Annotated in this window: 50 protein-coding genes and 2 pseudogenes (1 of these 52 cut by a window edge); 29 read left to right on the forward strand and 23 right to left on the reverse strand. The window is 67.2% G+C overall.

The window, feature by feature from the left end; all coding sequences use genetic code 11:
* Nucleotides 1–249 precede the first annotated feature (249 nt).
* Both PSPA7_RS15280 and PSPA7_RS15285 read left to right on the forward strand, forming a co-directional pair.
* Nucleotides 250–459, forward strand: coding sequence for a hypothetical protein (locus PSPA7_RS15280; protein ID WP_012075972.1), 210 nt, complete (start codon nt 250–252; stop codon nt 457–459).
* 145 nt (nt 460–604) lie between these two features.
* Nucleotides 605–2275, forward strand: a complete 1671-nt coding sequence (locus PSPA7_RS15285; protein WP_012075973.1) for a hypothetical protein — start codon at nt 605–607, stop codon at nt 2273–2275.
* A gap of 558 nt (nt 2276–2833) precedes the next feature.
* Here PSPA7_RS15285 and PSPA7_RS15290 read toward each other — a convergent pair.
* Nucleotides 2834–3646, reverse strand: coding sequence for a nitrilase family protein (locus PSPA7_RS15290; protein WP_012075975.1), 813 nt, complete (start codon nt 3644–3646; stop codon nt 2834–2836).
* A complete protein-coding gene (locus tag PSPA7_RS15295) occupies nt 3646–5076 on the reverse strand; it encodes a purine-cytosine permease family protein (RefSeq protein ID WP_012075976.1) in 1431 nt (476 codons plus the stop codon). Before PSPA7_RS15295 ends, PSPA7_RS15290 begins: the two co-directional genes overlap by 1 nt.
* A gap of 260 nt (nt 5077–5336) precedes the next feature.
* Between PSPA7_RS15295 and PSPA7_RS15300 the strand changes: the two genes are divergently transcribed.
* Both PSPA7_RS15300 and PSPA7_RS15305 read left to right on the forward strand, forming a co-directional pair.
* Complete coding sequence (locus tag PSPA7_RS15300; protein ID WP_012075978.1) at nt 5337–5507, forward strand: con-10 family general stress protein; 171 nt, start codon at nt 5337–5339, stop codon at nt 5505–5507.
* 26 nt (nt 5508–5533) lie between these two features.
* Complete coding sequence (locus PSPA7_RS15305; RefSeq protein ID WP_012075979.1) at nt 5534–6163, forward strand: DUF2238 domain-containing protein; 630 nt, start codon at nt 5534–5536, stop codon at nt 6161–6163.
* Here PSPA7_RS15305 and PSPA7_RS15310 read toward each other — a convergent pair.
* The 4 genes from PSPA7_RS15310 to PSPA7_RS15325 all read right to left on the reverse strand — a co-directional run bounded on the left by PSPA7_RS15310 (nt 6128) and on the right by PSPA7_RS15325 (nt 12054).
* Complete coding sequence (locus tag PSPA7_RS15310) at nt 6128–8704, reverse strand: bifunctional diguanylate cyclase/phosphodiesterase (RefSeq protein ID WP_012075980.1); 2577 nt, start codon at nt 8702–8704, stop codon at nt 6128–6130. The genes PSPA7_RS15305 and PSPA7_RS15310 overlap by 36 nt on opposite strands.
* A gap of 153 nt (nt 8705–8857) precedes the next feature.
* Nucleotides 8858–10966, reverse strand: coding sequence for an elongation factor G (fusA, locus tag PSPA7_RS15315; protein ID WP_034000086.1), 2109 nt, complete (start codon nt 10964–10966; stop codon nt 8858–8860).
* Between the two features lie 119 nt (nt 10967–11085).
* Nucleotides 11086–11307 carry a tautomerase family protein gene (locus PSPA7_RS15320; protein WP_255321467.1) on the reverse strand — a complete coding sequence of 74 codons (222 nt, stop codon included), beginning with the start codon at nt 11305–11307 and terminating at the stop codon, nt 11086–11088.
* Between the two features lie 18 nt (nt 11308–11325).
* Complete coding sequence (locus PSPA7_RS15325) at nt 11326–12054, reverse strand: SDR family NAD(P)-dependent oxidoreductase (RefSeq protein WP_012075983.1); 729 nt, start codon at nt 12052–12054, stop codon at nt 11326–11328.
* A gap of 125 nt (nt 12055–12179) precedes the next feature.
* Between PSPA7_RS15325 and PSPA7_RS15330 the strand changes: the two genes are divergently transcribed.
* From PSPA7_RS15330 to PSPA7_RS15360, 7 genes are all read left to right on the forward strand, one after another.
* The gene (locus tag PSPA7_RS15330; protein ID WP_012075984.1) at nt 12180–13109 is read left to right on the forward strand and encodes a LysR family transcriptional regulator; all 930 of its coding nucleotides are present in this window, start codon (nt 12180–12182) and stop codon (nt 13107–13109) included.
* Between the two features lie 387 nt (nt 13110–13496).
* Nucleotides 13497–15221, forward strand: a complete 1725-nt coding sequence (locus PSPA7_RS15335) for a carbamoyltransferase family protein (RefSeq protein ID WP_012075985.1) — start codon at nt 13497–13499, stop codon at nt 15219–15221.
* Between the two features lie 43 nt (nt 15222–15264).
* Nucleotides 15265–16425 (forward strand): MFS transporter, encoded by a 1161-nt coding sequence (locus PSPA7_RS15340; RefSeq protein ID WP_012075986.1) that lies wholly within the window; start codon nt 15265–15267, stop codon nt 16423–16425.
* A 1-nt stretch (nt 16426) separates the two neighbouring features.
* The gene (locus PSPA7_RS15345; protein WP_034000089.1) at nt 16427–17098 is read left to right on the forward strand and encodes an HAD family hydrolase; all 672 of its coding nucleotides are present in this window, start codon (nt 16427–16429) and stop codon (nt 17096–17098) included.
* On the forward strand, nt 17095–17733 hold the full coding sequence (locus tag PSPA7_RS15350) for a YdcF family protein (protein ID WP_012075988.1): 639 nt from the start codon (nt 17095–17097) through the stop codon (nt 17731–17733). The genes PSPA7_RS15345 and PSPA7_RS15350 overlap by 4 nt, the downstream gene beginning before the upstream one ends.
* Nucleotides 17734–17878: 145 nt before the next feature.
* A complete protein-coding gene (locus PSPA7_RS15355; protein ID WP_012075989.1) occupies nt 17879–19702 on the forward strand; it encodes a copper resistance system multicopper oxidase in 1824 nt (607 codons plus the stop codon).
* Entirely contained in the window at nt 19699–20892 is a 1194-nt protein-coding gene (locus PSPA7_RS15360) for a copper resistance protein B (protein ID WP_012075990.1), read from the forward strand. Before PSPA7_RS15355 ends, PSPA7_RS15360 begins: the two co-directional genes overlap by 4 nt.
* Before the next feature lie 19 nt (nt 20893–20911).
* Here PSPA7_RS15360 and PSPA7_RS15365 read toward each other — a convergent pair whose 3' ends face one another.
* A complete protein-coding gene (locus tag PSPA7_RS15365; protein WP_012075991.1) occupies nt 20912–22135 on the reverse strand; it encodes a T6SS phospholipase effector Tle1-like catalytic domain-containing protein in 1224 nt (407 codons plus the stop codon).
* 407 nt (nt 22136–22542) lie between these two features.
* Nucleotides 22543–23430 (reverse strand): transcriptional regulator CynR, encoded by an 888-nt coding sequence (gene cynR / locus PSPA7_RS15370; protein WP_012075992.1) that lies wholly within the window; start codon nt 23428–23430, stop codon nt 22543–22545.
* Nucleotides 23431–23539: 109 nt separating this feature from the next.
* Here cynR and cynT point away from each other — a divergent pair, with 109 nt between their 5' ends.
* Both cynT and cynS read left to right on the forward strand, forming a co-directional pair.
* Entirely contained in the window at nt 23540–24202 is a 663-nt protein-coding gene (cynT, locus tag PSPA7_RS15375) for a carbonic anhydrase CynT (protein WP_012075993.1), read from the forward strand.
* 38 nt (nt 24203–24240) lie between these two features.
* Complete coding sequence (gene cynS / locus PSPA7_RS15380) at nt 24241–24711, forward strand: cyanase (protein ID WP_012075994.1); 471 nt, start codon at nt 24241–24243, stop codon at nt 24709–24711.
* 35 nt (nt 24712–24746) lie between these two features.
* Here the strand turns inward: cynS and PSPA7_RS32835 are convergent.
* Nucleotides 24747–24896 (reverse strand): annotated as a pseudogene (locus PSPA7_RS32835) (HAD family hydrolase); the annotation flags it as partial.
* A 236-nt stretch (nt 24897–25132) separates the two neighbouring features.
* Here PSPA7_RS32835 and PSPA7_RS15390 point away from each other — a divergent pair.
* The gene (locus PSPA7_RS15390; protein ID WP_012075996.1) at nt 25133–27112 is read left to right on the forward strand and encodes a metallophosphoesterase family protein; all 1980 of its coding nucleotides are present in this window, start codon (nt 25133–25135) and stop codon (nt 27110–27112) included.
* 10 nt (nt 27113–27122) lie between these two features.
* Here PSPA7_RS15390 and PSPA7_RS15395 read toward each other — a convergent pair whose 3' ends face one another.
* Nucleotides 27123–27419: a putative quinol monooxygenase gene (locus PSPA7_RS15395; protein WP_003156581.1), complete on the reverse strand. Its 297-nt coding sequence runs from the start codon at nt 27417–27419 to the stop codon at nt 27123–27125.
* A gap of 535 nt (nt 27420–27954) precedes the next feature.
* Here PSPA7_RS15395 and cmrA point away from each other — a divergent pair.
* The 4 genes from cmrA to PSPA7_RS15415 all read left to right on the forward strand — a co-directional run bounded on the left by cmrA (nt 27955) and on the right by PSPA7_RS15415 (nt 32699).
* Entirely contained in the window at nt 27955–28887 is a 933-nt protein-coding gene (cmrA, locus tag PSPA7_RS15400) for an AraC family transcriptional regulator CmrA (RefSeq protein ID WP_012075997.1), read from the forward strand.
* A gap of 87 nt (nt 28888–28974) precedes the next feature.
* Nucleotides 28975–30330, forward strand: a complete 1356-nt coding sequence (locus PSPA7_RS15405; protein WP_012075998.1) for a hypothetical protein — start codon at nt 28975–28977, stop codon at nt 30328–30330.
* Between the two features lie 59 nt (nt 30331–30389).
* The gene (yidD, locus tag PSPA7_RS15410) at nt 30390–30650 is read left to right on the forward strand and encodes a membrane protein insertion efficiency factor YidD (RefSeq protein ID WP_034000136.1); all 261 of its coding nucleotides are present in this window, start codon (nt 30390–30392) and stop codon (nt 30648–30650) included.
* A 174-nt stretch (nt 30651–30824) separates the two neighbouring features.
* On the forward strand, nt 30825–32699 hold the full coding sequence (locus tag PSPA7_RS15415; RefSeq protein WP_012075999.1) for a DUF3857 domain-containing transglutaminase family protein: 1875 nt from the start codon (nt 30825–30827) through the stop codon (nt 32697–32699).
* A 36-nt stretch (nt 32700–32735) separates the two neighbouring features.
* Here PSPA7_RS15415 and PSPA7_RS15420 read toward each other — a convergent pair whose 3' ends face one another.
* The 4 genes from PSPA7_RS15420 to PSPA7_RS15435 all read right to left on the reverse strand — a co-directional run bounded on the left by PSPA7_RS15420 (nt 32736) and on the right by PSPA7_RS15435 (nt 38372).
* Nucleotides 32736–33638 (reverse strand): RluA family pseudouridine synthase, encoded by a 903-nt coding sequence (locus tag PSPA7_RS15420; RefSeq protein WP_003156578.1) that lies wholly within the window; start codon nt 33636–33638, stop codon nt 32736–32738.
* Between the two features lie 120 nt (nt 33639–33758).
* The gene (gene sstT / locus PSPA7_RS15425) at nt 33759–34988 is read right to left on the reverse strand and encodes a serine/threonine transporter SstT (RefSeq protein ID WP_003156577.1); all 1230 of its coding nucleotides are present in this window, start codon (nt 34986–34988) and stop codon (nt 33759–33761) included.
* A gap of 480 nt (nt 34989–35468) precedes the next feature.
* Nucleotides 35469–36839 (reverse strand): APC family permease, encoded by a 1371-nt coding sequence (locus PSPA7_RS15430; protein ID WP_003156576.1) that lies wholly within the window; start codon nt 36837–36839, stop codon nt 35469–35471.
* Nucleotides 36840–36995: 156 nt separating this feature from the next.
* Nucleotides 36996–38372 (reverse strand): glutamine synthetase family protein, encoded by a 1377-nt coding sequence (locus PSPA7_RS15435; protein WP_012076001.1) that lies wholly within the window; start codon nt 38370–38372, stop codon nt 36996–36998.
* A 555-nt stretch (nt 38373–38927) separates the two neighbouring features.
* Here PSPA7_RS15435 and PSPA7_RS15440 point away from each other — a divergent pair.
* The 3 genes from PSPA7_RS15440 (at nt 38928) to PSPA7_RS15450 (ending at nt 41711) form a co-directional block, all read left to right on the forward strand.
* A complete protein-coding gene (locus PSPA7_RS15440) occupies nt 38928–39638 on the forward strand; it encodes an AzlC family ABC transporter permease (protein ID WP_034000109.1) in 711 nt (236 codons plus the stop codon).
* Complete coding sequence (locus tag PSPA7_RS15445) at nt 39623–39934, forward strand: branched-chain amino acid transport AzlD family protein (RefSeq protein WP_012076003.1); 312 nt, start codon at nt 39623–39625, stop codon at nt 39932–39934. Before PSPA7_RS15440 ends, PSPA7_RS15445 begins: the two co-directional genes overlap by 16 nt.
* 118 nt (nt 39935–40052) lie before the next feature.
* Complete coding sequence (locus PSPA7_RS15450) at nt 40053–41711, forward strand: thiamine pyrophosphate-binding protein (RefSeq protein WP_012076004.1); 1659 nt, start codon at nt 40053–40055, stop codon at nt 41709–41711.
* Nucleotides 41712–41718: 7 nt separating this feature from the next.
* On the opposite strand, the gene PSPA7_RS15455 is transcribed toward PSPA7_RS15450, so the two are convergent.
* The 3 genes from PSPA7_RS15455 to PSPA7_RS15465 form a co-directional block, all read right to left on the reverse strand.
* The gene (locus PSPA7_RS15455) at nt 41719–42393 is read right to left on the reverse strand and encodes a class I SAM-dependent methyltransferase (RefSeq protein ID WP_003154725.1); all 675 of its coding nucleotides are present in this window, start codon (nt 42391–42393) and stop codon (nt 41719–41721) included.
* A complete protein-coding gene (locus PSPA7_RS15460; protein ID WP_003154726.1) occupies nt 42393–43301 on the reverse strand; it encodes a siderophore-interacting protein in 909 nt (302 codons plus the stop codon). The genes PSPA7_RS15455 and PSPA7_RS15460 overlap by 1 nt, the downstream gene beginning before the upstream one ends.
* Before the next feature lie 134 nt (nt 43302–43435).
* On the reverse strand, nt 43436–44860 hold the full coding sequence (locus PSPA7_RS15465) for an aminotransferase-like domain-containing protein (RefSeq protein WP_012076005.1): 1425 nt from the start codon (nt 44858–44860) through the stop codon (nt 43436–43438).
* Nucleotides 44861–45039: 179 nt separating this feature from the next.
* Here PSPA7_RS15465 and PSPA7_RS15470 point away from each other — a divergent pair, with 179 nt between their 5' ends.
* The 4 genes from PSPA7_RS15470 to PSPA7_RS15485 all read left to right on the forward strand — a co-directional run bounded on the left by PSPA7_RS15470 (nt 45040) and on the right by PSPA7_RS15485 (nt 47724).
* The gene (locus tag PSPA7_RS15470; protein WP_012076006.1) at nt 45040–45294 is read left to right on the forward strand and encodes a YjiS-like domain-containing protein; all 255 of its coding nucleotides are present in this window, start codon (nt 45040–45042) and stop codon (nt 45292–45294) included.
* Nucleotides 45291–45533 carry a hypothetical protein gene (locus PSPA7_RS15475; protein WP_041025359.1) on the forward strand — a complete coding sequence of 81 codons (243 nt, stop codon included), beginning with the start codon at nt 45291–45293 and terminating at the stop codon, nt 45531–45533. Before PSPA7_RS15470 ends, PSPA7_RS15475 begins: the two co-directional genes overlap by 4 nt.
* A gap of 260 nt (nt 45534–45793) precedes the next feature.
* Complete coding sequence (locus PSPA7_RS15480) at nt 45794–46906, forward strand: hypothetical protein (protein WP_012076008.1); 1113 nt, start codon at nt 45794–45796, stop codon at nt 46904–46906.
* Nucleotides 46907–46914: 8 nt separating this feature from the next.
* Complete coding sequence (locus tag PSPA7_RS15485; protein ID WP_012076009.1) at nt 46915–47724, forward strand: hypothetical protein; 810 nt, start codon at nt 46915–46917, stop codon at nt 47722–47724.
* A gap of 52 nt (nt 47725–47776) precedes the next feature.
* On the opposite strand, the gene PSPA7_RS15490 is transcribed toward PSPA7_RS15485, so the two are convergent.
* Together PSPA7_RS15490 and PSPA7_RS15495 are read right to left on the reverse strand one after the other, a co-directional pair.
* Nucleotides 47777–48082 carry a winged helix-turn-helix domain-containing protein gene (locus PSPA7_RS15490; protein WP_003154738.1) on the reverse strand — a complete coding sequence of 102 codons (306 nt, stop codon included), beginning with the start codon at nt 48080–48082 and terminating at the stop codon, nt 47777–47779.
* A gap of 23 nt (nt 48083–48105) precedes the next feature.
* Nucleotides 48106–48579, reverse strand: coding sequence for an Lrp/AsnC family transcriptional regulator (locus tag PSPA7_RS15495; protein ID WP_012076010.1), 474 nt, complete (start codon nt 48577–48579; stop codon nt 48106–48108).
* A 132-nt stretch (nt 48580–48711) separates the two neighbouring features.
* On the opposite strand from PSPA7_RS15495, the gene PSPA7_RS15500 reads away from it, so the two are divergent.
* Nucleotides 48712–49104 carry an ACT-like domain-containing protein gene (locus PSPA7_RS15500; RefSeq protein WP_012076012.1) on the forward strand — a complete coding sequence of 131 codons (393 nt, stop codon included), beginning with the start codon at nt 48712–48714 and terminating at the stop codon, nt 49102–49104.
* Nucleotides 49105–49255: 151 nt separating this feature from the next.
* Entirely contained in the window at nt 49256–50257 is a 1002-nt protein-coding gene (locus PSPA7_RS15505; RefSeq protein ID WP_003154745.1) for a bile acid:sodium symporter family protein, read from the forward strand.
* 64 nt (nt 50258–50321) lie between these two features.
* Here the strand turns inward: PSPA7_RS15505 and gorA are convergent, their stop codons facing one another.
* Nucleotides 50322–51677, reverse strand: coding sequence for a glutathione-disulfide reductase (gene gorA / locus PSPA7_RS15510; RefSeq protein WP_012076013.1), 1356 nt, complete (start codon nt 51675–51677; stop codon nt 50322–50324).
* 144 nt (nt 51678–51821) lie between these two features.
* Between gorA and PSPA7_RS15515 the strand changes: the two genes are divergently transcribed.
* Complete coding sequence (locus tag PSPA7_RS15515) at nt 51822–52244, forward strand: VOC family protein (RefSeq protein ID WP_012076014.1); 423 nt, start codon at nt 51822–51824, stop codon at nt 52242–52244.
* Nucleotides 52245–52387: 143 nt separating this feature from the next.
* On the opposite strand, the gene galU is transcribed toward PSPA7_RS15515, so the two are convergent.
* Complete coding sequence (galU, locus tag PSPA7_RS15520; protein WP_003088639.1) at nt 52388–53227, reverse strand: UTP--glucose-1-phosphate uridylyltransferase GalU; 840 nt, start codon at nt 53225–53227, stop codon at nt 52388–52390.
* A gap of 47 nt (nt 53228–53274) precedes the next feature.
* Nucleotides 53275–54636: a UDP-glucose 6-dehydrogenase gene (locus tag PSPA7_RS15525; protein WP_012076015.1), complete on the reverse strand. Its 1362-nt coding sequence runs from the start codon at nt 54634–54636 to the stop codon at nt 53275–53277.
* A gap of 152 nt (nt 54637–54788) precedes the next feature.
* Here PSPA7_RS15525 and PSPA7_RS15530 point away from each other — a divergent pair, with 152 nt between their 5' ends.
* Complete coding sequence (locus tag PSPA7_RS15530; RefSeq protein ID WP_003154814.1) at nt 54789–55013, forward strand: DUF3203 family protein; 225 nt, start codon at nt 54789–54791, stop codon at nt 55011–55013.
* 6 nt (nt 55014–55019) lie between these two features.
* On the opposite strand, the pseudogene mexZ reads toward PSPA7_RS15530, so the two are convergent.
* Nucleotides 55020–55625, reverse strand: a pseudogene (gene mexZ / locus PSPA7_RS15535) (efflux pump transcriptional repressor MexZ); it runs 17 nt beyond the window's last position.

Here is a 55625-nt window from a genome sequence, read left to right on the forward strand (position 1 = left end):
TATACCCAGGCACCCGGGAGAACGGACCATCGGCCGGTGCAGGGCCGCGCGCCATCCCCTCCGTTCGGATAGGTCCCCTTGCCAGCCGCCGGCAGAGCTGGCAGCGCGGGCGGAGCAGGTCGCAACCATGCGCCTGGCGGCCTGCTCGCGCTCGCCCCGGCGAAGCGCTCGCGGTTTTTCGTGAACCGCCGCATATCGGGTCCGCTCCGCCGGGTCTACGCTGAGATTTTCAGGATCAGGAGTAGCGCCATGCTCGATCACGACCTGACTGTCGCCCTGCTCTGCCGTCTCAACCAGAACCAGAGTGCCCTGGGCATGGCCCTGGAGGAACTGGCGATCTGGGCGCGGCGACATGAGGGTGGCGAGACCTACGATGTGGTCATGGGTCACCTGCAGACCCTGGAGCGCAACGCCGATTTCGTCGCCGAAGCCATCGTGGTGCTGATGGCGGATCGCTGAACCGGAAAGCTGCCGCCGCGCGGCTGCGCCAATACCTTTAAGACTTTTCCTACCTTCCAATAGGAGTCGTCCAAGTTACCTGACCCGGTGCGCCCGGTACCCTCGCTGGCTAACTCTACCAGCACCAACGGGATCTCCAGGGCTTATGCTTCTTCGAACCATCAGTGTGGAAACGGCCGACCAGACGGAACTGAATGCTGCCTTGCTGTGCGGCTTCGCCATCCCCGACAGCGAGCGCAATTTCATCGCCTACAGCCTGAACGAGCAGCTCGACGAGGTAAACTCGCGCGTCTACATCGCCTCGCTGTACAAGACCGAGGGCGGTTTCCGTCCCGGCCGGATCGACGACGGCCCGGCCTGCGAAGCAGCCATCCAGGTGTTCCGCCAGATCGTTCGCGAGGCCGCCACCGGCAACCGCCGGGCCAATGACCTGGCCTACCACCTGCTCGACCTGCAGGAAGCGGAGATCGCCCCGGCGCGGCGGGACGACCACCGCTCCCTTGCCCTCAACCACGACTGGGTCATGCAACTGGTCACCTTCCAGCCGCCCGCGGGCTACGGCCCGGCCCTCGATGGCGAGGAGCCCTGCGAGGAAGTACCGCCGCTGGTTTGCGAAGAAGCGCACACCGAGGATCCCGCTGCCGCGGTCATCGAAACCGGCGACGGCTCCGAGCCCGAGCCCGCCGATGTGGACAGCCCTGTCGCGGGCGAGCGCCCCGACGAACCTGAGGCAACCGAAGAGCGGAGCGTCGCCGGAACCGGGCACGACCACCTGGAGAGCGAAACCGATACGGCCGAGGCGCCTGCCGAGGCATGTCCCGATACCGAGCACGAGCACGCCGGGCTGCCGCAAGCCGATGCGATCGGCACCTTCGTCGACAACGCCAGCCACCTCCGCGAAGAACTGGCCGGCCTGGCGCAGATGCTCAGCCCGGAACCGCTGCCGGACGCCGAACCGCCCCACGCCACCCCCGACACTCCCGAGGAACCCTCCATGACCCCGAGCCCCTCCCCCCTCGCAAGTCCCGAACGGTCCCCGGAGCCGACTTCGGCCAGGGTGCCGAACCTGTCGCTGCGCCTGCAGGTTCCTTCCGCACGCCCGCTCGGCGTCGGCAGCGAGGCCATCGCCGACTCGCCCCAGCCCCCCGTTTCCAGCCGCCAACCCGAGGATGAACCACACGTGGACACGGATACCACGCTCAATATCGGCACCGATACCGATCATCTGCTGCAGGACGTTCAGGGCACCCTCGCCGATCTCGCCGGCATGGCCCAGCAGCTGAGCCAACAGAAACAGGAAGCGCTCAAGCAGCAGGAGTCCCTGGAGTCGCGCAAGGCCCAGTTGCACGAGCGGGAACGCCTGTTGCAGGAGAAGGAAAAGCAGCTGAAGCAATGGCACAAGCGCCTGCAGGACGACCGCCAGGCGCTGGAGCAGGAAACCGAGCAGAGCAGTCGCCTCCTGGCCGAACGCAGCGCCGCCCTGCAGCAGCTGGCGGAAAGCGTCGAGGCACGCGAGCGCAGCAGCGCCCGTCGCGCCGAGGTGCTGCAGGTCGAGCAGGAACGCATCGAAGAACAGCGCAACCAGCAGAACCTGCGCCAGGCCGAGCTGGAAAAGCGCGAGGCCGGCGTGCAGCAACGCAGCCTGGAACTCGCCGAACGCTACAAGAAGCTGGAAAGCGCCCGCGAGAAGCTGGCGCAGATCGTCAAGGGCTTCAACGAGACCGTGCAGTTCAACACCACCCTGCACGCCATCAGCAATACCGCGTTGAACACCCCGCAGGCGCGCCAGGAAGAAAGCACCGCCGAACTGGAGTGAAACTCGCTCGCCCAAGGGGCGCTGCGCCGTCTGGCGCCGCGCCCCTTTTTCATAGCGCCATCCCGCCCCGCCATCGGGCGACTCCAATACCGCGCCAGATCACGCCGGCAGGGCGAATAAAGGCTCGACGCAGTTAATCGGCCGCGCGGCGCCCCGCATTTCGCTGCCGAACAGTTCCACGCCGGAGCGGCACATGACATGGTCCGCTAGCATGCCACGGCGCTACCCTGAAATTCTCCGGAGCGTTCTGCGCAGCCGCGCATCGACCGGGATGACCTGGACACGCCTGGACCGCCAATGCCCTCGGGCCGCGCCAAGCCTCGCGCAACACGTGCACCCGCCGGTGACGCCGGGCGCGGCGGGCATGGAGAAGCGCTTCGTCTACGGAAGACGGAATGGTCGTGGCGCTCCGCCAGGTAGCCGACACAAGCCGGAAAACACACACGGCAATGCCTGGACCGAGGTCGTCGCCAACCTTGAGGCGCATGTACGATGCGCCAACTTCTGTCGGCGGCCCGTTCCTGGCGCACCTGACGCGCATGGCTGCCGCCATGGGTCTCAATACAGCTGCGGGCGGCGATCGCGGTGCACGTGGTTGTGCCGGCTGATGCGCTTCTCGTCTGCCTCGGCGAGATCGAGACTGGCCAGCAGCATGCCCTCCTCGCCCACCAGTGGCCCGGCCAGCGGGTAGCCGTCGGCGTCGACGATCACCGAGCCGCCGACCCAGTCCACCCCGCGCTCCTGCCCGCAACGGTCGCAGGCGGCGATGAACATCCGGTTGACCGAGGCGTTGGCTTGGACCCTGACCACCTCCGCTGGCCGCTCGCCCAGCGGGCGCGGCGCCGCCGGCCAGTTCACCGGTGCGCAGAGCAGTTGCGCGCCGGACAGCGCCGGCAGGCGTACCCACTCGGGAAACTCCAGGTCGTAGCAGACCATTACCGCGATCCGTCCGAAGCGGGTGGCGACGATCGGCGGCGACTGGTCGCCGGCCTCGAAGATAGCGCCCTCCTCGTTCCACAGGTGGGCCTTGCGGTAGAGCGCGCGCACGCCGTCGGCGTCGACCAGGGCGGCGCTGTTGGCTACCCGGCCTTCGTCCAGGCGCTCGCAGAAACCGCCGACCACCACCAGGTCGAGTTCGCCGGCCAGCGCGCTCCACAGCGCCAGACTCGGCCCTTCGCGGGTTTCCGCCAGGGCCAGGGCCTCCCTGCGGTCGGCGAAGACATAACCACTGGTGGCCAGTTCGGGCAGCACCACGACATTCGCGCCGCGTCGCGCGGCCTCGCGGATCGCCTGTTCGACCAGGCGCAGGTTGAATTCGTGCTCGCCGATGCGCGGCGCGATCTGGCAGCAGGCGACGGTGACCCTGGACATCAGACGCGCCCCTCTTCCAGCGCCCGGTCGCTGAGCGCGGCGACCCGTCGCTCGGCTTCCAGGTCCAGCGCCCGGCACATGAAGGCATAGACCGCGCCGGCCACCAGCAGGCCGACCACGAAGGCCACGTCGGCGCCGCCCAGCGCGGTGGCGAAGGGTCCGCTGTAGAAGCTCAGGGACATGAACGGGATCATCGCCAGCAGCCCGGCCAGGTAGGCGGTCAGCCCCGGGCGGCCCCAATGGCCATAGATTCCCTGGGGATTGAATATCTCGCTGATCGCGTAATGACCGTTGCGCACGAAGTAGAAGTCGACCAGGTTGACTGCGGTCCAGGGCACCAGGAAGTACAGCATCAGCAGGACGAAGGTGTTGAAGCTGCCCAGGTAGCTTTCCGGGATCGACAAGGCTACGCCGAACACCACCAGGGCGATCACGCCGATGCCGGTGACACGCAGGTTGAGGGTCGGGGTGACCTTGCGGAAGGCGTCGATGGCGCTGAGGCTGGTGAGCATCGCGCCGTAGCAGTTGACCGCCATGATCCCCACCAGGGCCGGGACGGCGATCAGCACGGTGAAGGTGCCGAAGCCGGGGAACAGCCGGTTGCCCACCTCGCGCACGCTGCCGATGGCATCCGGCGCCGGCAGCGCCGAGGCGAGGAACGCGCCGAGGGACATCAGCCAGAGCGCCGAGCCGGCGGCGCCCAGGTAGGTCCAGAAGATCACCTTGCGGGTCGGCGTCTCGTGCGGCAGGTAGCGCGAATAGTCGGAAACGTACACCGCGTAGCTGATCTGGTAGCCGGCGGCGGCCGACAGCTGCACCAGGAACGCGCTCCAGGAGAAGGCCGGGGTGCCGCCCAGCGCCGCGTCCGCCTCCAGGCTGCGCAGGGCGCTGACGGTGAGCACGCCGAACACCGCGATCATCACGTAGGTCAGCCAGCGCTGCACGGTATGCAGCAGGTCGTGGCCGACGATCGCCAGCAGCACCGCCACGCCGATCAGCAGCACGTACCAAGGCGCGCGGTGGCCGGGCAGCACGGTGTTGATCGCGTCGGTGGCGAGGATCACGTTGAATACGTTGAAGCCGATGTAGACGAACACCACCGCGGCGAACGGCACGATGGCGCCGCGCAGGCCGAACTGGGCGCGCGACTGGATCATCTGCGGCAGGCCCATGCGCGGGCCCTGGTTGGCATGGAAGGCCATGAAGAAGGTGCCGAAGCAGACCCCGAGGACGATCGCCAGGATCGAATACAGCGCCCCCAGGCCGAGGGCCGGGCCGGTGAAGCCGGTGACCATGGTGGTGAGCACGAAATTGCCGGTGAACCAGAACGGTGCCTGGTGCCAGACCTTGCCGTGGCGCTCGTGGCGGGGAACGTAATCGATCGAGCGGACCTCGATCTTCGGGCGTGACGCCTCGTTGTTATTGCTCATGCGGCTTCCTCGTCATTCTTGTTATCGCTCGCCGGACGCAGGCATTCCGGTCGGCGCCCCTGGCCCGAAGCCATGGGAACGGCCGAGTGTCGGCAAGCGGAGGCAGGAAGTGAATCGGTCAGGTCAAAAAATCACTTCAGCTTTTTCTGAACTAACCGCAGGCGTCCCCTGAACCAACCGCCCCGTCCGTTCGGCAGCGGAAATGAACGCGCGCTCGCCGTGGACCTCCCAATCCATGCATACCACGAGGAGGACCGCACATGAGCAGCCATCGTAACGACAAGCACCATTTCGCCGACGATCCGCAAAAGGTCTCGGAGGCCGGCCGCAAAGGTTCCCGACATGCCGGCGGCAATGTCGAGGCCGATACCAACCGTGCCGAACGAGCGCGCAAGGGCGGCCAGCACAGCCACGGCGGCAACCGTCCCTGAACCGCAGCAACTGAGCCGGACCCGGTATGCGCGGCGCCGCCGACTCCGCCGAACGCCGCATGCTGCTGGCGGGGTTCCTGCTGGTCTTCGCCCTGCTCGGGCTGGCCCCCCACGAACGCGGCGACTGGCTGCTGGAGAATCTGCTGGTCGCCGCGCTCGGCCTCGGCCTGTACTGCGTCCGCGGCTGGTTCCGCCCGTCGCTGGCGGCATGCCGGCGATTGTTCCTGTTCCTGCTGGTCCACGAGATCGGCGCCCACTACACCTATTCCCGGGTGCCCTACGACCAGGCCTGGGAATGGCTGACCGGCGCCTCGCTGGACGCCGCCCTCGGCTGGCGGCGCAACCAGTTCGACCGCCTGGCCCATGCGCTCTATGGGTTGCTCCTGGTGCTGCCGTTCCGCGAACTGATCGAACGCCTCGGCGTGCGGCGGCCGCTCGCCGGCGCCCTGGCGGTGGACCTGGTGCTGTCGACCTCGGCGCTCTACGAACTGATCGAGTGGCTGGGTGGCGAGTACCTCGGCGGGGCCCGTTCCGCGGCGTTCGTCGGCGCCCAGGAGGACCCCTGGGACGCGCAGAAGGACATGGCCCTGGCATTCGCCGGCGCCCTGCTGGCCAGCCTGCTAGCCATGGCCGGTGCGCGCTGGCGGCGGCGCTAGCGCCGTTTCGCTTCGCAGCAGCGCCTGCAGGCGCTGCCCGTCCACCGGTCGGCTGAGGAGGAAGCCTTGCAGCTCGTGGCATTTCTCGTCGCGCAGGATGCGCATCTGCCCTTCGGTCTCCACGCCTTCGGCGGTCACCCGCAGGTTCAACGCGTTGCCCAGGTTGATGATGGCCTGGACGATCGAACGGTCGCGGCCGGTCTTCTCCATGTTGGCGATGAAGCGCTTGTCGATCTTGATGCTGTCGAAGGGATAGGTGCGCAGGTAGCCGAGCGACGAATAGCCGGTACCGAAGTCATCCATGTTCAGGCGCACGCCCAGTTCCTTGAGGGCGGTCATGGTCCGCAGGGCGCCATCGACATCGTTGAGCATGACATTCTCCGTCACTTCCAGTTCCAGCCGGCGCGCGTCCAGGTGCGCCAGGCGCAACGCCTCGCGCACCTGCCAGACGATGTCGCCGCTGATGAACTGCGCCGGCGACACGTTCACCGAGACCATCACCTCGCCCGGCCAGCTGGCCGCGCTGGAGCAGGCCTGGCGCAGGACCCAGTTGCCGATCTGCACGATCAGGTCGCTTTCCTCGGCCAGGCCGATGAATTCATCGGGGCCGATCATGCCGCGTCGTGGGTGGTGCCAGCGGATCAGCGCCTCGGCCGAGGCGATGCTGCCCTCCTCCGTCCGATAGCGCGGCTGGTAGTAGAGTTCGAACTCGCCGCGCTGCAGCGCGGCACGCAGCTCAGCTTCGCGCTGCTTCTTCTCGGCAAGGTGGAAATCCATCGCCTCCGAGTAGAAGCGCCAGGTATTGCGCCCCGCCGCCTTGGCCTCATACATCGCCACGTCGGCGCAGCGCAGCAGCGCCCGCGGGTCGTCGCCGTGCTCGCTGGCCAGGGCCACGCCAATGCTGGCGCCGACATGGAAGACCTGCTCGTCGTGAAGGATTTCGCGATTGATCACCTCGATCAGCCGTATGCAGAACTTCTCGACCTCCAGTCTCGACGTCACGTGCACGCTGACCACCACGAACTCGTCGCCGCCGAGCCGGGCGACCATGTCCAGGTCGCGGGTCGAGGCGCGCAACCGCTCGGCGATCGCATGCAGCACCGCATCGCCGGCGGGGTGGCCGTACTGGTCGTTGATCGGCTTGAAGCGGTCGAGATCGAGCATCAGCACCGCCAGCGGCGACTTGCCGGCCTTCTCCGCCAACTGGCGTTCGAGGAAGCCGAACAGCTTGTTGCGGTTGGGCAGCCCGGTCAGCGCATCGTGCTGTGACAGGTGCTGGATCTTCGCGTGGGCCTCGACCTCGTCGGTGATGTCGGCGACCGTGCCGCGATAGCCGTCGCCCGCGCCGTTGCGGATTGCGGTAGCGGTCAGCTTGCCGATGCGCGCCTGGCCCAGTTCGTCGCGGAAGCTGCAGACCAGGCTGGATGGCGTGCCGACATCGGGCAGCCCTTCCAGCCACTTGACGATGTTCACCGTGTCGCTGCCCAGCAATTCGTCCAGGCGCCGGCCGATCCATGCCGCCGGCTGGTAGCCGGTGACCTCGCGGAAACGCGTGGAGAGATAGGTGAAGACGAAACGCGCGTCGACCTCCCAGATCCAGTCCGAGGCCGCTTCGGCTATCGACTTGAAACGCTCCTCGCTGGCCTGCAGGGCCTGGTTGCTGCGCTTCAGCACCTTTTGCTGGCGGTCCACCGCATGAGCGTTGAGCAGGGCGCTACGGCTCAACCAGAACAGCAGGCCGGCGGCGACCACGAAGATTCCCAGCAGCGGCAACGCGGTTTCCCGCAGCATCGCGCTGCCCGGGCGCGACGACACCCAGGCCAGGCGATGGGGAGTGCCTTCCAGGGCGAGGCTTTCCTTGTCGCCCGCCGCGCCGCCGGCCAGCAGGTGCAGGTTGGCGATGCCGTAGTCGCCACCGAGCTTGGCCAGCTTTTCCGGGGTCAGTCGGTCGAGGAAGACCAGCACCGAGGCCTTGGCCAGGTCGATGGGCGCATGATCGCTGGTGGGCTTGATCGCCGAGGCGACCAGGATCGCCGGTGCGCCGCCGAAGTCGACGTAGCGGCTGATCGCCGCTTCGTCCAGCGCGGCTTGGCGGGCGGCGCGGAGGATGTCCCCGGTGTCGGCGTTCAGCGCGTCGGCCAGCGAGCGCCCGGACAGCTCGCCCTCGAGCATGGCGTAGCCAGTGCCACGGTCGTCGATGACGAAGACTCCGTCGTAGCCGTTGGTGGTGTAGAGCACCGAGCCGAGGTTGTTCTTGGAGAAGGCCCAGTCCACGTCGACCTGGCTGCCCAGATAGACGTAGGCGTCGGTCCAGAAGGAATAGGTGGTGGAGAACTGTTCGGAATTTTCCCGGCGGTTCTGCAGCGCCTTTTCCACGTAGAAATGGCTCTGCTCGATGGCGATGCCGTCCTGCTGCCTGGCGATGTGCAGGATCGCCCAGCCGCATGCACCGAGGGCGAGGAAAAGGGCGGCCAGGAACAGAAGGAGATGCTTGGAGACCTGGGAAACTGCGGTGCCGCTGGCAATCGCTGAAGCAAGCATCGATTCGCCATCCTTGTGGGTGCGGGCCTGGATGACTGTCTTATAGTTAAGCATCCGGGGGGCGTCAAAGACACCGGTTGGCAAGCGCATCGGCGGCTTGAGCGGCGATCCCCAGGCGAAGCGCGCCCCGCCGCGAGGGGCGCGCTTCGGACCTCAGCGGCCCTGCCTGGCGACGATCGCCTCGGCGACGCTGGCCGGCACCTCGGCGTAGCGGACGAACTCCATCGAGTAGCTGGCCCGGCCCTGGGACATCGAGCGCACGTCGGTGGCGTAGCCGAACATCTCGCCCAGCGGCACCTCGGCGCGGATCACCTTGCCCGCCGGGGTGTCCTCCATGCCCTGGATCAGGCCACGGCGGCGGTTGAGGTCGCCCATCACGTCGCCCATGTAGTCCTCGGGCGTCACCACCTCGACTTTCATCACCGGCTCCAGCAGCACCGCGCCGCCCTTCTGCGAGAGCTGCTTGGTGGCCATCGAGGCGGCGATCTTGAAGGCCATCTCGCTGGAGTCGACGTCATGGTAGGAGCCGTCGTACACCGTCGCTTTCAGGCCGAGCAGCGGGTAGCCGGCCAGCACGCCGTTCTGCATCTGGTCCTCGATGCCCTTCTGGATCGCCGGGATGAATTCGCGCGGGATCACCCCGCCGACCACCTCGTTGTGGAACTCCAGGCCCTCCTGGCCTTCGTCGGCCGGGGCGAAGCGGATCCAGCAATGGCCGAACTGGCCGCGGCCGCCGGACTGGCGGACGAACTTGCCCTCGATCTCGCAGGTGTTGCGGATCGTCTCGCGATAGGCCACCTGCGGCTTGCCGATGTTGGCCTCGACGCCGAACTCGCGACGCATGCGGTCGACGATGATATCCAGGTGCAGTTCGCCCATCCCGGAAATGATCGTCTGCGCGGTCTCCTCGTCGGTCTTCACGCGGAACGACGGATCTTCCTGGGCCAGCTTGCTCAGGGCGATGCCCATCTTTTCCTGGTCGGCCTTGGTCTTCGGCTCCACCGCCACCGAGATCACCGGGTCGGGGAAGTCCATCCGCTCGAGGATGATCGGCTTGTCGATGGCGCACAGGGTGTCGCCGGTGGTCACGTCCTTCATGCCGATCAGCGCGGCGATGTCGCCGGCGCGCACCTCCTTGATCTCTTCGCGCTGGTTGGCGTGCATCTGCACCATCCGGCCAACACGCTCCTTCTTGCGCTTCACCGAGTTGAGCACCGCGTCGCCGGACGTCAGCACCCCGGAATACACGCGGGCGAAGGTCAGGGTGCCGACGAAGGGGTCAGTGGCGATCTTGAACGCCAGCGCCGAGAACGGCTCGCTGTCGTCCGCATGGCGCTCGTCGTGCTTCTCTTCATCGTCAGGGTCGGTGCCCTTGATCGCCGGGATTTCCGAAGGCGCCGGCAGGTAGTCGATCACCGCGTCGAGCACCAGCGGCACGCCCTTGTTCTTGAACGAGGAACCGAGCACCGCAGGCACGATCTGGTTGGCGAGGGTCCGCTGGCGCAGCCCGGCCTTGATTTCCTCGACGCTCAGTTCCTCGCCTTCGAGGTACTTGTTCATCAGCTCGTCGTTGGCCTCGGCGGCGGCCTCGACCATGTGCGCCCGCCACTCCTCGGCCAGCGCGCGCAGCTCCGCCGGGATCTCTTCCTCGCGGTAGCTGGTGCCCTGGTCGTCGTCGTTCCAGTAGATGGCCTTCATCTTCACCAGGTCGACCTGGCCGCTGAAGTTCTCCTCCGCGCCGATCGCCAGCTGGATCGGCACCGGGGTATGCCCCAGGCGCTGCTTGATCTGCGCCACCACACGGAGAAAGTCGGCACCCTGGCGATCCATCTTGTTCACGTAGGCCAGGCGCGGCACGTGGTATTTGTTGGCCTGCCGCCAGACCGTCTCGGACTGCGGCTCGACGCCGTCGGCGCCGCTGAACACCACCACCGCCCCGTCGAGCACGCGCAGCGAGCGTTCCACCTCGATGGTGAAGTCGACGTGGCCGGGGGTATCGATGATGTTGAAGCGATAGCGCTGCGGAAACTGCTTGGTCGAGCCCTGCCAGAAGGCGGTGGTCGCCGCCGAGGTGATGGTGATGCCGCGTTCCTGCTCCTGCACCATCCAGTCCATGGTCGCCGCGCCGTCGTGGACCTCGCCCATCTTGTGGTTGACGCCGGTGTAGAAGAGGATCCGCTCGGTCGTCGTGGTCTTGCCGGCGTCGACGTGGGCGACGATGCCGATGTTGCGGTAGAGCTCGATGGGAGTGCTGCGAGCCATGATCTGCCCCTTGGGTGCTGCCCTGGATGATGGGAACGACTGTTGAAAATGTAGCTGAAGAAAAAACGCCGCAACGCCTGTCACGGCGCCTGTTTTCGACCTCGCTCGCCAGTGGCGGTTCAGGAAGTCCGGGGTGTCTGGCGGCGCCGCAAGGCGCTTACGCTTTCGCCGGCCACGCCCCAGTTGTCGGGGTCGACCTCGTCGATCACCACGAAGGTGCTCTCCGGCGGTTTGCCCAGCACCTTCAGCAGCAGGTCGGTGGCACCTTCGATCAGTTGGCGCTTCTGGTCGGCGCTGACACCCTCGCGGGTCACGCGGATGTTTACGTATGGCATGTGCATTGTCCTTTCAAGGGATGCTTACCAGACACCACTGGCCGAACCGCCGTCGACGGCCAGCACGGTGCCGGTGGTGAAGCGCGAATCCGCCAGGTAGAGCACCGCGTCGACCACGTCCTGCGGCCGGCCCACCCGCCGGCTCGGCGCCAGCCCCCTGAGCGCCTCGCGGCTACCCTCGCCGTGCAGCGGGGTGTCGATGATTCCCGGCGCCACCGCGTTGACCCGCACGTTGTCCGCCGCCAGCTCCAGGGCCAGGGCGCGGGTCGCCTGGTTCAGCCCACCCTTGACTAGCACCGGCAAAAGTGCCGGCACCTTGAGGTTGGGCTGCAGGGCGATCGAGGCGGTGATGTTGACGATCTGCCCGCCGCCATTGCCGGGCATGTGCCGCGCCGCCTCCTGGGCGGGATAGAAGAAACCCTTGAGGTTGGTGCCGACCAGCGCCTCGAGGTCTTCCTCGGTGTATTCGGCGACTGGCTTGGGGATGAAGATACCGGCGTTATTCACCAGGATGTCGACCTTGCCGAAGGCCTCGATGGCGATGGCGAACAGCCGCCGCGCGGTATCCGCCCGGGCGATGTCGCCGGCCACCGGGAGGAACCGCCCTCCGCCGGTGAAACGCGCCGCAGCCTGCTCCAGGCGCTGCATGCTGCGGGCGTTGCCGACCACGTTATAGCCCCGCCCGAGGCAGGCCTCGGCGATGGCGAAGCCGAGTCCGCTGGAGGCGCCGGTCACTATCACGGTCTTGCTCATGTCGTCTGTCTCCGTTGCTGGCGGGCCCCTGCCCGATCCATGGGCGCTATGTTGCTTTTCAAGCGCAACTTGAAAAATCAGGCATATGTCATTTTAATCGATACATCATGTAATGGATCAGCACCATGACCCGCCATTTCGACGACCTCCAGCTCGGCAGCCTCGAACTGTTCTGCCTCGCCGCGGAAAGCGGCAGCTTCACCGCCGCCGCCAACCAGGCCGGAGTGACCCCGGCCGCCGTCAGTCGCTCGGTGGCGCGCCTGGAGGAGCGCCTGGGCGTACGCCTGTTCGTCCGCAGCACCCGACAGATGCGCCTGAGCGATGCCGGCCGTGACTACCATCAGCAATGCCGCCAGGCACTCGCGCAATTGCTGGAAGCCGGTCATCGCGCCAGCGGCAGCCAACTCAGCGCCAGCGGCCTGCTGCGCATCAGCGTACCCACACCCTACGCCCATCACCGCCTGCTCCCGGCGCTACCGCGCTTTCGTGAACGCTATCCGTCGGTGGAAGTGGACGTGCATGTCAGCACCCGCAACATCGATTTCACCGAGGAGGGCTACGACCTGGCCATCCGCGGCAGCGAACCGGCGGACTCGACCCTGGTCGCGCGCCGGCTGGAGGAGGCCGAGCTGGTCCTGGTCGCCGCCCCGGACTACCTGCGGCGCAGGGGGCGCCCACGCCACCTGGACGACCTGGCGGAGCACGAGTGCATCCAGTTCGAGCGCCCGAGCAGTGGCCGCCGGGTGCCCTGGAACCTGCTGGTCGACGGCCGTCCGCTGGCCATCGCTACCCGCGGCGGCTACAGCTGCCAGGAGGACTACCTGGCCGGCACCACTTTGGCGCTGGCTGGCGCCGGTATCTTCCAGGCCTACCGCTTCAGCGTGCAGCGGGCGCTGGACAACGGCGAACTGGAAGAGGTGCTGCCTAGCCACGGCGGCGCCCATCGCCCGTTCTTTCTTCTCTACCCGCACGCACGCTACCTGCCGCAGCGGGTCCGGGCCTTCGTCGAGTTCGCCGTGGAACAGCTCTCCAGGCCTCGTCGACTCTCGCCCTGACAAGCGCAGCGGCTTCGCATGAGTCCAGCGGCGCAACGCCTGAGCCGTACCTGGAAAAATCCCTCGGCTCGGCGGGTACCCCGGAAAGGATGCTACCGCCATGCGCCAGCCACCCCATCCCTGAGCACCGACCTGCGCCTGGCTCGTACAGCTCATGCCAGGCGAAGAGCCCGACCTCGCCACGCCGTCGCCACGGACGCATCCGGCCCGGCCGCCCGGGTTACCGCGGCGAGCCCCGGCCTAGCCCGCCGACGCCTGTCCAGCTGCCAGATCCGATAGCCCTGGCAGATTTCACAGGCGACCAGATCTGGCAGGTTGTTGGGCCCGCGGCGCCATGCAACCTATTACGCCTCTCGCCACCCACCCGTTCGCGCAAGAGGACACCGCATGATCATTCTCGGCATCACCAACAACGACCTCGCCGGCGCCTGCCTGGTCCGCGACGGCCGGATCGTCGCCGCCGCCAGCGAGGAACGCTTCACCCGCCAGAAGGACCACAAGACCTGGCCGGGCCGCTCCATCGACTACGTGCTCGGCGAGGCCGGCGTCGAGCTGGCCGCCGTCGACCGCGTCGCTTATGGCTGGAATGCCGGGTTCGACGCCGACCGCCACCTGGACCTCTATCTCGACCGGGTCCTCGAGGAAGCCCGCGAACGCCCCGAAGGCCTGGCACACCTGCGCAAGCGCATCGCCGACGAACGGGCCAACGACAAGGCCAAGCGCGGCGAATTCGATGCCTTCATCCGCGCCAACGGCCTGCGCGGCAAGGTCGAGTACATCGACCATCATGAATGCCACGCCCTCGGCGCGTTCGTCTGCTCGCCGTTCGACCAGGCGCTGACCCTCACCTGCGACGGCCGCGGCGACTTCCAGTCGCTGACCGTCACCCACTACCGCGCCGACGGCGGCGAGGCGGTCCTGCAGCGCGAGACCAGCGTCGACAGCCTGGGCTATTTCTACGGACGCATCACCCGCCTGCTCGGCTTCAAGCCGAACCGCCACGAAGGCAAGATCACCGGCCTGGCCGCCTTCGGCGACGCGGAAAAGCTGCTGCCGCTGATGAACGACATGATCCGCCTGGAGAACGGCCGCCTGCGCGCCCGCTGCGGCGAACTGTACCTGCCCTCCTACGACGGCTACAGCGACCCGCTGCTGCAACGCTGCGCGGCGGAGCGCCCGGCCGACGTCGCCGCCGCCGCGCAGCGGCATTCCGAAGACCTGCTGGTGGCGATCGCCCGCGAACACGTGGCGCGCACCGGCTGCGCCAACCTGTGCCTGGCCGGCGGGGTGTTCGGCAATGTCAAGCTGAACCAGCGCCTGCGCGAGATCCCCGGGGTCCGCGATGTCTACGTGCTGCCCTGCATGGGCGACGGCGGCCTGGCCCTGGCCGCCGCGGTGGCGGTTGCCTACCGCGAGCAGGGCACGCGCTTCCCGGCGCCGAGCATGGCCCTCGGCCCGGACGCGCGCAGCGCCGCGCAGAATGCCGAGCTGATCGCCAGCCAGTACCCGCGCCTGGCCTACAGCCGGCCGGCCAACCTGATCGAGACGCTGGTCGAGGCACTGCGGGAAAACCAGGTGCTGGGCATGTTCAAGGGCCGCATGGAGTTCGGTCCGCGCGCGCTCTGCAACCGCAGCATCGTCTATCACGCCGGCGACACCACGGCCAACGACTGGCTCAACGAACGCATGGAACGCACCGAGTTCATGCCGTTCGCCCCGGTCACCGCGGTGGAGCACGCCGAGGCTTGCTACGTCGGTTGGCGCGAAGACCAGGTGGCGGCCGACTACATGACCATGACCTACGACTGCCATGCGGATTTCCGCGAGCGCTGCCCGGCGGTGGTCCATGTCGACGGCACCGCGCGGCCACAGATCATCCGTCCGCAGGCCGATCCGTTCATGCATGCCTTGCTGCATGCCTGGCATGCCCGCAGCGGCCAGCCGGCGCTGATCAATACGTCCTTCAACCGCCACGAGGAACCGATCGTCTGCGCCCCGCAGGATGCCCTCGGCGCGCTGGAGGACGGCATGGTCGACCTGGTGGTGCTCGGCGAATCCCTGCTGGTCTGGCGCAAGGGCGAGAACGCCTTCGCCAGGGCGCGCTTCGAGTGAGCCGCAAGCAGGAGCGCAACGGCACGGCGGCGCGGGGACCGGCATGTACCTGATCTTCTCCGGCTACTTCGCCGCCGAGGGGCTGATCTACCCGTTCTGGCCGACCTGGCTGGCCAGCCTCGGCTTCGGCGCCAGCCAGATCGGCCTGCTGATCGCCGCGGCCTACTGGCCGCAGGTGATCGCCGGGGTGGCACTGACCTACGTCGCCGACTGGCGCATCGACCAATTGCGCCTGGCGACCCTGCTGGCGGCCCTGGCGGGAGCCTGCGCCCTGCTGTTCCAGCTGGCCGAGGGCCTGCCGCTGTTCATCGCCCTGAGCGTGCTCTACGGCGCGTTCTGGACCAGTGTGCTGCCGCTCACCGAGTCCTACCTGCTCAAGCGCGACAAGGCGGCCCTGCACAACTACGGACGGGTACGCGCGGTCGGTTCGCTGGCCTTCATTCTCACCGCTACCCTCGGTGGCCTGCTGCTCGGTCGTTTCGGCCAGCAGCTGGTGCCGCTCCTGGTCGGCCTGACGATGCTGCTCACCGCGCTGGCCTGCCTCCTCCTCCGCCGCGGCGTACGCCGCCCGGACGCGACGGCGCCAAGCGCCAGGCGCCATCCCGACCTGCGCGCGATCTTCCGGCAGCGCCCGCTGCTACTGGCCATCGGCGCGGCCGGAATGATCCAGCTGAGCCACTCGCTGTACTTCACCACCGCCTCGCTGGGCTGGCTCGAACGGGGCTATTCGTCGTTCTCGGTCGGCGCCTTCTGGGGCCTGGCGGTGATCGCCGAGATCAGCTTCTTCGCCATCTCCAACCGGATCCTGGACCGCCATCCGGCGCTCCGCGTGATGCTCTTCTCCAGCCTCTGCGCGGCGCTGCGCTGGAGCCTGCTGGCCGGCAGCGAGCACCTCGCGGCGATCCTTCTCGGCCAGTGCCTGCACGCTCTCAGCTTCGCCGCCTACCACGCCGCGGTGATGCGCTACATCCGCGACCACGCGCCGGAAAGCGCGCGGGTACTGACCCAGGGAATCTACTACTCTCTGGCGGTGGCCCTGCCCATGGGGCTCGCCAGCCCGGCCGCCGGCTGGCTGTACGAACGCCTGCCGCAGTGGTCCTACCTGATCATGGCGGCGTTCGCCCTGGGCGGCGGCGTCCTCGTCTGGCTTGCCCTACAGAGTGCCCGAGATGCATCGACTGGAATTTTCAGCCGTCCTGTTTGACATGGACGGCGTCCTGATCCGCTCCCGAGAGGCCATCGCCAGCGCCTGGGGCAGCGTCGCCCGCGAACAGGGTGTGGCGCTGGATGCGGACTGCCTGCGCGACCACGTGCACGGCCGCCCGGGCGGCTACACCCTGGACTACCTGTTCGGCCACCTGCCGCCGGAGCGCCGCCGGGCCCTCAAGCAGCAGGTCGATACCCTGGAGGAACGCGCCGATTGCCCGCTGCTGCCCGGGGTCGCCGATTTCCTCCGCCAGTTGCGCAGGCTGGACGTGCCGCTGGCGCTGGTCACCAGCAGCTGGCCGGCGCGCATCGAGCACGTGCTGCGCCAGCACGACCTGCAGACGGCGTTCCGCACCCTGGTCAGCCGCGACGACGTCGCTCATGGCAAGCCGGCGCCGGATGGCTATCGCCTGGCTGCCGCAAGGCTAGGGCTGCCGGCGGCGCGCTGCCTGGTGTTCGAAGACTCCCTCAGCGGCGTGCAGGCCGCCTGTGCCGCCGGCGCGGCCTGCGTGGCGATCGGCGACGAAGCCGGGCTGCTCGACGCCGGCGCGCGTTGGTCGGCCCGGGACTTCCGCGAGCTGCGGATCGCCCGCGAGGAGCAGGCGCTGTATTGCCTGCGCCGGCAACCCGCCGCACCGGCCGGCAGCCAGAGGAGCGTTGGCGTCCCATGAGTCCGACCCTGCAAGACGCGCTCCTGCTCTGGGACTTCCTTGGCCAGGGGCGCTGCCACGTGCCCTGCGAACTGCTGGTGGTCTGCGGCTCCTACGACCTGCGGGTCTGCGACCACGCCTGCGACCTGCTGGAGCGTGGCCTCGCCGAACGCCTGCTGTTCACCGGCAATACCGGGCACTGGACGCGCCATCTCTGGGTCGAGCCGGAAGCCGAACTGTTCGCCCGCCACGCCAGGGCGCGCGGGGTAAGCGACAGCCTTGTGGTGATCGAGCCGCGGGCGACCAACTTCGCCGAGAACATCGCCTTCGCCCGCGAGCTGTTTCCCGACCTGCGCCGCGCGACCTTCGTCACCAAGCCCAACTCGATCCGCCGCGTGGCGCTGACCCTGCCGGTCCGCTGGCCGGGGCTGGAAGGTCACGTCGACGCGCCCGACTACCGCTTCCCCGAGGGCATCTCGAACCTGGTCGGGGTGCTCGGGGTGATCGACGAGATGGTCGGCGACCTCGACCGGATCCTGCGCTATCCGGCGCTCGGTTTCCAGGTCGCCTGCCCGGTCCCGGCGCAGGTCATGGAGGCCTGGGAGCGCCTGGTGGCGCGCGGTTTCGACCGCCACCTGGTACCCCTCCCGCGCTAGCTGACAGGACTGTAATCTTCCCCACAGCTTGTCGACAGCCGCGCATCGCTAGGGTGTCCGCATCGCCGCACCGCCCAGGCGGGCCGCGACATTCCGGCCGCGCAGGTTCGCGCGGCCATCCTGCCACCTGCGTGGAAACCAGCGGATGCACACGACTTCGCGACGCACCTTCGTCAAAGGCCTCGCCGCCACCGGCCTGCTCGGCGGCCTCGGGCTCTGGCGCGCCCCGGCCTGGGCCCTGGCCGGTCGCGGCCAGCAGAACCTGCTCGCCGGGGACAACTTCGACCTGTTCATCGGCGAAACCCCGGTGAACCTCAGCGGTTCGCCAGCCACCGCCATGACCATCAACGGCTCGTTGCCCGGCCCCACCCTGCGCTGGCGCGAGGGCGATACCGTGACCCTGCGGGTACGCAACCGTCTCGCCGAAGACACCTCGATCCACTGGCACGGCATCATCCTGCCGGCCAACATGGACGGCGTGCCAGGCCTCAGCTTCGAAGGCATCGCCCCCGGCGGCCTCTACGAGTACCGATTCAAGGTCCAGCAGAACGGCACCTACTGGTACCACAGCCATTCCGGGTTGCAGGAACAGGCCGGCGTCTACGGTGCCCTGGTGATCGACGCCCGCGAACCCGAACCGTTCAACTACGACCGCGACTATGTGGTGCTGCTCAGCGACTGGTCGGACGAGAAACCGCAGCGCATCCTCGCCAAGCTGAAGAAACAGTCCGACTACTACAACTTCCACAAGCGTACCGTCGGCGACTTCATCGACGACGTCAGCGCCAACGGCTGGGCCGCGACCCTGGCCGACCGCAAGATGTGGGCCGAGATGAAGATGAGCCCCACCGATCTCGCCGACGTCAGCGGCTATACCTATACCTACCTGCTCAACGGCCAGGCTCCGGACGGCAACTGGACCGGCCTGTTCCGCCGTGGCGAGAAGCTGCGCCTGCGCTTCGTCAACGCTTCGGCGATGAGCTACTTCGACGTGCGCATCCCCGGCCTGAAGATGACCGTGGTCGCCGCCGACGGGCAGTACATCGAACCGGTCAGCGTCGACGAGTTCCGCATCGCCGTGGCCGAGACCTACGACGTGATCGTCGAGCCGGGCGACGCTCAGGCCTACACCCTCTTCGCCCAGTCCATGGATCGCAGCGGCTACGCCCGCGGCACCCTGGCCGTGGCCGAGGGGCTCAGCGCGCCGGTGCCGAGCCCCGATCCGCGGCCGCTTATCGGCATGGACGACATGGGCATGGGCGGCATGGACCATGGCGCCATGGGACATGGCGCGGCGGCGAAGCCCTCCACCGGGATGGACCATTCGAAAAAGCCCGGCATGCACATGAACGGCATGGACCACTCGAAGATGGCCGGCATGCACATGAATGGCATGGATCATTCGAAGATGGCCGGCATGGATGACATGCCGATGCAGTCCCACCCGGCCTCGGAGGATGGCAATCCGCTGGTGGACATGCAGACCATGACGCCGGCGCCGAAGCTCGCCGACCCCGGCCTCGGCCTCCGTGACAATGGCCGCCGGGTGCTGACCTACGCCGACCTGCGCAGCCGCTTCGCCGATCCCGACGGCCGCGAGCCGGGGCGTACCATCGAACTGCACCTGACCGGGCACATGGAGAAATTCGCCTGGTCCTTCGACGGCATCAAGTTTTCCGACGCCGAGCCGTTGCGCCTGACCTACGGCGAACGCCTGCGGATCACCCTGGTCAACGACACCATGATGACCCACCCCATCCACCTGCACGGCATGTGGAGCGACCTGGAGGATGAACAGGGCAACTTCCTGGTGCGCAAGCACACCATCGACATGCCGCCGGGCACCCGCCGCAGCTATCGCGTCACTGCCGACGCCCTGGGCCGCTGGGCCTATCACTGCCACCTGCTGTTCCACATGGAGATGGGCATGTTCCGCGAAGTCCGGGTGGACGAAGGAGACAACGCATGAGCCGCCAGACGAAACCCGCCCGCCTGGCCGGCGGCGCCCTTGCCCTGGGCCTGCTGCTGGGCCTGCCGACTCTCGTCGAGGCCGCGCAGGACGGCGGCATGGATCATTCCGGGATGAACCACGGGGCGATGCCCGGCATGGACCATGGCAGCCCACCATCCGCTGCGCCGTCCACGACGAAGCCCGCGGGCCACCAGGGCATGGACCACTCCGGCATGAACCACGGGGCGATGCCCGGCATGGACCATGGCAGCCCACCATCCGCTGCGCCGTCCACGACGAAGCCCGCGGGCCACCAGGGCATGGACCACTCCGGCATGAACCATGACGCGATGCCCGGCATGGACCATGGCAGCCCACCATCCGCTGCGCCGTCCACGACGAAGCCCGCGGGCCATCAGGGCATGGACCACTCCGGCATGAACCATGACGCGATGCCCGGCATGCGGCGGACGCCGGCGCAGGCCGCGACGCGCGAGAGTCGCACGCCGATCCCGGTCCTGACCGACGCCGACCGCCGCGCCGCCTTCCCTCCGCTGGAGGGCCACAAGGTACACGACAGCGCGCTGAACAGCTTCTTCCTGCTCGACCAGCTGGAGTACCAGGACGCCGACGACGGCAGCGCCCTGGCCTGGGACGCCAGCGGCTGGATCGGCGGCGACATCAATCGCCTGTGGCTGCGCAGCGAAGGCGAGCGGCTCAACGGCAAGACCGAGGATGCCGAACTCCAGGCTCTGTTCGGGCATGCCATCGGTCCCTGGTGGGACCTGGTCGCCGGCGTGCGCCAGGACTTCAAGCCCGGCTCGCCGCAGACCTGGGCGGCATTCGGCGTGCAGGGCCTGGCGCTCTACGACTTCGAGGCGGAAGTCACCGCGTTCCTCGGCGAGAACGGCCAGAGCGCACTGCGTCTGGAGGGCGAGTACGACATCCTGCTGACCAACCGGCTGATCCTCCAGCCCAGCGCCGAGATCAACCTGTACGGCAGGAACGATCCAACCCGTGGCATCGGCTCGGGCCTGGCCGACAGCGAGGTCGGCCTGCGCCTGCGCTACGAGATCCGCCGGGAATTCGCGCCCTACATCGGGGTGACCTGGAACCGCTCCTACGGCAACACCGCCGACCTGGCCCGCGCCGAGGGCGAGGACGACGACGAGGCGCGCTTCGTCGCCGGCATCCGCATGTGGTTCTGAACGCGCCGCTGGCCAGGCGCTAGCGGTAGCCGTCGAGCGACGGCGAGTCGTCGACCAGGTCGCAGCGTTCCAGCGGCGGCAGGTTGCATGGCCGGTAGTCGGGGCACAGTTCCATCCGCCGCTGCACCGAACGGTGCAGCTTGACCCGGGTCTCCCGGCCGACCGGCTCCAGCGGCCGCGAGCGTGGTCGGCCACGCGACCAGCGCCAGGCGCGGTCGCCGCTGCGGCGGTCCCAGACCAGCAGCGGCAGCCATTCGGCCAGGCGCCAGGGGCGGGTCATCACCGGCAGGATCGGCGCGCTCGGGTCCGGCCCCTGCTTCGAACGCGCGCGCAACTGGTCGCGGCTGCGCGCCGGGTCGACGTGCAGGCCAGCCTCCAGCGCCTCGCCGAGCATCCAGGTGAAGGCCACCAGGGCCAGCCGAGAATCCTTCGGCGCGTAGCCGCCGCCGACGTCCGAGTGCATGCCGGGGAACCACACCTGCAGCACGTCGGACTTTCGGTCCTTCTCGCCGAACCAGAGGTTCTGCCGGAAAAAGCAGCGGCATTCGTCGATGGCCAGGGCCTGGCGGACCACGTCGACCATCTCGTTGTTCGAGGAGTACGGCACGGTCAGCGGGTCGTAGACCCAGCCCACCGAGGTGACGGTGTCGAACAGGCCGAGGAAGTGCACCTTCACCTGCCGGCCGAAGACCTTGCGGAAACGTCCCAGCAGTCCGAAGTCCGGACCGCGCCGGCGCTTGCCGGCCTGCTTGTCTTCTTCGCGCGGCGGCATCCGCGTGGTCAGCAGGGTCCAGGCATAGTCGAAGAGATGCGGCTGGTGCGCGTCGATCAGCCCCACCGCGCGCAGCATCGCGGCCAGCACCCGCACCGCGTAGGCGCCGCGGGAAAAACCGAAGAGGAAGATCTGGTCGCCCGGCCGGTAGTGCTCGGCGAGGAAGCGGTAGGCGCCCTCGACATTGCGCTTGAGCCCCCAGCCGAAGGCCAGGCCGGCGATCCGCGAGGGAAACTTCTGCCACTCGAACAAGGTTTCCTTCAGGCCGAAGGTACCGACACCCTGGTCGTAGTAGGCCAGCACCTTGCGCGGATCGCGTGACAGCGAGCGGTACAGGCGCACCACGTTGGTCGGCTGGTCGCCGAAGCGGTTCGAGGTGCCGTCGATGCAGACCACCAGCTGGCGCGGCGCGTCGTCGTCCGGAGCGCCACCCGGGGGCGGCAGGGCGGAATCGGGAGAGAGATCGTCCATTGGTTTCACGCAGGCGAAGCCTGACTTCCGTCGGCGGTGGATGGGGATGGCGACGCATGATACCCAACCTGTGCGGTCAGCCAAGGGGGCGGAAAGGATGGACAGGTAAGGCAGTGGGACGAACGATCGCCTCGCGGTTATCCGCCGGCCCTGGTTGGCCCGCTCCATCAACCTGCGCCGGTTGCGCCGACGTGCTGGAGACCGCCAGGCTGGCTTCGAGGACCCGGAGGGTGAAGTCCGGGTGGTCGAAGGCCAGGCATGCGCGATGGGCGCCTTGGCGCACGGCCCGACGTACAACGCGCCGATCCCCTTGGGACCGACGCGGGCGATGCTGGTCGCTGGTGTCGCTCGTTGCGCTCGATCTCGGCCTGCTGTGGCGCGGGCCAGAGCCCGGCCGCGGCTGAGCCTCAGGCGTCGCCCAGTTCGGCGCCGCGTTCCACGGCCAGGGCCTGGAACGCCAGGCGCGCAGCCCCGGCATGACTGCCCTGGCGCCAGAGCAGCGCCACCTGGCGGGTCGGCAACGGCGGGCGCAGCGCCACGCAACGCAATCCCGACTGCTGGCGCGCCACGGCTTCGGGCAGGATGCTCGCCAGGCGGCCACGGCGGACCACATCGACGATGGCGCTGATCGAGTTCGCCTCCAGCGCCACCCGCGCCTTCACACCCTGCTCGCGCAGATAGCCGTCGATATGCCGGCGGGTGGCGAAGTCGCCCCGCAACAGCGCCAGCGGCCGCTCGGCCAGCTCCTCGGCGGCCAGCGGCACCTGCTCCGCCGGCTGCCCATCGCCGAGCACCAGGCCAAGGCGCTCCAGGTACAGCGGCTGGGTGTCGATCTCCACCGAACCCGGCTCGCTGAAGGCGATGCCCAGGTCCAGGCGATCGTCGATCAGCGCCGCCTCCAGGGCATCCTGGGGCAACTCCTCCAGGCTCAGTTCGATACCCGGGTAGCGCTGGTTGAACGGATCCACCAGGGCGCCGACCAGATAGCAGGTGAAGGTCGGCGTCATGCCCAGGCGCAGGCGTCCGCGACTCAGATCGCCGACCTCGTGCAGCGCCCGCCGCGCCGCTTCCAGCTCGCGCAGGGCGCGGCGCGCGTGCGTCAGGTACAGCTCACCGGCATCGGTGGGACGCACGCTCCTGCCGGAGCGGTCGAGCAGTTGCGCCCCCAGTTGTTCCTCCAGCTGTCGGACCTGCTGCGACAGGGTCGGTTGCGATACGTGCAGCGCCTCGGCGGCGCGGGTGAAGTTGCGGTGTTCAGCGACGGCGAGCAGGTAGCGCAGGTGACGGAGCAGCATGGGGAAGACCATAGGTAGAACCAATAGTTGGAATGATAAACCAGTCTTGGACCCTATGATCGGTTCCGCGCATCCTGGCGCCACGATCCACGGCCAGGAGCCCAGCGCCATGCGCGACATCATCGACGGCTTTCTCAGGTTCCAGCGCGATGCCTACCCGGCGCGCTCGCAACTGTTCAAGTCCCTCGCCACCCGCCAGGCGCCCAAGGCGCTGTTCATCGCCTGCTCGGACAGCCGGGTGGTCCCCGAACTGCTTACCCAGCGCGAGCCCGGCGAACTCTTCGTGATCCGCAACGCCGGCAACATCGTTCCCGGCTACGGCCCGCAACCGGGCGGGGTCAGCGCCTCGGTGGAGTACGCGGTGGCGGTGCTCGGGGTCGCCGATATCGTGGTCTGCGGCCACTCCGACTGCGGCGCGATGGGTGCCATCGCCTCCTGCGCCTGCCTCGACCACCTGCCGGCGGTGGCCGGCTGGCTACGTCACGCCGAGGCGGCGCGGGCGATGAACAGCGCCCATGAGCATTCCAGCGACGCGGCGCGGCTGGACGCCCTGGTGCGGCACAACGTGATCGCCCAACTGGCCAACCTGCGCACCCACCCCAGCGTCGCCCGCGCCCTGGAACAGGGCCGGCTGAACCTGCACGGCTGGGTCTATGACATCGAGAGCGGCCGCATCGACGCCCTCGATGGCGCCAGCCGGCGCTTCGTCTCCCTCGCCGAGCATCCCGGGGTGCGCGCCGTCGGCGGCGAACCCGGGCAAGCGGTCGCCTGAATCCCTTCCTTCACAGCAACCCGCAAGGAGCGTCACCCATGCAACACAGCCAACTGTCCCCCAATGCCCGCCAGCAACTGGCCGAGACCGTGATCCTGAACAAGGCACGCCTGGGCCTGTCCTGGCAGGACCTGGCCGACGGCACCGGCCTCGCCCTGACCTTCGTCACCGCCGCCCTGCTCGGCCAGCACGCGCTGCCCGAGGCCGCCGCGCGCAAGGTCGCCGGCCAGCTCGGCCTGGACGACGACGCAGTGCTCCTGCTGCAGACCATCCCGCTACGCGGCAGCATCCCCGGCGGCATCCCCACCGACCCGACGATCTACCGCTTCTACGAGATGCTGCAGGTATACGGCAGCACCCTGAAGGCTCTGGTCCACGAACAGTTCGGCGACGGCATCATCAGCGCGATCAACTTCAAGCTGGATATCCAGAAGGTCGAGGATCCCGAAGGCGGTTCGCGGGCGGTGATCACCCTCGACGGCAAATACCTGCCGACCAAGCCGTTCTGAACCGCCGCGCCGCCCGGCTGGCAGTCGGGCGGCGCTCAGGCCAGGCACGCGCGGATCCGCTCCAGGCAGGCGGCGCTGCCGTCGTAGTGTTCGGCGACGATGCCCAGCGTCCGCGCCGACTCCACGTTGGGCAGGTGGTCGTCGATGAACAGGGTCGTCGCTGCCTCCACCCCGGCCTGCTCCAGCGCGCTGCTGCGCCTCGAACCGCGGCCGTCGGGGCGGCATGCGAAACCCCGAACGGAATAGGCCGCGGAAATCTCGCCACAAACCAGGATATCAAATGGATCCAACCTGATTTCCTGTTCTCCGCTATACCTCCAGGGCTCGGACTGTTGTCATTCCTTACGAAATGGCAACGCCACGCACCGGCAAAGACGGCATACTGCGGGCTTGTCTCGCCGCTTCGACACCGCCGTATCCCATGTCCGCCCGCACCGACACCTCTCCCCTGCCCCTGGTCCTGGCCGGCCCACTGCTGCGCCGCGCACAACCCGAACGCCTGGTCTTCTGGCTGGCGACCTCGCGTCCCGTGGCCATCGAGCTGCTCCTCGCCCCGGCTGGCGAGGCGGAGCGGCGGATCGCCCTCGACAGCGCGGCGCATACCGCCATCCGCGTCGGCGAGCGGGCCTGGCTGCAACTGCTCGACGTCACTCTGGACCCACCGCTGCCCGGCGATCGCCTGGTCGACTACGACCTGCGCCTCGCCAGCGACGACCAGGCCCCCGCCGGCATCGCCGAGTGGGCGCCGCACCTGCTCTATCCCGGCCGCCAGCGGGCCAGCCTGGTACTCAGGAGCCGCCTCGATCAATTGCTCCATGGTTCCTGCCGCAAGCCGCACCATCCGGCGGCCGACGGCCTGCTGCAGGTCGACCGGCTGCTGCGGGAGAACCTCCTGCAGGTCGACACGCGCCCGCCGCTACTGATGATGAGCGGCGACCAGGTCTACGCCGACGACGTCGCCGGGCCGATGTTGGTGGCGATCCATGGTCTGATCCGCCGCCTCGGCCTGTATGGAGAGCACCTGGAAGGCGCGGTGGTGGACGACAGCGAGGCGCTCTACGCGCACCCCGCCACCTATTACCGGCGCGAGGACCTGCTGCCGGCCTTCGAGTCCAACGAAGCCCTGCGCGAGCGGTTCTTCGGCGGGGTGAAGAAGCCGATCTTCACCTCGGCCAACGCACACAACCACCTGGTCAGCCTGGCCGAGGTGCTGGCGATGTACCTGCTGGTCTGGTCGCCGACCCCCTGGCGCCTGGTGGGCCTGGAGCCGCCGGCAGGGCTGGACGCACGACGGGCGCAGCGCTTCGCCGACGAACGTCGGCACATCGAACGCTTCCGCGATGGTCTGGCCGGCGTGGCGCGGGCGCTCGCGCACATCTCCTCGCTGATGATCTTCGACGACCACGACATCACCGACGACTGGAACCTCTCCGCGCGCTGGGAGCTGACCGCCTACGGCCACCCGTTCTCCCGGCGGATCATCGGCAACGCCCTGCTCGGCTACCTGCTGTGCCAGGGCTGGGGCAACGACCCGCAGCACTGCGGCGTATGGCTGGCGCCGGTCGCGGCATTGATGGAGGGCGCCGCGGCCGACGGCCGGCTACCCTGCGCCGCCCAGGACCGGCTGCTCGACGCCCTGCTCGGTTTCCAGCACTGGCATTACCGGTTGCCCGGCAGTCCCACCCTGATCGTCCTCGACACCCGCACCCGGCGCTGGCGCAGCGAGCGCAACCTGGGCCGCCCGTCCGGGCTGATGGACTGGGAAGCGCTGAGCGAATTCCAGCAGGACCTGCTTGGCGAAAAGGCGGCGGTCATCGTCTCGCCGGCGCCGATGTTCGGGGTCAAGCTGATCGAGGGCGTGCAGAAACTGTTCAGCTGGTTCGGCCAGCCGCTGCTGGTGGACGCGGAGAACTGGATGGCCCATCGCGGTGCGGCCGCGGTGATGATGAACATCTTCCGCCATTCACGCACACCGGGTAACTACCTGATCCTCTCCGGCGACGTGCACTATTCCTTCGTCTACGACATCCAGATTCGCCACCGCGAACACGGACCGCAGCTCTGGCAGATCACCAGCAGCGGGATCAAGAACGAGTTTCCACGGCGCCTGCTGGACTGGTTCGACCGCCTCAACCGCTGGCTCTACGCGCCCTGGTCGCCGCTCAACTGGCTGACCCAGCGGCGCAGCCTGGAAATCCGCCCGCGCATCCCGGAGCACAGCCAGGCCGGCGAGCGCCTGTGGAACAGCGCCGGGATCGGGCAGGTCTTCATCGACGAGGACGGACGGCCGCGCGCCGTTCTGCAGGTCAACGCCGACGGCTCGCCGGCCACCGCCTTCGAACGGCGGCGCGAGGCCGGGGACGATCACCCGGCCGCCCCGGCGGCCGAGCCGAAGCACTGAGGCGACGCTTTCAGAGGATCCGCTCCTCTATCTCCAGGGTCGCGGCGAGCGCCTGCCAGAGCACCTCGGCGAAGACCCGCTGGGCCTCGCCGCAGAGATGCGCGAGCAACGCGTCCTCGTCGCTCCACGCGCTGTGGATCAGCCACAGGTCGGCATCCTCGCCGGCCTGGCTGACCTCGTAGCGCAGACAGCCAGGCACCGCCCGGCCCAGCAAGGCCAGCGCGTGCAGGCGCTGGCCGAGAAGTTGCGACTGGCCCCTGCGGGCGCGGATGCTGACCACATGGCTGGCCGGGTTCAACGCTGGCATGCTCTGTGTCTCCTCGACAGGAATTCGCCGCTGCGCGAGCGGCCCCCGGAAGGGAAGGACCGGCGGCACCGAGGCTCCGGCCGGCGGCGCTGGGGTGTGCGGATGACCCATGCGGCGCTCCTCCCCTACCAGTTGCCGGGATGCGTGCGCCGCGGCGCCGGGGCCGTGGCGGAGCGAGCCGGCCGGGAAAGGCGCGGCTGCATCGGGGATGGTGGCGGTACGCCGTCCGATACCAGTCTGGCCTGTTGATTTGACATGCGTGTGTCCCCCTCGAGAGTTTCCATCGGCATGGCGGGGATACCGCCATGCCAGCCAGATTAGGCGGACGGAACACGGAATCGGTAGACGGATACTGTCGGGTTCTTGCCTGAAACTGCCGCGTCCCGGGTTTTTCCGGCACGCGCCGGGGCCCTTGGCCGAGTCGGCTTGCCTGTTCCTGGCGAATGCTTGCCTGATCCTGCCGTCACGGCCGATGGTGGATGCCTGTCGCCGCGACGCGCGCTAGTCTTGGCGGGTCGTCCCCACGAGTTCCCGCATGAGCGAAACCACCGTCCCGCTTGCCACCGAGCTGCCCGCCGCCCTGCGCCAGCGCCAGAGCGAACTGGCGCACCTGCTGCTGAAACACTGCGCCGACGATGGCATCTACGAAACCGCCATCGCCCCGCTCGCGCTGATCCGCGCCAACGGCCCCACGCTGCCAGCGCGCGGCATGCACAAACCTGCGCTGTGCATCATCGCCCAGGGCCGCAAGGAGGTGCAGCTGGCCGAGGAGCGCTACATCTACGATCCGCTGCACTACCTGGTGGTCTCGGTGACCCTGCCGCTGGCCGGCCAGGTGATCGACGCCTCGCCGGAAGCGCCTTACCTCTGCGTGCGCCTGGACATCGATCCGGCCGAGATCACCCAGCTGATCTCCGAGGCCGGGCCCATGGAAGTGAGCGGCCGCCGCGGCGACCGCGGCCTGTATGTCGATCGCATCGATGCCAGCCTGCTGGATGCGGTGTTGCGCCTGATCCATCTGCTGGACAGCCCGCGGGATATCGCGATGCTGGCGCCGCTGGTGCTGCGCGAGATCTTCTACCGGCTGCTGCGCAGCGGCCAGGGCCAGCGCCTGCACGAGATCGCCATCGGCGATAGCCAGGCGCACCGCATCACCCGCGCCATCGACTGGATCAACCAGAACTTTGGCAAGCCGCTGCGCATCGAGCAACTGGCCCAGGTGGTCAACCTCAGCCCCTCGACCCTGCACCACCGCTTCAAGGCCGTGACCGCGATGAGCCCGCTGCAGTACCAGAAACAGCTACGCCTGCAGGAAGCACGCCGGCTGATCTTCAGCGAGGGCCTGGAAGTGGCCGCCGCCGGCTACCGGGTCGGCTACGAAAGCCCGTCGCAGTTCAGCCGCGAGTACAGCCGGCTGTTCGGCGCCCCGCCGCTGCGCGACCTGGCGCGGGCGCGGAGCAGCGCCTAGGGGAACGTCGGGGCGACCGTGGCGGTCAATCGGTGAGCGGCGGGATACCTTCGTCGCCATGACCGGCCTTGCGAAACCGTCCCAACCATGATCCGAACCCTGCCCCTGGTCCTGCTTGCCCTATCCCTCCCCGCCGCCGCGACGGACAGCGAGGCGTTCGCCCGCCGCTACCTGGCCTATGCCCATGCCGTCGGCCAGCACAGCGAGCGACTCTGGCCCGGTTGGCGGTTGGCCGACAAGGCCTTTCTCTACAGCGACGGCCACGACACCTGGGTAGCCGATGCCGAAGGGCGCGCGCAGCGCACCACGGCGCCTGCCATCGGCGACCCGGAACTCGACCTGAGCTATGCCTTTGCGCAATACCAGGGTCGTCCGACGGTGCTGTTGCAGATCAGCCGCGCGCATCTGCGGAGCAATGCCGGCAATACCGAGGCGCTGGCCGCCATAGGTCCGCACGAAGCCTTCCACCGCTACGCCCAGGAAGACTGGCGGGGCCTGCGCAAGCCCGGCAGCTACCGCGGCGACCTGGCCACGCTCGACCCGCGCCCACGGCAATACCGCTACGCCTTGTTCCAGTCGCTGCTCCAGGCCCTGCGCACGCCCGAGCAGCGCGACAGCTACCTGAGCGACGCCCAGGGCTGGCTGCGCCGCTGGCGCGAAGCGGCTCCCGAGGAAAGCCGGCTGGCGGCGCAGGTCGATCTCAGCGAAGGCACCGCGCGCTATGTCGAGATGGCCGCCGCCGCGCGCTACCGCACCGATTTCACCGAGGACCCGCAACGCTATCGGCAGGCGCTGCGGGAGTACGCGCTGGCCTTCTACGATGCCAACGAGATCGGCGTCGGCGTCGACAGCGAAGCCTACGAGATCGGCGCGCTGGCCGGCGTGTTGCTGGACCTGCGCGAGGACGAAGCGGACTGGAAGGAGGCCGCGATGGATGGCACCTGGCCGCTGGACTACCTGCTGCGCGACCAGCCTCCGGCCTGGAGCGAACTATCCGATGCCGCACGGGCGCGCGGCGAGCGCTACCGGCGCGAGATGGGCGCCACCCGCCAGCGCCTGGTCGAGTTGCAGGAGGCCTTCGCCGACCCACGGCGAGCGCTGCTGGTGATCCCGCAACCGCGGCGTACCATCGGCTTCGCCACGGCGGCAAGCGGGGTGCGCGGGGGCTTCTACGTCCTTCCCGACGGGCCGTTCCGCCAGGCCTACCTCGGCGCGCGCTGGAATGTCGGCGAGCTGACCCTGGACGGCGTCGACTATCTGGAAGGCGACGCCGAGGCGTACTGCCCGGGCTACGGCCGTTCGGCGCTGATTCCGTTGCGCGGAGGCGCTTGGCGCGAGGGTACGCTGGCGTTGGATGAACCGGGCTTGCGCGGCCGCCTGGCGACTGCTCGCAGCCTCGTCGACGGGCGGACCCTCTACTGTGCGGCGGAGAATGCGCCTTGAGGACCATCAACGGCGTTACAATGCCCGTTCGCCGCCGCAACCCCGCCGAGGGCATCGCCATGAAGTTCCTGCTGATCGGACTGATCCGCTTCTACCAGTACGTGATCAGTCCGCTGATCGGGCCCCGTTGCCGCTTCTATCCCAGTTGCTCGCACTACACCCTGGAGGCGATCCGCACCCACGGCGCGCTGCGTGGCGGCTACCTCGGCGCGCGCCGCCTGCTGCGTTGCCATCCCTGGCATCCGGGCGGTTTCGACCCGGTGCCGGAGCGCCAGGAACAGGCGTGCGCCTGCCACAGAACGGCGAAACCGGGCGAATGAGGCCGGCGAAAAGCTCCCAACGGCGACATCCCGCACATAACCGGACCCGCCGGTCGACATGCGGAATTGATAAAACATATCATTCAGGGCCAATCTCCCCGGCTATCCTCCACCGTCCCCTTGCGGCCGGCTGTGCCCGGGAGCTCCGCCCAAACGTTTCATCCTGAGGCACCGATGCCCCGTCATCCCTTCTCTCCTTCCTTCCTCGCCGCCAGTGTCTTCTGTGCCGCCACCCCGGCCCTCGCCGCGCTGCAACCGATCGCCGAGGCCCCGCTGGCCGGCGAGACCGAGTTCCGTTGCCAGTTCAACGCCGACAACAGCACCGACTGCGTGAGCACCTACAGCTTCACCATCCTCAAGCCGAGCGGTCGCGAGATGCTCTCGCGGATCGACCGCAGCTATGCCGAGACCGACAGCCTGATCGTGGAGAAGGCCGAACTGACCCAGCCCGGCGAAAAGCCGGTGCCGCTGGACCAGTCGCAGATCGATACGCGGACCGCGCCGAACCCGGACCAGGGCTTCCTGCGCGAACGCCAGACCTCCCTGGCGTTCCCCAACCTGCGGGTCGGTACCCGCATCAGCTATACCCTGCGCGAGCACTTCACCGCCAAGCCGCTGAGCACCCAGTTCCACTATGTCCTCAGCCGGCCGCCGATGCCGGTGCGCGACGACCGCTTCGTCGCCGAGTTCAAGGCCGAGCGGCCGATCTTCGTGCGCAGCGAGCTGATGGACGCCTATCGCATCGAACAGAGCGCGGACCGGAAGACCCTCAAGGTCAGCCTGAAGAAACCGCAATACACCAACTACATCAACGAAGCCGGCAATGCCTACCTGCGCCACACCCCGCGCCTGGAACTGGGCAGCTCGCTCGACCTGCAGGACAACTTCGGCCCGTTCGCCGCGCGCTACAACGAGATCCTCGCCGCGGAGCTGCCCAGGGGCGCCGCGGCGGCCGTCGCCGCGGTGAAGGGCAAGCCGGCGCGCGAGCAGGTCGCCGGCCTGATGCAGTACATCAACGACACCTACCGCTACCTCGGTGACTGGCGCGCCAGCGAGCGCGGCTACGTGCCTTTCTCCCTAGCGGAGATCGAGCGCAATGGCTATGGCGACTGCAAGGACCTGGCGATCCTCCTCGGCGCCATGCTCAAGGCCGCCGGAATCAAGGCCGAACCGACCCTGGTCAGCCGCGGCGACGTGGCCTGGGACCTGCTGGTGCCCGGCCTGTACGCGCCGAACCACGCCATTGTCCGCGCCGAGGTGGACGGCAGTACCTGGTGGCTGGACCCGACCAACCCGGTGTTCGCTCCCGGCCGAACCATGCCCGACATCCAGCAGCGCTGGGCGCTGGTGCTGGGTGCCGACGGCAAGGTACGGCGCAACGAGATACCCCTGGAAGCGCCCAGCGACACCCTGCGCGTGACCCGCAGCGAGCATTACACCCACGACGGCGAAGCCAGGGTCGAGTCGCGCGTGGAGCTTTCCAATGCGCCGCTGATGCAACTCAGCGTCGCCGACCGCCAGCGCGGCCGCACCAGCACCGACCAGGACCTGTGCCGCAACTTCGCCAAGGAAGGCAGCGACTGCGTGCTGGAGCGTGACGACAGCCAGTTCGTGTTGCCACCCAGCTATTCGATCAGTGCCAGGCTTACCGACCGCCGCGCCCTCGACCGGCTGGGCGGGAAGTATTTCTACAACCGCCAGGACCTGGCCAGCCAGTGGGACGCCTTCGCCAAGTACCGCAGCGAAGGCCAGTTGGCCGAGCTGTACCTGGGCGAGCCGCAGATAACTTCCTATGACATCAGCCTGTCCGGCGGCAAGACCGACGAACCGGCGCACAGTTGCGAGATCCGCAGCCCCTGGTTCGATATCGACCTGCAGGCCGAACCGGCCAAGGATGGCGGTTACCACTACCGCTACCGGGAAGTGCAGAAAACCAGTTGGCTCAACCACGACGAGATCAACAGCGCCGAGTTCGGCAAGCTGATCGAGCAGAGCCGCGGATGCGTCGAGCAGTTGCGCCTGGTGGTCAGGCTGGACGAGCGGTCCTGATCACAACGCGCCCGCTTCGACGGGCGCGTCTCCCACTCACTCCTGCCATTCGAGTCTCAGCTCGGATTCGAATACACGCGCTTCCCCGCTCAGCGGGTCGTCGAAACGCAGGCCCCTGGCCAGCAGCTTGAGCGGCCGCCGATAGTCGTCGGGGCTGTCCTCGGCGTCCAGCAACCCGGGGTAGAAGCCGTCGTTCTGGATAGCCGCGCCGAGCGCCGCCAGATGTACGCGTAACTGGTGTTTCTTGCCGGTCACCGGATACAGCCGGTAGCGCCACCAGCGGCCGTTGCGCTCGGCCACCTCGATGCGCGTCTCGCTGTTCGGCTCGCCGTCGCCCTCGCGCATGCGGAAGAACGGCTCGCCGGGCACCAGGCGAGTCTTGCGCAGCAACGGGAAGTCCAGCCGCGGCAAGGCCGGAGCTATCGCCTCGTAGTACTTGTCGATGCGCCGCTCGCGGAACAGCGCCTGGTAGCGCCCGCGGCTTCCGGGATTGGTCGAGAACAGCACCAGACCGGCGGTATGCCGGTCGATCCGGTGCAGCGGCACCAGTTCGCGGTTGCCGGTGCTGCGTGCCAACCTCGCCAGGAGGGTCTGCTCGACATAGCCACCGGCCGGCATCACCGGCAGGAAGTGCGGCTTGTCCGCCACCAGCAGATGCTCGTCCTGGTGCAGGATGCGCGCCTCGAAGGGAATCGGTGTTTCCACCGGCACTTCGCGGAAGTAATGCACGCGCAGGCCTTCGCGATACGGCGTCCGCGCGTCCAGCGCGCGCCCTTCGGCATCCAGAACGCGGCCCCGTCGCATGCGCGCCAGCCAGGTATCGCGGTCGATGGCCGGAAAACGCGCGCAGAGACAGTCGAGCACGGTGCTCCAGGGACCGGCGGGCAGATGCAGGGTACTGGCGCGAAGACTGGCGCCAGGCAAGGCGGGAGACGACATGCGGCAACTCGGGGAAGACGGACGCCCATTAGGCCGCAGCACGGCGTCCAGGTCAAAGCCCGCCGGGCCGGAACGAAGAAACCGCCCGCAGGCGGTTTCTTCCGGGAGGCAGGCAGCGGCTCAGGCGGCGCTGGCCTTGCGCTCCTCCGCCTGGCAGGCCGCGGCGGTGAACAGCACGTCGGTGGAGGAATTCAGCGCGGTCTCCGCGGAATCCTGGAGGATCGCGATGATGAAACCCACCGCGACCACCTGCATCGCCACTTCGCTGGGAATTCCGAACAGGCTGCAGGCCAGCGGGATCAGCAGCAGCGAACCACCGGCCACGCCTGACGCGCCGCAGGCGCAGACCGAAGCGACCACGCTGAGCAGGATCGCGGTCGGCACGTCCACGTCGATGCCCAGGGTGTGCACCGCCGCCAGGGTCAGCACGGTGATGGTGATCGCCGCGCCGGCCATGTTGATGGTCGCGCCCAGCGGGATCGACACCGAATAGGTGTCTTCGTGCAGGCCAAGGCGCTCGCAGAGCTGCAGGTTGACCGGGATATTGGCCGCCGAACTGCGGGTGAAGAACGCGGTCATGCCGCTTTCGCGCAGGCAGGTCAGCACCAGCGGATAGGGATTGCGGCGGATCTTCAGGAACACGATCAGCGGGTTGACCACGAAGGCCACGAACAGCATGCAGCCGAGCAGTACCACCAGCAGGTGGGCGTAACCCTTCAAGGCCTCGACGCCGGACTCGGCGAAGGTCGAGGCGACCAGGCCGAAGATCCCCAGCGGAGCGAAGCGGATCACCACCTTGACGATCAGCGAGACGCCGCCGGACAGCTCGGAGAGCAGGTTGCGGGTGCTGTCGCTGGCGTGGCGGAAGGCGATGCCCAGGCCGATGGCCCAGGCCAGGATGCCGATGAAGTTGGCCGAAATCAGGGCGTTGACCGGGTTGTCCACCACGCTCAGCAGCAGCGCCTGGAGCACTTCGGCGATACCGCCGGGCGGCGACATCTCGCCCGGCTGGCTGGCCAGGACCAGGCTGGAGGGGAAGGCGAAGCTGGCGATCACCGCGACCACCGCGGCACTGAAGGTGCCCACCAGGTACAGCAGCAGGATCGGCCGTATATGGGTCTGCTGGCCTTGCTTGTGGTTGGCGATGGAGGCCATCACCAGGACGAACACCAGCACCGGCGCCACCGCTTTCAGGGCGGAAACGAAGACCTTGCCGATGAACCCGACCTTGAGCGCGGCGGCCGGGAAGAAGCTGGCGAGCAGCAGGCCGGCGACCAGGCCGACGATGATCTGGACCACCAGGCTGGTACGCGTCAGTAGATGAAGCAGGGGTCGTTCAGGGTATGTCATGCAGATTTCCACTCTTATAGGTGTGTCGAAGGCCGGCCCAGGCGGCTTCCATGCCGAACGACCCTGTGCCGTTCCGCCCCCGCGAAGGGATGGCTCGAATCGGCCCGGTAGTCTAGGGAAGGACCTGATGCGGCAGCGGAAACACCGACCAGCGGACAGCAGGCATCCCCGCCACGGCCATCGAACCGGATCGGGACGGCGTGGATTCTAGCCGTGTCTGGGCTTTTTGGGGGCGTCCAATTCTGTCTGGATTCGGACATGTCGTCGCAGGCGCGGCGGCGCCCTGCAGGCCGGGAAAGCCCTGTGAAAAGGAGGGAAAACGCGGAATCCGCTGGCTGCGGATAGCCAAAGCCCGCCATGAGGCGGGCTTCAGATGGGGGGCTAGTCCGTTAGCCATGGGTCCATGATTGACCCGTCGGCGTGAAAATTTCGTGAAGTTTAGCGCTCTTTTTTCTTCACCTTTCGCTGAATCGCTTCACGTCAGCGGGTGGCACTCAGCTCGTTCTCCTGGAAGCGCGGCGGCGGCCGGCTGAACCGGCGGGTCAGGTAGAACAGATAGCCGAAGCCCAGCCCGGCCCAGGCCAGCCCCATCACCAGCGAGGTGCTTTCCAGGTTGAGCCAGAGCACCGCGACGATGGCCGCGCCGGTCAACGGCAGGACCAGGTAGTGGAAATGCTCCCTGAGGCTGCGGTTGCGCCCGCCGCGCACGTAGAAGTGCACGATCACCGACAGGTTGACGAAGGTGAAGGCCACCAGCGCGCCGAAATTGATCAGCGCCGTGGCGGTCACCAGGTCGAAGGAGATCGCCGAGAGCGCCACCATGCCGACGATCAGCACGTTGATCGACGGCGTACGCCATTTCGGATGGACGAAGCCGAAGACCCGCTCCGGTAGCACGTTGTCCCGGCCCATCACGTACAGCAGGCGCGATACGCTGGCCTGGGAAGCCAGCCCGGAGGCCAGGGTATTGATGAAGGTAGCGCAGAGGAAGATCGACTGGAACAACTTGCCGCCGACGTACAGGGCGATTTCCGGCAGCGCCGCGTCCGGCTCCTTGAAGCGCACGTTGGTCGGGAAGTACGACTGCAGGAAGTAGGACACGGTGATGAAGATCACCCCACCGTACAGCGCGGTGAGGAAGATCGCCCGCGGGATCACCCTGGCGGCATCGCGGGTCTCCTCGGACAGCGTGGTCACCGCGTCGAAGCCGAGGAAGGAGAAGCAGAGGATGGTCGCACCCGCCACCATGGCCGAGAGATGCGCATGCTCGGAGAAGAATGGCTGGGTGCTGAGCACCGTGCCGGTCCCCTCCCCGTTCTCCAGGCCATGGATCACCAGGCCGATGAAGACCACGATGATTGCCAGCTGGACCAGTACGAAGACGGTGTTGAAGTTGGCGACCAGATTCACGCTCTTGATGTTGATGACGGTCATGATCAGCACGAACATCACCACCCATATCCACGGCGCTACTTCAGGGAACAGTGCGGTCAGGTAGATCTTCGCCAGCAGCGCGTTGATCATCGGCAGGAACAGGTAGTCGAGCAGCGACGACCAGCCGACCATGAAGCCGACATGTGGATTGATCGCGCGTTGCGCGTAGGTATAGGCCGAGCCGGCGGTGGGGAACTGGCGGACCAGCTTGCCGTAGCTGACGGCGGTGAACAGCACGCCGGCCAGGGCCAGCAGGTAGGCGGTGGGCACGTGTCCCTGGGAGATCCCGGAAACGATGCCGAAGGTATCGAAGACGGTCATGGGGGTCAGGTAGGCCAACCCGATCATGACGATCTGCCACAGCTTCAGGGATTTGCGAAGCTGGGTTCGCTCTGCGGAGGGGGGTGGATTCGACATGTATGCGCTTGCCTCGATTTCTTCTTTTTCTAATGCACAGCAAAGGAAGGCGGACAGGCGGAAACCGCAGGCTTGCCGCTGTCTACCTCCAGCAAGAATGGGGACCTCGACGGAAGTGCGGACGGGCGGCGCCGGCTCGGCACCGCCCGCCCCCGCTTACACGGTGTGCAGGTACCAGTTGTATTCCAGGTCGGAGATCGAGTACTCGAATTCCTCCAGCTCGCTCTCCTTGCAGGCGACGAAGATGTCGATGTACTTCGGATCGATGTACTTCGCCAGGATCTCGCTGTCGTCCAGCTCGCGCAGGGCGTCGCGCAGGTTGTTCGGCAGGCTCGGCTCCAACTGCTCGTAGGAGTTGCCTTCGATCGGCGCGCCCGGCTCGACCTGGTTGCTCAGCCCGTGGTGGACCCCGGCCAGCACCGCTGCCAGCAGCAGGTAGGGGTTGGCGTCGGCGCCGGCCACACGGTGCTCCAGGCGCACCGCGTCCGGGCTGCCGGTGGGCACGCGCAGGGCCACGGTGCGGTTGTCCAGGCCCCAGCTCGGCGCGTTCGGCACGTAGAACTGCGAACCGAAGCGGCGGTAGGAGTTGACGTTGGGGCAGAGGAAGGCCATGGAGGCCGGCAGGGTCTCGAGCACACCGCCGATCGCATGGCGCAATGCGGCGTTCTGCTCGGGGTCCTCGCTGGTGAAGATGTTGTTGCCGTGCTTGTCGAGCAGCGAGATGTGCACGTGCAGGCCGTTCCCGGCCTGGCCCGGATAGGGCTTGGCCATGAAGGTGGTGTCCATCTCGTGGTCGTAGGCGATGTTCTTGATCAGGCGCTTGAGCAGCACCGCATAGTCGCAGGCCTTCATCGGGTCGGCGACATGATGCAGGTTGACCTCGAACTGCGCCGGAGCGGATTCGGCGACGATGGCATCGGCCGGGATGCCCTGGGCGCGGGCGCCGTCGATGATGTCCTGGAGGCACTCGACGTATTCGTCGAGGTCGTCGATGGAATACACCTGCACCGACTGCGGGCGCTTGCCGGAGATCGGCGAGCGCGGCGGCTGCGGCCGGCCGTTCACGTTCTCCTGGTCGATCAGGTAGAACTCCAGTTCGAAGGCGGCGACGATGGTCAGTTCCATCTCGGTGAACTTGGCCACCACCTGGCGCAGGACTTCGCGGGGGTCGGCGAAGAAGGGATCACCTTCCAGCTCATGCATGGTCATCAGCAGTTGCGCGGTGGGGCGCTTCTGCCAGGGCTCCATGGAGAGGGTGCCGGGGATCGGATAGCAGATCCGGTCGGCGTCGCCGATGTCGAGACCCAGGCCGGTGCTCTCCACGGTGGAGCCGGTGATGTCGAGGGCGAACAGGGAAGCGGGAAGGTTGATACCTTTTTCGAAGACTTTGGGCAGACTGTTGCGTTCGATCCGCTTGCCGCGAACCACGCCATTCATGTCTGAAATCAGAAGGTCGACGAACTGGACCTCGGGATGTTCCTGAAGGAACAGGCTCGGCTCAGTGAGCTGAACGGCACGCAGGGGTACCGACATGATGCAACACCTTTTTTGTTAAAAATTTCAATCATGCGGGGGCTGGAGCCAGAGTCAATCGGAAAGCCAATTTGTTGTCAATAGCCCCTCCTCGATGCACACAAAATGCCGGGCGGCCGTAGAAAGGGCCTTCCAGGGCAGCAGGAAAGCGGTGAAAGCCAGGCCGGGCACGGTGTTCAACCGGGTGCAGCGGATATTTTACAGACGGCGTTGTACGAAAAATTGAACAAGGCTAAGCTGTGCCCACCCTACAACAGCAATAAACCGGGTGTTCCATGCCTTACCAGCCGTCCCTCGGCGCCAAGTTCCGTGGCCACAAGATCGGTCAGCATCCGCGCTAGCTGCGCTCCCTATCCCCGCCTGTCCCTGCCTTCGCCAGCCTCGCCGCCGTGGCCCGTGTTCGGCCGGCGAACGTCTCGCCACTTCATCCTTATATAAGGAAGGACGGCGATCGCCTTTCGCACAGCCGCGAGCGGAGACGAACAGCAATATCGTTCAAGCCAGACCCGGACGCCCCCTGGCATGCTGGCCCGACGTCCACCACCTGCCATGCCCATGACCGCTACCGACCTGCCCCGCCACGCCTTTCTCCGCGGAGCCGTCGCCATCCTGCCACTGTCCCTGGCCGTCGCGCCCTGGGGCCTGCTGGCCGGATCGATGGCCATCGAAGCCAACCTGACCCCCGCCGAAGGCCAGGGCCTGTCCGCCATCGTCTTCGCCGGCGCCGCCCAGTTGGTGGCGATCGGCATGCTCAAGGGGGGCGCCGGTTTCTTCTCGATCATCTTCACCACCCTGCTGCTGACCTCCCAGCACCTGCTCTACGGCATGAGCCTGCGCCCGGTGCTATCGCCGCTACCGGGACGCTGGCGGGTCGGCCTCGGCTTCCTGCTCACCGACGAATTCTTCGCTCTCGCCAGCCAGCACGACCAGCGCAACTTCGACCGCTGGTACGCACTCGGCGTCGGCCTGACCTTCTATGCCGCCTGGAACCTCTTCACCCTCGCCGGCATCCTCCTCGGTCGCAGCATTCCCGGCCTCGAGCACCTTGGCCTGGACTTCTCCATCGCCGCCACCTTCATCGCCCTGGTCGCGCCGCTGGTACGCAACGTGCCGACCGTGGTCTGCGTCGCCACCGCGCTGTTCTGCTCGGTGCTGTTCAGCTACTGGCAATGGAGTTCGGCGCTGGTCCTGGCCGGTCTCGCCGGGATGGCCGCCGGTTTCGTCTGCAACAAGCTGTATCGGGAGGCTCCATGGTCTGGGCAGTGATCTTCGGCATGGGCGCGATCGTCTTTCTCAACCGCTACCTGTTCCTCGAACCGCGCCTGCCGATCCGCCTGGGCAGCAACCTTCGGCAATTCCTCGGCTTCGCCGTGCCGGGCATGCTCACGGCGATCTGCGGCCCCATCGTGTTCATGCCCGAGGGACGCATCGACCTCGGCTACGACAATCCCTACCTGGTCAGCGGCGTGGTCACCGTGGCGCTGGTGCTCTACACCCGCAACACCCTGGCGAGCATGCTGCTGGGCATGGCGTTCTTCTTTTTCTTCAAGTGGCTGGTCTGACCGGGACCGGCCAGCGCTTCATGCGCAACGGGAATGAACTCGCGAAGAAAGGTCGCTTGGCGCCCACGCGCTTTCGGCCGAAGATCGGCGCATCGATCCTTCTCGCAGCGAGGTTCCCATGGCCGACCCCCTTCCCCGGCGCAATGGCGGGCAGATCCTGGTGGAAGCGCTGCGGCGCAACGCCGTCGATACGGTCTATTGCATCCCCGGTGAAAGCTACCTGCCGGTGCTCGACGCGCTGCACGACGCCGCCGGCATCCGTACCGTCGTCACCCGTCACGAAGGCGCCGCCTCGAACATGGCCGACGCCTACGGCAAGCTGAGCGGACGACCGGGCATCTGCTTCGTCACCCGCGGCCCCGGCGCCACCCACGCGGCCAATGGCGTGCACACCGCGAAGCAGGACTCGACGCCGATGATCCTGTTCATCGGCCAGGTGGAAAGCGCCTTCAAGGGCCGCGAGGCGTTCCAGGAAGTCGACTACGTGCAGATGTTCTCCGGCCTGGCCAAATGGGTCGTGGAAATAGACCGCATCGACCGGATACCGGAACTCGTCGCCCGCGCCTTCGGTGTCGCCACCTCGGGCCGGCCGGGCCCGGTGGTGGTCGCGCTGCCCGAGGAGATCCTGTTCGGTTCCGCGCAGGTCGCGGACGCACCGGCGCCACGCTTGCTGCCTGGCCAGCCTGCGGCCGCGGCGATGGGCGAACTGCAAGAGCGGCTGGACCGCGCGCAGCGTCCGCTGCTGGTGCTCGGCGGCAGCGGCTGGGACGAGACCGCCCGCAAGCGCCTGGCGGCCTTCGTTCATGCCAACGGCCTGCCGGTGGCCGCCTCGTTCCGCCGCCAGGACCTGTTCGACAACCGCGATCCGCACTATGTCGGACAACTGGGCTTCGGCGCCGCGCCAGGTCTGCTCGAGCGTGTTCGACAGGCCGACCTGCTGCTGGTGCTCGGTTCGCGCCTGAGCGAAACGCCGAGCGCCGGCTACAGCCTGGTCGGTTGCCCCGAGCCGGCGCAGGCGCTGGTCCACGTCCATGCCGACGGCGCGGAGCTCAACCGCGTCTACCTGGCGCACCTGCCGATCCAGGCCACTCCCGTCGCCTTCGCCGAGGCCCTCGCCGCCCTGCCGCCACGGCCCTCGCCGCCCTGGCAGGCCTGGCGCGAAGCCGCCCGCGCCGACTACCTGGCGTATTCGACCCCCGTCGCCAGCGACCCGGCGTTGCAGGGCGTCGACCTGGCGGCGGTGGTCGCGCATCTGGATGAAACCTTGCCGGACGATGCGGTGATCGCCAACGGCGCCGGCAACTACGCGGTCTGGGTGCACCGCTTCTACCGCTATCGCCAGGCCCGCACGCAGTTGGCGCCGACCAATGGCGCCATGGGCTACGGCCTGCCCGCGGCGATCGCCGCCAGCCTGCGCGAGCCGCGGCGCGACGTGGTGTGCTTCGCCGGCGACGGCTGCTTCATGATGTACCCGCAGGAACTGGCGACCGCCGCGCAGTTCGGCGCGACACCGGTGGTGATCGTGGTCAACAACGGCATGCTCGGGACCATCCGCATGCACCAGGAGCGCGCATACCCAGGACGCGTTTCCGCCACCACCCTGGTCAATCCCGACTTCGTCGCCCTGGCGCGGGCGTTCGGCGCCTACGCCGAGCGGGTGGAACGCAGCGCCGACTTCCCCGAGGCATTCCGCCGCGCCCGCGCAAGCGGGCGCCCGGCGCTGCTCGAACTGCTCACCGATCCGCGCCAGGTCACGCCACAGGCACGCCTCGCCTGAATCGCGCTCAGGCGGCGCGAAAGGCGATCCAGGCCTGGTAGCCGACAGCCTGGAAGTAGCGTCCGGGCAGGACGAAGCCGCTCTCCGTGAGCAATTCGCCAAGACGCTGCTCGGAGAGCGGATCGAAGTCGTCGCGCAAGCGTTGCAGCATGCCGCCGGCCTCTTCGGCCGACAGCCCGAGCAGGCGGCAGGCCTCGGCCTGCACCGGCCGCTCGAAGGCGTCCCGCGGCTCCATCAGGTTCGCCAGCAGCAACGGCGCCGCCGGCGCCAGGCGCGCGGCGATCGTCTCGAGGAAGCGAAGCTTGGCCTCGTCACCCCGGATGAAGTGCAGCACCAGCAGGAGCAGCGCCGCGTCGTAGGGAGGCGACGCGGGCAGGCCGGCCACTTCGCCACAGTGCAGGTCGATCCGCTCGAGCAGGCCGAGCATGGCGAAGCGTTGCCGGGCCAGCGCCAGCATGTCCGCCGACAGGTCCAGGGCGACGAACCGCCAGCCCGGGCGCTGTCCGGCCAGTTCCGCCAGTTCGCCACCGGCGCCGCAGCCGACGCTGAGCAGGCGCGCCCGTTCCGGCAGGCGGGCGAGCAACTGGGCGCGACTGAGCAGGTGTAACAGCTCGTAGCCTGGTAGCAGGCAACCGATGCGCGACTCGTAGCTGTCCGCGTCCTTCCCGACGAAACGGCTCATCAGTCGAAGACCTTGCCCAGGCGCCAGTAACCCATCAGCGTCAGGTGGCGTTTGTCGATACCGCGTTCCTTCACCAGGTAGCGCCGGATCGCCATCACCGCCGCCGACTCGCCGGCGACCCAGGCGTAGAAGGTGCCGCTTTCGGGATTGGCCAGTTCCCAGAGGATTTCCTCGTCGACATCGACATCCTCCAGCTCCTGGATGGCGCTGCCGACCATCTCGCTTTCCGGCAGGCGCGCCAGGCGCGCCGCCTCGATCATCCGCTCGCCGTTGCGCGAGTGGATCCCGGCCTGGTGGCGCGGCAACCAGTGCAGGCGCGCGCCGGGAATCGCCGGCAGGTCGAGGATGTCGGCCTCCTCCGGGACCTCGAGGAAGGCTTCGATTGCCGGCGGTTGCGCCTCGCCGGCGAGCGCCTCGAGAATGCCCGCCACCGCCGGCAAGGCGGTTTCGTCGGCGATCAGCAGGATATGCCGGACACCGGCCGGCGGCTTCCACTCGTAGCCGCCGGGATCCTCGCCGTAATGACGGTTGGGCGCGGCCAGCTGCAGGCGATCGCCGACCCGGGCGTGGGTCGCCCAGGCCGAGGCCGGGCCGTTCTCGCCGTGCAGGACGAATTCCACGTCGACCTCTTCCTGCTCGGCGCGCAAGGCGCGGATGGTATAGGTACGCATCGGCGGCCGGCGCGCCGGCTCGACGCTGCGGTAGGCCTGGTACCACTGGCTGCCGCCCGGCAGGCTGGGCGGCTGGCCGCTGGCATCGGGAAAGAAGATCTTGATCCGCTGGTCGGCGGCCAGGGTCTTCATCTCGGCGACCTCCGGGCCGCCGAAGACGAAACGGGTCAGCGCAGGACTGAGCCGCTCGCGGCGCTTGAGTTCGACATTGAACAATCGATAGGCGGGTTGCGACATGACGATGGTCTCCTGGTGACCGGCGCCCCATGGCGCCGGCGGATGCATGCGTCAGGCAACTCTAGCAGACGATGCGAATGATTAGCATTTGACATTTACACAATCATTCGCTGCGTCGCGAGCACGCCTGGCACTCAGGCCTCGCAAGGCTCCAGCAATTCGCAGGCGGACTCCCCTACCCGCCTGACCGCCTGTTCGATGGCCGGCGTCGGCGGCGCCGCGTAGTTCATCCGCAGGCAGTTCCGATACTTGCCGGAGGCGGAGAAGATGCAGCCCACCGCCACCTGCACCCCACGCTGGCGCAGGGCCTTGTCCAGGCGCAGGGTGTCGAAGCCTTCCTCCAGCTCGACCCAGAGCAGGAAACCGCCCTGCGGCCGGCTGGCGCGGGTACCTTCGGGGAAATAGCGCGCCACCCAGTCAATCATCAGGTCGCGGCCGCGCTGATATTGCGCGCGCATGCGCCGCAAGTGCGGTTCGTAGTGGCCGTTGCCGATGAATTCGGCGATCGCCAGCTGCGGCTGCAGGGCGCTCGCCCCGGTGCTGATGTACTTCATGTGCAGCACCCGGTCGGCATAGCGCCCGGGAACCATCCAGCCGATCCGCAGCCCCGGCGCGAGGACCTTGGAGAACGAACCGCAGAGCAGCACCCGGCCATCGTCGTCGTATGACTTGATGGTGCGCGGGCGCGGATAGGTGTAGGCCAGGTCGCCGTAGACGTCGTCCTCGATGATCGCCACGTCATAGCGCTGCGCCAGCGCCAGCAGGGCCCGCTTGCGCGACTCCGGCATGATGTAGCCGAGCGGATTGTTGCAGTTCGGCGTGACCTGGATGGCCTTGATCGGCCATTGCTCCAGCGCCAGTTCGAGAGCCTCCAGGCTGATGCCGTTGACCGGGTCGGTTGGAATCTCCAGGGCCTTCATGCCCAGTCCCTTCAGCGATTGCATGGCGCCGTGGAAGCTCGGCGACTCCACCGCGACGATGTCGCCCGGCTCGCACACCGCGCGGATGCTCACCGACAGCGCCTCGTGGCAACCGGTGGTGATCATCACGTCGCTGGCGTTCGCCCGGCAACCGGAATCCACCAGCAGACGGGCGATCTCCTCGCGCAGCAGCGGCGAGCCATGAATACCGTCATAGGCCAGGGCGCGGGCATCGGCATGCCGGTTGAGGCGCGCCAGGCTGCGGGTCAGCGGTTTCAGCGAGGCGCTGGAAATATCCGGCATGCCACGGCCGAGCTGGACCACGTCCGGGCGCGGCACCGTGCTGACCAGGGCCAGTACCTGCTCCCATTGCGAGATTTCCACCGGCCGCTGGGCCAGCCGGGCGATCGCCGGCAACGGCGGCATCTGCCGTGCCGCCGGGACGAAATAGCCGGATTTCGGCCGTGGTTCGGCGAGGCCTCGATCCTCCAGCAGCCTGTATGCCTGTTGCACAGTACTCAGGCTGACGCCGTGCTCGATGCTCATCGCGCGTACTGAAGGCAGCCGGTCGCCCGGCCGGTAGAGGCCCTGTTCGATACGCGAGCCGAGGGTCTCGGCGAGTTGCAGATAAAGGGTCATGAACGGGACTCCAGCGAGATCGAAAGCGGGACCGGTACAGATGGCGTGGAAATCCACCATTCAGGCCGGGAAGCGTCTGATCTGTATGCAGTCAACCCACCTTTTCTGGACCTGTACGGAACAGCGCGCAGTGGCCATTCTATCTCCATCGTCCAGCCGATCAACACGGAGTACGCAGCATGTCGGGATACAGCGCGAGAACCGAGCGCCGCCAACGCCTCGATGGCCACCTACCCTTCGCCGTGATGGATACCCTGGCCCAGGCCCTGCGCCGCGGCTATCGACTGGCCAGGCACCGCCAGCAGACCCGGCGTGCTCTGCTGGAACTGGAAGCGGCGGAACTTAAGGACATCGGCCTGAGCGCCGAGCAGGCCCGCGAGGAAGCCTCGCGACCGTTCTGGCAGGCTGGCAGCCCCCGCGGGAGGAACGCATGATCCGCTGTCGCAACTGCGCTGAATACCCGGCCACCGAAGAGCAGATCTGTATGGTCTGCAAGCGTCGATCCGACATCGATCCATACAAGGCACTGATCGCCATGGCCCTGTGGGTGTATTGCGGCGTCAGCCTGGCGGCCTATCTGAAACCCCGACTGCCGCCCGCTCCCGCCGCCCAGATCGAACGCTACCAGGAGAGCAGCGCAGGGCGGACGGCCATCGTCCAGGGGGGCGGCTGAAGCACGGAACGCATGTTAGGGAGGGGAGGCAAGCTGAGCCCCTCCCGTTTTTGTCCCCCTGCCAACCTGGATTCGTCTGCCACAGCCCTGGCGATGCCTTTGTCGCGTTTTTGCGAACCACCGCGACCTTTGCCGATTTTCCCTTCGCCACCCGCTTCCACGGCCGCCCCGCTGCCTAGTATCCCGCCCGCCGGCTGTTCGCAACCGGCGACAGGCCGAAGGCGCCGCATCCGGCGGCGCCTCGCATACGAGGATGGAACATGAGGCACTTCAGTTCGCTGTGGCTGGCGACAACCCTGGCGGCCATCTCAGGCTACGCCCAGGCAGATTACTTTTCCGATACGCTGACCAAGGCACTCCACTACCACGCAGTCAAGACCGACAACTCGATCGACTTCGACGAACAAACGCTGAAGAACACCTTCCTGGTCGAGCCTGAATCGATCTACTCCGATACCGTATCCAACCCGCCCATTCTCAACAGCATCGGCTGGGCGAGCGCTGTCGGCGATTTCAATCGCGACCAGGGCACGGCATTCGATCCCGAGGAGACGCTCGGCATCTTCCTTCGCGAGACCGGACTGACCAAGGCGCGCCCGCATAGCGACATCGCCGTCGACCGGGTGCCGGAGGGCTATGTCAGCTTCGAACGCGACGACCCGCTGATCCTCGCCAATGTGCTCAAGGCCGGGGTGGATGCCGACCTCTACTATCATGCCTACGAACTCTTCGGCTGGCGCTACGGCACCATTGCCGCCAAGTTCGCTCTTGCCGCGCAATACCTGCGCGACTCGATGAACGCCATTCCGCTAGCGCAGCACCGGGCCAACGGCATAGACACCGGGGTCCTGACCCGCTTCAAGGCGGCCCAGAGCTATACGCAGCTCAGTCACGGCGACCAGAACTATCTGATGGGCATCCTCGACTACCAGTTGAGGAGCCCGGACTATCGCGACGGCCAGGGCGGCTTCCATTTGCCTCCACAGTACCGACTGGCTCGCCTGGCCGCAGCCTACCGCTATCGCAACGGTTTCATTTCCAGCACCCCGATCTGCACCGCGGACGGCCGCTACAGCGGCACCGACGGCGCCGAGCCATGCCTCAACGACATGACCGACAAGGCGCTGTTCGACTGGTACAAGGAAAAGTACCGCGACCAGATGAAGCCTCGCTCCCCCGAGGAGCCCCAGAGCAGTTTCCTCGCCAAGCTGCTGGAGGTGATCGTACCGATCGCCACGCTGTTCGATGGCCTGGCATTGTTCGAATCCTTCGAAGCCGCCGAGGCTGGCGAGTTGGGTGCCGAAGGCGCGTTCAGCGAAGAAGAGGCGGAAGGCATTTCCGCTGCATCCCTAAGCAAGATCTGTCGTATCTGAGGCTCGTCATGACTATCGTCAAAGGTATTTCCCGGTTTTTCCTCGCTTTCGGCCTCAGCCTTGCCAGTGGATTCTCCCAGGCCGGCCCGGTGGTCACGGTGGAAGCGGTCAGCTCCGTGAACGAACAGGTCTCCTCGCGGCTACTCAAATCCGTGCGCTACCACGTCGACATGGCGGGACGCGCTGTCGCCGAGGAGCAATTGAACCCGTCCAACGCGGCGAAAAAGGAACTGGTCTCGAAATGGCGCTCCAGTACCACCGCGCGCTTCGAATACAGCTACGTCCAGGAAGGCGTCGAACATCTGCGCGTCTATAACGCGATGTCCGGGCAAGACCTGCGCGACCTGCTCAAGGTGCCGCAGGACCATCCGCTCTATTCGGGGTTCGACGAACGCTTCGCCGCAAGAGGCGCCAATGCCGAGCGCTACGTGAAGAACATCGAGGTTCCCGATTCACGCTTCAGCGCATCGCTGGACATTCGCCAGGCCGACGCCGAGCTGAAAGCGCTGCGCAACCTGGAGAGCGATATCCGCAGTGGTCTCGTCCCCAGCGGTGGGCGCCTGACCGGTTTCATTTCCCAGGCTCCTTGCGAATCGTGCAAGCCCATGCTGGAAAACGTACTGCCGGAAACCGGCTACGTCAGCGAGGCCCACGTTTCCTACCTGCCGAACGCCAGGGAAGCGGCCTCGGATCTGGAGCGACAGATCGCCAACAAGTTCTATGGTGTCAAGAAGAACCTGGTGAGCAAGGATGTTCTGGAAAAAGCCGCGGCGGCCAACGCCTCGGCGGAAGGTGGTGCGCTGGAAGCCTGTCTATGACGATCCTGGCCGTCTCCAGCGAGACGGCCTTCCTTGTTCGCGCGGGCTCGGCTCAGGCGGGTAACGCCGGATACTCCAACGCCTCGGCGAGCTTCGCGCGGTGTCGCGCCACCCACTCCCGCCGAACCGCGCCCCAGTCGCGGATCACATAGCCACCCTGGTGGTTACGCGCGCCTTCCTGCTGCTCGAACTCGCAGACGATATCCAGTTCCTCCAGCGCGGCGATGGTGTCCTGGGCGGTGCGTCGCGGCATGCCGGTGGCAGCCATGATCTCCGGCACGCTGGCAACGCCGCTGTCGATCAGGTGGGCGACATAGAGGCGACGATAGAAGCTGGACTTGGTCTTGCTGATGGCCATGGACAGGCGTTCTCCGTGAAGGCTCAGGGGGCGAGCAGAGGCAAGGTAGTGGTGGACTTGATTTCCGACAGGGCGACGATGGAGTTGACCTCCTGGATACCCGGTACCGCCGACAGCTTCTCGAAGAAGAAGCGTTCATAGGACTCGATGTCGCGGGTGACGATGCGCAGCATGAAGTCCACCGCGCCCATCAGTACGTGGCACTCCAGCACCTCGGGAAACTGGTGCATCGCCTCGGCGAAGTCGGTGAGGTTCTTGCGCCCATGGGCGTTGAGCTTGATCTGGGCGAATACCTGGGTATTCAGGCCGATCTTCTTGCGGTCGAGCAGGGTCACCTGCTTGCGGATCACCCCCTCCTCCTTCAGGCGCTGGATGCGCCGCCAGCAGGGCGATTGGGAAAGTCCGATACGCTCGGCGATCTCGGCAGTGGACAGCGAGGATTCCTCCTGCAATAGCGCAAGAATACGCTGATCGTATGCATCCAATGAAATGGACATATAAATTCCCTACAAGCACATTTACAGGGAACGATTATGCACAAATAATCCGTATTCACGCAAAAACAGGATAAAAACTTCCAGCGGGCTTTGGGAGAATTTCTCTCGTCGAAACACTGCCTGGAGCTTCACATGTCTACCCTCGCCCCTGTTTTCCCGGCCAAGCACCCCCGCGGCGAAGAGCGCCAGGTGATCCGGCCGAACGTCTGGGAAAGCTCTTGCGCAGACAGCGAAACCCTGTCGATCTTCCACGTCGAGGGCATGGCCGATCCCGAGTTGCTGTGCCGAGTGCTCAATCTGTTCGCCGTGCAGTCCTTCACCCCGGAGCGAGTACGGGCTGACCGCGAGGAGCACAAGATCCGCCTGACCCTCTCCTACCAGGGGCTGAGCCAGCACCGCGCCAGCGTGATCGCGGAAAAGCTGCGCTCGCTGGTCACCGTGCTCGGCGTACGCCTGGAGTTTTCCCCTCTCGCGGGCAAGATCCGCCCCAGCCTCAGCGAGCCCCTGCTCGCCAGCGTCGTCTGAGCCCCGGGGCGGCGCCTGCGTCGCCCTGTCCATTCAGCGTCATCGGCTGGCCTTCTGGCGTTAGCCGGTCGCCGGCCCCATGTCTACAGTGCAGGTTCGTCAGGCAGCCACGAGACTGCCGTGTGTTCCCCCGATCCTGCAGAGCGTGCCCATGTCCCGACCGCGTTTCCTTCCGGATAACTTCACCCTGGCGCTGATCGCCACCGTCCTGCTCGCTACCTTCCTGCCCTGTAGCGGCCAGACCGCCGTGGTCTTCGAATGGGTGACCAACATCGGCATCGGCCTGCTGTTCTTCCTCCACGGCGCCAAGCTGTCGCGCCAGGCGATCATCGCCGGCATGACCCACTGGCGCCTGCACCTGCTGGTGTTCGCCTGCACCTTCGTGATGTTCCCGCTGCTCGGCCTGGCGCTGAAACCGGCGCTGTCGCCGATGGTCACACCGGAGCTGTACCTCGGCATCCTGTTCCTCTGCGCCCTGCCGGCCACCGTGCAATCTTCCATCGCCTTCACCTCGCTGGCCCGCGGCAACGTGCCGGCGGCGGTCTGCAGCGCCTCGGTATCGAGCCTGCTCGGGGTGTTCCTCACCCCGCTGCTGGTCAAGCTGCTGCTCGGCGCCGAGGGCGAGACCGGCAACGCACTGGACGCCATCGGCAAGATCACCCTGCAACTGCTGGTACCGTTCATCGCCGGCCAGGTCCTGCGGCGCTGGATCGGCGCCTGGGTGGAGCGCAACAAGCCGGTGCTGCGCTATGTCGACCAGGGCTCGATCCTGCTGGTGGTCTATACCGCCTTCAGCGCGGCGGTGATCCAGGGCCTGTGGCATGAAGTGCCCTGGCTGGCGCTGATCGGCCTGACCGTCGCCTGCTGCGTGATCCTCGCCCTGGCCCTGGTGCTGACCACGGTGCTGGCGCGGCGCCTGGGTTTCAGCAAGGAAGACGAGATCACCATCGTCTTCTGCGGTTCGAAAAAGAGCCTGGCCACCGGCGTGCCCATGGCCAAGGTGCTGTTCGCCACCAGCGCGGTGGGACCGATGGTGCTGCCGCTGATGCTGTTCCATCAGATCCAGCTGATGGTCTGTGCGGTGCTCGCTCAGCGCTACGCCAGGCGCCGCGATGACGCAGCGGCGGTGCTGGCGGAAGCATCCTCGCGCTGAGGCGACGCGCTCGCAAAAACGAAAGAAGCCGGCCCATGAGCCGGCTTCTTCGTCTCGACGCGGCTCAGCGCGTCGGCGTGCGCAGGGTGACGAACTCTTCCGCCGCGGTCGGATGGATGCCGATGGTCTCGTCGAAGACCTGCTTGGTCGCCCCGGCCTTCATCGCCACCGCGATACCCTGGAGGATCTCGCCGGCCTCGGCGCCAACCATGTGGCAGCCCAGCACCCTGTCGTCGTGGGCATCGACGATCAGCTTCATCAGGGTCTTTTCCTGGTTGTCGGTGAGGGTCAGCTTCATCGGTCGGAAGCGGCTCTCGAAGATCTTCACCTTGTGCCCGGCGCTCAGCGCCTCTTCCTCGGTCAGGCCGACGGTGCCGATGTTGGGCAGGCTGAACACCGCGGTGGGAATCAGCTTGTAGTCCACCGGACGGAACTCCTCGGGCTTGAACAGCCGACGCGCCACCGCCATGCCCTCGGCCAGCGCCACCGGGGTGAGCTGCACGCGACCGATCACGTCGCCAAGGGCGAGAATCGACGGCTCGCTGGTCTGGTAGTGCTCGTCGACCTCGATGAAACCTTTGTCGGTCAGCTTCACTCCGGTGTTCTCCAGGCCGAGGTCGTCCAGCATCGGCCGCCGTCCGGTGGCGTAGAACACGCAGTCCGCCTCCAGTACCCGGCCGTCCTTGAGGGTCGCGGCCAGGCTGCCATCGGCCTGCTTGTCGATACGGGCGATGTCGCTGTTGAACTGCAGGTCGAGCCCCTTCTTGCCCAGTTCGTCGCGCAGGTGCTCACGCACGCTGCGGTCGAAGCCGCGCAGGAACAGGTCGCGACGGTAGAGCAAGGTGGTCTCGGCGCCCAGGCCGTTGAAGATCGAGGCGAACTCTACGGCGATGTAGCCGCCGCCGACCACCAGCACGCGGCGCGGCAGGCGCTCGAGGAAGAACGCCTCGTTGGAGGTGATCGCGTGTTCCTTGCCCGGAATCTCCGGCACCTGCGGCCAGCCGCCGGTGGCGATGAGAATGTGCCTGGCGCTGAAGCGCTGGCCGTCCACCTCGACGCTGTGCGCGTCGAGCAGGCGGGCGTGGCCTTCGAGAAGGGTTACCCCGCTGTTCACCAGCAGGTTGCGATAGATACCGTTGAGGCGGTGGATCTCGCGATTCTTGTTGCCGATCAGGGTCGCCCAGTCGAAGCGCGCCTCGCCAGCGCTCCAGCCATAGGCCCGGGCCTGTTCGAAGTCTTCGCTGTAGTGCGCGCCGTAGACCAGCAGCTTCTTCGGTACGCAACCGACGTTGACGCAGGTGCCGCCCAGGTAGCGGCTCTCCGCCACCGCGACGCGGGCACCGAAGCCGGCGGCGAAACGGGCGGCGCGGACGCCCCCGGAGCCGGCGCCGATGACGAACAGATCGAAATCGAAAGACATGTTCCTACTCCTGGATCAGATGCGTTCCAGCATAACCCATTCCCTGCAGCGGACTCCTGCCGGATCGGCGCAAAAACCTGTCGAAACGGCTCAGCACAGGGCCTGGCAGGCGATGGGCTATGCTTGTCCGTGGAGGTAAGCGCGATGTCCCCCACCCTCACCCACCTGGCGCTGCACGTCCCCGACCTCGACGCCTGCATCGCCTTCTACGAAACCTTCTGCGGCATGCGGGTGATCCACCGGCGCCCCGGCAAAGGCTCGCAGATCGTCTGGATGGCCGAACCCGGCCAGGAACAGCGCTTCATCTTCGTCATCATGCCCGGCGGCCAGCCGCGCAACCTCGCCAGCGACGACTACAGCCACTTCGGCTTCGCCCTCCCCAGCCGCGCCGCGGTAGACGATCTGGCACGCCGCGCCGAGGCCGCCGGCTGCCTGGTCTGGGCGCCGCGCGACGAGCCCTATCCGGTCGGCTACTACTGCGGCCTGCGCGATCCCGCGGGCAACTACGTGGAGTTCAGCTACGGCCAGCCGCTGGGCCCGGGTTCCGAGGCGCTGCCGATTCCCTGACCGGGCGCGGAGGTGCCGCCTGGCCTGGGCCACGCCCGCCGACAGCTCACGTAGGGCGGATACCCCCCATGGCCGTTCGCCCCATACGAAAAACGCCGCGCCCCCATCGGGGACGCGGCGTTTTTCATCGGGAACGGCGAGGCTCAGTGAGCCTTGCCGGTCTTGTAGAGGTTTTCGTAGCAGAAGTTGGTCGCCTCGATGTAGCCCTCGGCGCTGCCGCAGTCGAAACGCTTGCCCTTGAACTTGTAGGCCAGCACGCAGCCGTCCTGGGCCTGCTTCATCAGGGCGTCGGTGATCTGGATCTCGCCACCCTTGCCCGGCTCGGTCTGCTCGATCAGGTCGAAGATATCCGGGGTCAGGATGTAGCGGCCGATGATCGCCAGGTTCGACGGTGCTTCTTCCGGCTTCGGTTTCTCGACCATGGTGTTCACCCGGAAGATGTCGTCGCGGATCATCTCGCCGGCGATCACGCCGTACTTGTTGGTTTCCTCCGGCGGCACTTCCTGGATCGCCACGATGGAGCAGCGGAACTGGTTGTACAGCTTGACCATCTGCTTCAGCACACTGTCGCCTTCCAGGTTCAGGCACAGGTCGTCGGCAAGGACCACGGCGAACGGCTCGTCGCCGATCAGCGGACGGCCGGTGAGGATCGCATGGCCGAGGCCCTTCATCTCGACCTGGCGGGTGTAGGCGAAGGTGCACTCGTCGATCAGCCGGCGGATGCCAACGAGGTACTTTTCCTTGTCGGTGTTGCGGATCTGGTGCTCCAGCTCGTAGCTGATGTCGAAGTGGTCTTCCAGGGAGCGCTTGCCGCGCCCGGTGACGATGCCGATTTCGGAAAGGCCGGCCTCCAGCGCCTCCTCCACCGCGTACTGGATCAGCGGCTTGTTCACCACCGGCAGCATTTCCTTGGGCATGGCCTTGGTGGCCGGGAGGAAACGGGTACCGTAGCCGGCGGCCGGGAAAAGACATTTCTTGATCATGAGAATCCTTCGACATGGACGAAGTATGCGGATGGCGCGCAGTCTAATCAGGCTGCGCTCGCCTTACAATGCCCGGCCCTTGGACGTCCTATGCCCTGGTAGATGAAGCCCAGTTCCGCCATCCGCGCCGGCGCGTAGAGATTCCGACCGTCGACCAACAGGGGAGTTCGCATGGATCCGCGGATTTTCTCGAAGTCCGGCTGGCGGAACTGTTTCCATTCGGTCACCAGAACCAGGGCGTCGGCGCCCTCTACCGCCACATAGGGCGAGTCGTGCAGGGTCAACTGGGCGCAGGCCAGCGCCTGCGGATAGCGCGCGGCGACCCCGGCGTTGGCCACCGGGTCATGGGCCCTGACCCTCACCCCGTGGCGCAGCAGCGCGTCCAGCAGGACCAGGCTCGGCGCCTCGCGCAGGTCGTCGGTCCCCGGCTTGAAGGCCAGCCCCCAGAGCGCCACGGTGCGCCCCTGCCAGCGGCCCTGGAACAGCTCGCCGAGGGTCTCGAAGAGCAGTTCCTTCTGCCGCGCGTTGCGCGCTTCCACGGCGCGCAGGATCGCGCTGTCGAACCCCTGCCGCTCGGCGCTGCGGATCAGCGCGCGGACATCCTTGGGAAAGCAGGAGCCGCCGTAGCCGCAGCCGGCATAGATGAAATGGGTGCCGATGCGCCTGTCGCTGCCCATGCCACGGCGCACCTCCTCGATATCGACGCCGGTGAGACTGCACAGCCCGGCCATCTCGTTCATGAAGGAAATCTTCGTGGCGAGGAAGGCGTTGGCCGCGTACTTGCTGAACTCCGCCTCGCGGCGTCCCATCAGCAGGACCCGCTCGTGGTTGCGCAGGAACGGTGCGTAGAGCTGGCGCAGGGTCTCGCCGGCCTGCGCCTCGGCGCTGCCGATGATGACCCGGTCCGGGCGCATGAAGTCGTCCACCGCCGAACCTTCCTTGAGGAATTCCGGATTGCTCGCCACCGCCACCCTGAAGCGCTTGCGCCGACGCGCCAGGCCCAGGCGGATGATCTCTTCGACCCGCTCGGCGGTGCCCACCGGCACGGTCGACTTGTTCACCACGATGCAGTCCTGGCGTAGCTGTGCGCCCAGTTCCTCGGCTACCGCCAGCACATGGCTGAGGTCGGCGGAGCCATCCTCGCCGCAGGGCGTGCCGACGGCGATGAAGACCACCTCGGCATCCACCAGGCCTTGCGCGAGGCTGGTGGTGAAGGTCAGGCGCGCGGCCTCCAGCTGGTCGCGCAGGATATTCTCCAGGCCCGGTTCGTAGATAGGCGTTTCGCCGCGCCGCAGTCGCGCGACCCGCTCGCGGTCGCGCTCCACGCAGCACACCTGGTTGCCCATTTCGGCGAAACAGGCCGCCGTCACCAGCCCCACATAGCCCGCCCCAATCACGCATAGCCGCATCGCGTCGTCCTCCGCTGGCCTCGCCGTCTCTGCCGATGATTGCAGCCAAGCGCGGTGGCAGGCTCATGACCAGACCATGAAGCTGCTGTGACAGAACCCGGGACGGCCATCCACGGTCCACCCAGAGTGAGCAAAAAAAACAGGAGGCTCCCATGGCCATCGAAATCGATTCGGATCAAGGCGTCTGCAGCGTCGAGATCGAAGGCAGCCGGCATCGCGCGGCGATCGACAGCCTGCGCGTCGGCACCGACGCCGAGGCTCGCCTGTCGGTGCTCTACATCGACGGCAGGCGCCTGCACATCAGCGAGGAAGATGCCCAGCGGCTGGTGGTGGCCGGCGCCGAGGACCAGCGCCGACACCTGATGGCGGACGACTGAGCGGCGTCAGGCCTCGGCGCGCAACAGGTGGGGAGAACCGCGCAGGCTGTCGATGCCGGCGCGGAACAGGCGTTCGGCGCGGTTCCAGGGATCGTTGCGCAACCGCTCGGTCCAGGCCAGGGTGCCGCAGACCCCGTCCCACAAGGATTGCAGGTAGACGCTGGCCAGCTCGACGTCGAGCCGCGCCGGCAGTTCGCCCTGCGCCACCGCCCGGCGGATCAGGCGCAGGCCCAGGCGCTGGCCCTGCTTCTCGAGCAGTTCGCGCCGGCGCAGCAGCGGCTCGTTCTCGTCGCTGCGCTCGCACTTGAGATAGAGGATCTCCAGCACCCGTTGCACCGACCCGGGCTCGCAGCACTGGCGAAGGAAGCCCATGCCGGCGCGCAGGAGGATATCCAGCGCCGGCACGTCCGCGCCACCTCGATGCGGGCGAAGGCCCGGTCGCACATCGCCAGGCAGACCTCGATCTTGTTCTTGTAGTGGCCATAGACCGCTCCGCGAGAAACCCCGGCGGCATCCGCCAGGTCGGCCATGGCAGTGTTGCCCACGCCCTTTTCCAGGAAGACCCGCTCGGCGGCGTCGAGTATGCCGTCGCGGGTCTTCTGGGATTCCTCT

This window comes from Pseudomonas paraeruginosa PA7 (genome assembly GCF_000017205.1).
GTDB classification, from domain to species: Bacteria; Pseudomonadota; Gammaproteobacteria; order Pseudomonadales; family Pseudomonadaceae; genus Pseudomonas; species Pseudomonas paraeruginosa.

What these genes read in the sequence shown, in the direction of transcription:
- galU (WP_003088639.1), bottom strand. Translation starts at nt 53,227, where the DNA reads ATGATCAAGAAATGTCTTTTCCCGGCCGCCGGCTACGGTACCCGTTTC.
- PSPA7_RS15290 (WP_012075975.1), bottom strand. Translation starts at nt 3,646, where the DNA reads ATGTCCAGGGTCACCGTCGCCTGCTGCCAGATCGCGCCGCGCATCGGC.
- gorA (WP_012076013.1), bottom strand. Translation starts at nt 51,677, where the DNA reads ATGTCTTTCGATTTCGATCTGTTCGTCATCGGCGCCGGCTCCGGGGGC.
- PSPA7_RS15405 (WP_012075998.1), top strand. Translation starts at nt 28,975, where the DNA reads ATGATCCGAACCCTGCCCCTGGTCCTGCTTGCCCTATCCCTCCCCGCC.
- PSPA7_RS15355 (WP_012075989.1), top strand. Translation starts at nt 17,879, where the DNA reads ATGCACACGACTTCGCGACGCACCTTCGTCAAAGGCCTCGCCGCCACC.
- sstT (WP_003156577.1), bottom strand. Translation starts at nt 34,988, where the DNA reads ATGACATACCCTGAACGACCCCTGCTTCATCTACTGACGCGTACCAGC.
- PSPA7_RS15305 (WP_012075979.1), top strand. Translation starts at nt 5,534, where the DNA reads ATGCGCGGCGCCGCCGACTCCGCCGAACGCCGCATGCTGCTGGCGGGG.
- PSPA7_RS15505 (WP_003154745.1), top strand. Translation starts at nt 49,256, where the DNA reads ATGTCCCGACCGCGTTTCCTTCCGGATAACTTCACCCTGGCGCTGATC.
- cynR (WP_012075992.1), bottom strand. Translation starts at nt 23,430, where the DNA reads ATGCTGCTCCGTCACCTGCGCTACCTGCTCGCCGTCGCTGAACACCGC.
- PSPA7_RS15320 (WP_255321467.1), bottom strand. Translation starts at nt 11,307, where the DNA reads ATGCACATGCCATACGTAAACATCCGCGTGACCCGCGAGGGTGTCAGC.
- PSPA7_RS15330 (WP_012075984.1), top strand. Translation starts at nt 12,180, where the DNA reads ATGACCCGCCATTTCGACGACCTCCAGCTCGGCAGCCTCGAACTGTTC.
- PSPA7_RS15445 (WP_012076003.1), top strand. Translation starts at nt 39,623, where the DNA reads ATGGTCTGGGCAGTGATCTTCGGCATGGGCGCGATCGTCTTTCTCAAC.
- PSPA7_RS15495 (WP_012076010.1), bottom strand. Translation starts at nt 48,579, where the DNA reads ATGTCCATTTCATTGGATGCATACGATCAGCGTATTCTTGCGCTATTG.
- cynS (WP_012075994.1), top strand. Translation starts at nt 24,241, where the DNA reads ATGCAACACAGCCAACTGTCCCCCAATGCCCGCCAGCAACTGGCCGAG.
- PSPA7_RS15300 (WP_012075978.1), top strand. Translation starts at nt 5,337, where the DNA reads ATGAGCAGCCATCGTAACGACAAGCACCATTTCGCCGACGATCCGCAA.
- PSPA7_RS15325 (WP_012075983.1), bottom strand. Translation starts at nt 12,054, where the DNA reads ATGAGCAAGACCGTGATAGTGACCGGCGCCTCCAGCGGACTCGGCTTC.
- PSPA7_RS15430 (WP_003156576.1), bottom strand. Translation starts at nt 36,839, where the DNA reads ATGTCGAATCCACCCCCCTCCGCAGAGCGAACCCAGCTTCGCAAATCC.
- PSPA7_RS15525 (WP_012076015.1), bottom strand. Translation starts at nt 54,636, where the DNA reads ATGCGGCTATGCGTGATTGGGGCGGGCTATGTGGGGCTGGTGACGGCG.
- PSPA7_RS15310 (WP_012075980.1), bottom strand. Translation starts at nt 8,704, where the DNA reads ATGCTTGCTTCAGCGATTGCCAGCGGCACCGCAGTTTCCCAGGTCTCC.
- PSPA7_RS15420 (WP_003156578.1), bottom strand. Translation starts at nt 33,638, where the DNA reads ATGTCGTCTCCCGCCTTGCCTGGCGCCAGTCTTCGCGCCAGTACCCTG.
- PSPA7_RS15295 (WP_012075976.1), bottom strand. Translation starts at nt 5,076, where the DNA reads ATGAGCAATAACAACGAGGCGTCACGCCCGAAGATCGAGGTCCGCTCG.
- cynT (WP_012075993.1), top strand. Translation starts at nt 23,540, where the DNA reads ATGCGCGACATCATCGACGGCTTTCTCAGGTTCCAGCGCGATGCCTAC.
- PSPA7_RS15485 (WP_012076009.1), top strand. Translation starts at nt 46,915, where the DNA reads ATGACTATCGTCAAAGGTATTTCCCGGTTTTTCCTCGCTTTCGGCCTC.
- PSPA7_RS15345 (WP_034000089.1), top strand. Translation starts at nt 16,427, where the DNA reads ATGGACGGCGTCCTGATCCGCTCCCGAGAGGCCATCGCCAGCGCCTGG.
- PSPA7_RS15365 (WP_012075991.1), bottom strand. Translation starts at nt 22,135, where the DNA reads ATGGACGATCTCTCTCCCGATTCCGCCCTGCCGCCCCCGGGTGGCGCT.
- cmrA (WP_012075997.1), top strand. Translation starts at nt 27,955, where the DNA reads ATGAGCGAAACCACCGTCCCGCTTGCCACCGAGCTGCCCGCCGCCCTG.
- PSPA7_RS15490 (WP_003154738.1), bottom strand. Translation starts at nt 48,082, where the DNA reads ATGGCCATCAGCAAGACCAAGTCCAGCTTCTATCGTCGCCTCTATGTC.
- fusA (WP_034000086.1), bottom strand. Translation starts at nt 10,966, where the DNA reads ATGGCTCGCAGCACTCCCATCGAGCTCTACCGCAACATCGGCATCGTC.
- PSPA7_RS15515 (WP_012076014.1), top strand. Translation starts at nt 51,822, where the DNA reads ATGTCCCCCACCCTCACCCACCTGGCGCTGCACGTCCCCGACCTCGAC.
- PSPA7_RS15415 (WP_012075999.1), top strand. Translation starts at nt 30,825, where the DNA reads ATGCCCCGTCATCCCTTCTCTCCTTCCTTCCTCGCCGCCAGTGTCTTC.
- PSPA7_RS15500 (WP_012076012.1), top strand. Translation starts at nt 48,712, where the DNA reads ATGTCTACCCTCGCCCCTGTTTTCCCGGCCAAGCACCCCCGCGGCGAA.
- PSPA7_RS15435 (WP_012076001.1), bottom strand. Translation starts at nt 38,372, where the DNA reads ATGTCGGTACCCCTGCGTGCCGTTCAGCTCACTGAGCCGAGCCTGTTC.
- PSPA7_RS15335 (WP_012075985.1), top strand. Translation starts at nt 13,497, where the DNA reads ATGATCATTCTCGGCATCACCAACAACGACCTCGCCGGCGCCTGCCTG.
- PSPA7_RS15340 (WP_012075986.1), top strand. Translation starts at nt 15,265, where the DNA reads ATGTACCTGATCTTCTCCGGCTACTTCGCCGCCGAGGGGCTGATCTAC.
- PSPA7_RS15390 (WP_012075996.1), top strand. Translation starts at nt 25,133, where the DNA reads ATGTCCGCCCGCACCGACACCTCTCCCCTGCCCCTGGTCCTGGCCGGC.
- PSPA7_RS15280 (WP_012075972.1), top strand. Translation starts at nt 250, where the DNA reads ATGCTCGATCACGACCTGACTGTCGCCCTGCTCTGCCGTCTCAACCAG.
- PSPA7_RS15395 (WP_003156581.1), bottom strand. Translation starts at nt 27,419, where the DNA reads ATGCCAGCGTTGAACCCGGCCAGCCATGTGGTCAGCATCCGCGCCCGC.
- PSPA7_RS15480 (WP_012076008.1), top strand. Translation starts at nt 45,794, where the DNA reads ATGAGGCACTTCAGTTCGCTGTGGCTGGCGACAACCCTGGCGGCCATC.
- PSPA7_RS15465 (WP_012076005.1), bottom strand. Translation starts at nt 44,860, where the DNA reads ATGACCCTTTATCTGCAACTCGCCGAGACCCTCGGCTCGCGTATCGAA.
- PSPA7_RS15470 (WP_012076006.1), top strand. Translation starts at nt 45,040, where the DNA reads ATGTCGGGATACAGCGCGAGAACCGAGCGCCGCCAACGCCTCGATGGC.
- PSPA7_RS15530 (WP_003154814.1), top strand. Translation starts at nt 54,789, where the DNA reads ATGGCCATCGAAATCGATTCGGATCAAGGCGTCTGCAGCGTCGAGATC.
- PSPA7_RS15360 (WP_012075990.1), top strand. Translation starts at nt 19,699, where the DNA reads ATGAGCCGCCAGACGAAACCCGCCCGCCTGGCCGGCGGCGCCCTTGCC.
- PSPA7_RS15455 (WP_003154725.1), bottom strand. Translation starts at nt 42,393, where the DNA reads ATGAGCCGTTTCGTCGGGAAGGACGCGGACAGCTACGAGTCGCGCATC.
- PSPA7_RS15440 (WP_034000109.1), top strand. Translation starts at nt 38,928, where the DNA reads ATGACCGCTACCGACCTGCCCCGCCACGCCTTTCTCCGCGGAGCCGTC.
- yidD (WP_034000136.1), top strand. Translation starts at nt 30,390, where the DNA reads ATGAAGTTCCTGCTGATCGGACTGATCCGCTTCTACCAGTACGTGATC.
- PSPA7_RS15450 (WP_012076004.1), top strand. Translation starts at nt 40,053, where the DNA reads ATGGCCGACCCCCTTCCCCGGCGCAATGGCGGGCAGATCCTGGTGGAA.
- PSPA7_RS15460 (WP_003154726.1), bottom strand. Translation starts at nt 43,301, where the DNA reads ATGTCGCAACCCGCCTATCGATTGTTCAATGTCGAACTCAAGCGCCGC.
- PSPA7_RS15350 (WP_012075988.1), top strand. Translation starts at nt 17,095, where the DNA reads ATGAGTCCGACCCTGCAAGACGCGCTCCTGCTCTGGGACTTCCTTGGC.
- PSPA7_RS15475 (WP_041025359.1), top strand. Translation starts at nt 45,291, where the DNA reads ATGATCCGCTGTCGCAACTGCGCTGAATACCCGGCCACCGAAGAGCAG.
- PSPA7_RS15285 (WP_012075973.1), top strand. Translation starts at nt 605, where the DNA reads ATGCTTCTTCGAACCATCAGTGTGGAAACGGCCGACCAGACGGAACTG.